Here is a 46,220-nt window from a genome sequence, read left to right on the forward strand (position 1 = left end):
TTTTGAAAGGAAAAGGGGAGAATAGATAGTTCGGGGGGGTCTGGGGGGCGGGGAAGTGTAAAAAAAAGAAGGACCCCCCCCCAAGGGGGGGGCCCCTCCCCGGGAGGCCGCACGGGGGGGGGGGGATCTTCCCCCGGGGGGGAGGCGAAGCGGCCCCAAAAGCGACGACGGCTGCGCAGTCGAGCGGGAGCAAGCTCCCTCGCCACGAAAGCAGTGTCCGCCGCTGCGGCATCAACCATTACTCCCACCGTAACGATCCGCCGCCGAGCTTGATTGATGCCCACGCCACAACACTCCTAAGGTGAGCTCCACGACAGCGAACCCGTGGAGTGGTCATGACAACAACAATATCCCCCGACTCGCGCTGGACGCGGCGGCGCAGCGAGAAGCAGCGGCGGCTCGGGCTGGTGAAGGGGCTGGCCGACGGTGTGGTGTTGCCCACCGACAAGATCGTCGCGGCGCTGGAGGCGTTGATCCTGCCCGGCGACCGAGTGGTGCTGGAAGGCAATAACCAGAAACAGGCGGATTTTCTTTCGCGCTCTCTGGCCAAGGCCGACCCGGGCACGCTGCATGACTTGCACATGATCATGCCCAGCGTCGGTCGTTCCGAGCACTTGGATTTGTTCGAACGCGGCATTGCCCGCAAGCTCGACTTCTCCTTCGCCGGCACCCAGAGCCTGCGCATCAGCCAGTTGCTCGAAGACGGCCTGCTGGAAATCGGCGCGATCCATACCTACATCGAACTCTATGCCCGGCTGGTGGTGGACCTGATCCCCAACGTCGTGCTCTCGGCCGGTTTCATGGCCGACCGTGCCGGCAATATCTACACCGGCCCCAGCACCGAAGACACGCCAGCGCTGATTGAGCCGGCGGCCTTCAGTGACGGCATCGTCATCGTTCAGGTCAATCAGTTGGTAGACGATGTCAGCGATTTGCCGCGAGTAGACATCCCAGCGTCCTGGGTGGATTTCGTGGTGGTGGCCGACAAGCCGTTCTACATCGAGCCGCTGTTCACCCGCGACCCGCGCCACATCAAGCCTGTGCATGTGCTGATGGCGATGATGGCGATCCGCGGGATCTACGAAAAACACAACGTCCAATCCCTCAATCACGGCATCGGTTTCAACACCGCTGCCATCGAATTGATCCTGCCCACCTACGGCGAATCCCTCGGCCTGAAGGGCAAGATCTGCCGCAACTGGACCCTCAATCCGCACCCGACCCTGATCCCCGCCATCGAAAGCGGCTGGGTCGAAAGTGTGCATTGCTTCGGCACCGAGTTGGGCATGGAAAATTACATCGCCGCCCGGCCCGACGTGTTCTTCACCGGCCACGACGGTTCGCTGCGCTCCAACCGCATGGTCTGCCAACTGGCGGGGCAGTACGCGGTGGACCTGTTCATCGGCGCCACCCTGCAAGTGGACGGCGACGGCCATTCCTCCACGGTGACCCGCGGTCGACTGGCCGGCTTCGGCGGTGCGCCGAACATGGGCCATGACCCGCGCGGTCGCCGTCACGGCACGCCGGCCTGGCTCGACATGCGCCACGGCGACGGCGATGCGCCGTTGCTCGAACGCGGCAAGAAACTGGTGGTGCAGATGGTCGAGACCTTCCAGGAGGGTGGTAAACCGACCTTTGTCGAGACCCTCGATGCGGTGGACGTGGCGAAGAAAGCCGGCATGCCCCTGGCGCCGATCATGATCTACGGCGACGACGTCACCCACCTGCTGACCGAAGAGGGCATCGCCTACCTGTACAAGGCCCGCTCCCTGGAAGAGCGCCAGGCGATGATCGCCGCCGTGGCCGGCGTCACTGCCATCGGTTTGCGCCATGACCCGAAAGACACCGCGCGCATGCGTCGCGAAGGGCTGATCGCCTTGCCCGAAGACCTCGGCATCCGTCGCACCGACGCCACCCGCGAGTTGCTCGCGGCCAAGAGCGTGGCCGATCTGGTGGAGTGGTCCGGTGGCCTCTACAACCCGCCCGCCAAGTTCAGGAGCTGGTAAATGCACGCCTTCAACCTGCAACCGAAAAAACTGTCCTTGGCCGAGCGCCTGGCGGATATGGCGGTGGATGCGCTGATCGACGAAGCCGACCTGTCACCTAAACCGGCCTTGGTGGACCGTCGCGGCAATGGCGCACACACCGACCTGCACCTGGGCCTGATGCACGCCTCGGCGCTGTCGCTGTGGCCGGCCTTCAAGGAAATGGCCGAGGCCGCCCTCGACTGCGGCGAGATCGGCTTGCCGTTGCGCGAAGCCCTCGGCCGGATCGGCCGAGAAGGTGAAACCGCGATGCTCGCTACCACAGGCGGGGTGAATACCCACCGTGGCGCGATCTGGGCCTTGGGCTTGCTCGTGGCGGCGGCGGCGCTGGAACCTGAATCCATCGCCGCTGGCGCCGTCACCCTGCGTGCCGCCCGCCTGGCGTTACTCAACGACCGTTATGCGCCCCAACCCTTGAGCCACGGCGCCCAGGTCGCCCTGCGCTACGGCGTGCGCGGCGCCCGGGAAGAAGCGCAACTGGCGTTCCCGGCGGTGACGGGTCTGGGCTTGCCGCAACTCAAGCGCAGCCGCGCGGCGGGGGTGGGCGAGCAGAACGCCCGGCTCGATGCCTTGCTGGCGATCATGACCACCCTGGCCGACACCTGCGTGCTCTACCGCGCCGGCGAAGCGGGCTTGCAAGCCATGCAACAGGGCGCCAAGGCGGTGCTCGATGCCGGCGGCAGTGCGAGCCTGGGCGGCCGCCGCCAATTGCATGCGCTGGACCAACAATTGATTGCCCTGAACGCCTCGCCCGGCGGCGCTGCCGACCTGCTCGCCGCCTGCCTGTTCCTCGATCGTATCGAGCGCGGCGATGGCTTCTTCCCAGGAGTGTGCTGATGGAAACCTTATCCTTTGAATTCCCCGCCGGCCAGCCGCCACGGGGCCGGGCGCTAGTGGGCTGTGTCGGCTCGGGCGACCTGGAAGTGCTGATCGAACCGGGGCTGGCGGGCAAATTGACCATCCAGGTGCAGACCTCGGTCAATGGCAGCGAGCAGCGCTGGCGGCATCTGTTTGCGCGGATGTTCGACGGTCAGACACCGGCCGCGATGAGCATCGACATCCATGATTTCGGCGCCACCCCCGGCGTGGTGCGCCTGCGCCTGGAACAAGGCTTCGAGGAGATCGGCCATGACTGACAGCGCAGCGTTGCTCAACAAGCACAGCTTCGTCGAACTCGGTGCCCGGCAACGGGCCAAGGCCTTGCTCGATGCCGGTACGTTCCGCGAATTGCTCGATCCGTTCCAACGGGTCATGTCACCGTGGCTGTTGCGCCAAGGCGTGGTGCCGCAAAGCGACGACGGCGTAGTGATCGTCAAGGGCATGCTCGATGGCCTGCCGGTGGTGATCGCCGCCATCGAAGGCGCGTTCCAGGGTGGCAGCCTCGGCGAAGTCGGCGGGGCGAAGATTGCCGGGGCGTTGGAGCTGGCGGCAGAAGACAACCGCAAAGGCATTCCGACTCGCGCCGTGTTGCTGTTGGAGACCGGCGGCGTGCGGTTGCAGGAGGCCAACCTCGGGCTCGCGGCGATTGCTGAGATTCATTCGGCGATCGTCGACCTGCGCCAATACCAACCGGTGGTCGGCGTGGTGGCCGGCAGCGTTGGCTGCTTTGGCGGCATGTCCATTGCCGCCGGGCTGTGCAGTTATCTGCTGGTGACTCAGGAAGCGCGGCTGGGCCTGAACGGCCCGCAAGTGATCGAACAGGAAGCCGGCCTCGACGAATACGACTCCCGTGACCGGCCCTTCATCTGGAGCCTGACCGGTGGCGAGCAGCGTTTCGCCACGGGATTGGTGGACCGTTATGCGGCTGACGATGTAACGCAGATCCGCCAACAGGTCAGCCAGTTGCTGCACTTGGGCGTACCCGAGCAACACCGCAGTGGCCAGGCCGAACTGTTCCTGCAGCGCTTGGCTCGCTTGGACACCGACGTGCAAATCGAGCCGGCAGCGGTTCGCCAGCTGTATCAGGGAGAACGCCCATGAGTGCTTATTCGTTGAGAGGCTTGCGCTGGTTCGAAGCCTTGGGTGGCGACGCCAAACCGCTGGAAGGCTTGCCGGCTTCGTTGAAAGTCGCTGACGTCAGGCTGGGCGAGCAAACCGTGCGTCTGCTGGCGGTGGTGGCTGATCCCGACAGTCGCTTTCCCCGTGCTCGCAATGGCGAAGTCGGGTTGCTGGAGGGCTGGGGTTTGGCCAAGGCGGTGGATGACGCCATCGACGCCGACCGCGATGCGGTCAACAAGCGTGCGCTGATCGCCATTGTCGACGTACCGAGCCAGGCCTATGGACGGCGCGAAGAAGCCCTAGGCATTCATCAGGCCTTGGCCGGTGCGGCGGACAGCTATGCCCGTGCGCGACTGGCCGGGCATCCGGTGATTGGCTTGCTAGTGGGCAAGGCGATGTCGGGGGCGTTCCTGGCCCACGGCTACCAGGCCAACCGGTTGATTGCCCTGCGCGACCCGGGCGTGATGGTCCACGCCATGGGCAAGGCTTCGGCGGCGCGGGTGACCTTGCGCAGTGTCGAGGAGCTTGAAGCGCTGGCTGCCAGCGTGCCGCCGATGGCCTATGACATCGACAGCTTTGCCAGCCTGGGCCTACTGTGGGAAACCTTGTCGGTGGAGCAGATCGAACAGCCTTCGGCGACTGATTTGGCCCGGGTCATCGATTGCCTGCAACAAGCGATCAACGATGTCGCCGCCGCGCCTCGCGACTTGAGCAGTCGTCTCGGTGCGCCCCACCGAGCGGCCTCCAGCACCGTTCGTCAATTGTTGAGAGCGCAGTGGTGAATAGGTACCTGGCCCATGACCTGCTCTGGGGGATGACCCCGGAGCAAGTGCCTGCGGGTGCGCCGGCATGGGTGGTCGAATCGATGGCCGCCGGTCAACCAGTGGTAGTTCGGCGCTCGCTGACGGCAGCGGATCAGATCGCGGTCGGCGTGCGTGGGCGCTTGCGCGAGCAGCGTTATGCAACGTCGATGGCGGTCGCGGCGGTTTCCCGTTGCGTCAGGCCGGAAGACCTTTGTCACGTCGAGTCGCCTCGCGACCTGCCGGCCTTTCAGGCGCTGGCCTGGCTGCGACCGTTGCTCGATGCCAGTGGCTTGGCCTGGGGCGTCAGCGGTAGCGCCGGGTTTGAACTCGCCACAGGCGTCGAGGCGCTGCATGAACGCAGCGACCTGGATCTGATTTTGCGCACGCCGCATCGTCTGGATCGTCTCCAGGCCAGGAATCTAATGGCGCAACTGGATGCTTCGGTATGCGCCGTGGACATGCAGTTGCAAACCCCTTGCGGCGCCGTAGCCTTGCGTGAGTGGGCGGGTTCGTCCCGTCGGGTCTTGCTCAAGGATGACGTTCAGGCCCGTCTGGTGAGTGATCCTTGGCAGCCTTCATGGGAGCAGGTCGCGTGAGCAGCCTCTTCGTTTTTCCCGGCCAGGGTGCGCAGCGCGTGGGCATGCTCCATGGGTTGGCGCCGCAGATCCTGGACGAGGCGGGGGACGTGCTCGGTGAAGACGTCTTGCGACTGGACACTGCCGAGGCCTTGCAGTCGACCCGCGCCGTGCAGCTGTGCCTGCTGATCGCCGGTGTGGCGGCGGCCCGTCGCTTGCTGGAACAGGCTCCCGCACCGGATTACGTGGCGGGACTGTCCATCGGCGCGTATCCGGCGGCGGTCGTGGCCGGGGCGCTGGCCTTCGAGGATGCGTTGCGGCTGGTCAGCCTGCGCGGCGAATTGATGCAGCAGGCCTACCCGCAAGGCTACGGCATGACCGCGATCATCGGCCTGGACCTCGCGGCAGTGGAAGCCTTGCTGGCCCAGGTGCACAGTGAAACAACGCCGGTCTACCTGGCCAATATCAACGCCGATAACCAGGTGGTCATTGCCGGGAGCAATGAAGCCATGGGCCTCGTTGCCGAAAAGTCCCGCAGCCAAGGCGCTGGCAAGGCCTGTCGATTGGCGGTGAGCGTGCCGTCCCATTGTCCGTTGCTGGAGGCTCCGGCGCGGACCTTGGCCGAGGCGTTTGCCGAGGTGCCGTTGAAAGCGCCAACCCTGGGCTATCTCAGCGGCAGCCGCGCCCGGCCAGTGATCAAGACCGAGTCCCTGCGCGACGATCTGGCCTTCAACATGTGCCGTGTCGTCGATTGGCGCGGCACGGTGCAAAGCGCCTACGAGCGAGGCGTGCGGTTGCAAATCGAACTACCGCCCGGTGCGGTGCTGACCGGGCTGGCGCGCCGGGTTTTCGAACAGGGCACGGTCATGGCTTTTGACGGTGCAAGGCTCGATACCCTGCAGGCGCTGTTGCGTGAGGAGGGTAGCCGCCAACCCTAGACCACCGACTCAAGCTGGCGAAGCACAAAAACAACAACTTCGACGATGCATTTTGAGGATGACGACAATGATTATTTACGGTGTGGCGTTCCTGGCCTTTTGTACCCTGGCGGGTATTTTCATCGGTGAGCTGCTGGGCAAGCTGATTGGCGTGCCGGCCAACGTCGGCGGCGTCGGCATTGCGATGCTGCTGTTGATCGGCCTGGGCAGTTACCTGAACAAACGCGGCCTGTTCACGGGCAAATCCGAGGCCGGCGTGGAATTCTGGAGTGCGGTCTACATCCCAATCGTGGTGGCGATGGCGGCCCAGCAAAACGTCTACGGTGCGCTCAAGGGCGGGCCGATGGCGATCCTGGCGGGAACCTTGGCGGTGGTGATTGCCTTTGCGATGGTGCCGGTGCTGGTGCGCATTGGCAATAAAGGGCCTCAGGCCGACGTTTCCGTGAAGACGGTCGGGTGATTGCCATGTACGAATCCATGATGAAAGTCATCACCGGCTACGGCCTGATCAGCGGTTTTGCCATTGTCGGCATCACCATGTGGGTGTCCTACTGGATCAGCAATACCTTCACCAAAGGCCGCCTGCACGGTTCGGCCATCGCCATCCTGCTGGGATTGGTACTCTCCTACATCGGCGGCGCAATGACCGGTGGGCAAAAGGGCGTGGTGGACCTTCCGCTGCTGTCCGGGATCGGCCTGCTGGGCGGCGCCATGCTGCGGGACTTCGCCATCGTCGCCACGGCGTTCGGCGTGAGTGTCGAAGAACTCAAGCGCGCCGGTTTCGTGGGGGTGCTGGCGTTGTTCGTCGGGGTCGGGACGTCGTTCATTGCCGGTGTCGGTGTGGCGATGGCCTTCGGTTATACCGATTCGGTGAGCCTGACCACCATCGGTGCGGGAGCGGTGACCTATATCGTCGGGCCGGTGACCGGGGCGGCGATTGGAGCTACTTCTGAGGTGATGGCGCTGTCCATTGCCGCCGGGCTGATCAAGGCGATCCTGGTGATGGTGGCGACGCCGTTCGTGGCGCCGTTGATTGGCCTCAATAATCCACGCAGCGCGGTGATCTTTGGCGGCTTGATGGGCACTTCCAGCGGCGTGGCCGGTGGGTTGGCGGCGACGGATCCGAAGCTGGTGCCTTATGGTTGCCTGACGGCGGCGTTCTATACGGCGCTGGGGTGCTTGCTTGGGCCTTCGTTGTTGTTTTTGATCATGCGCGGGTTGATGGGGTAGGGCTTTGAACTTGCGCTGAACGGGCTGTCCTCATCGCGAGCAGGCTCGCTCCCACAGGGGATTTGTGAACACCGATCCAATGTGGGAGCGAGCCTGCTCGCGAAGGGGGCGGCTCGGTTTCAAGCTTGCCGATTGGCATACATCCGGCACTCGGCCAATAGCGCCAGCAGGTTCGGATCGCGCTCCTTGGCCTTGAGGAACACCACGCCGATGTGTTGCTGCAACCGGTACTTTTCCTGCAACGGGATCAGCTTCACCCGGTTTTCATACACCGCCGCAATCCGGCCTGGCAGCAAGGCGTAGCCCACCCCGGAGCTGACCATGCTCAGCAGGGTGAAGATGTCGTTGACCTGCATCGCCACCTTCGGCTCGAACCCCGCCTGCTTGAACACCCGTACACCGTCCTGATGCGTGGCGAAGCCCTGGGTCAGGGTGATGAACGTTTCGTCGCGGACCTCGGCCAGGTCGACTTCACTGCGTTGGGCGAAGGGCGAGTCGGCCGGCGTGGCGAGGAAGATGTCATCGGAAAACAGCGCGATCTGCTCGCAATCCGGGTCGTTGACGCTGTCGTCCAGGGACACCAGGATCGCATCGACTTCCATGTTCTTGAGCTTGTACAGCAGGTCGATGTTGGAGCCCATGATCAGGTCGATATTGAGTTCGCTGCGGCGGATCTTCAGGCCCATGATCAACTGCGGCACGGTCTTGACCGTCAGCGAATACAGCGAGCCTAGCTTGAAGCGCTCGGCGGAGAAGCCGGCGGCCTCGCGGGTCAGGCGCACACTGTCGACCACGTCCTGGATCAGCTTCTGCGCCCGTTCCTCCAGCACATAGGCGCTTTCCAACGGCGTGAGGTTGCGGCCTTCGTGCTTGAACAGCGGGCAGCGCAAGGCGCTCTCCAGCGAGTGAATGGCCCGGTGCACGCTGACGTTGCTGGTCTGCAACTCGGCCGCCGCCCGCGCCAGGTTGCCGGTGCGCATGAAGGCCAGGAACACCTCGAGTTTCTTCAGGGTCAATTCTTCGTCGATCAGCATGGGGGCGGACTCTTATTCGTATGGCTCGATTGTGCCCGATGTCTTCCTGGCGACGTGATTTATGTGGCTGGAGAGCCTTTGTGGCGAGGGAGCTTGCTCCCGCTGGGTGGCGAAGCCGCCCCAAGAATCTTGTGAGCGCTGCGCACTGGAGCGCCAGCCCGGTCAAGCGGGAGCAAGCTCCCTCGCCACAAATCATCTTTTGCCACAGGTTCTGTGTGCGATGCAGAGAGCAAACCATTGCACTTTGACGCGCCAGGCCTGAGCCTTGGCCCCTGTTTCTAAATGCGAGGTGGTATTGGATGTATCACGGGGAACGACTCAACGCCTGGACGCACCTGGTGGGGGCGGTGGCGGCTTTTATCGGCGCGGTATGGTTGCTGGTGATCGCCGGGATGGCCGGCGATCCGTGGAAGATCGTCAGCGTGGCGATCTATGGATTCACCTTGCTGGTGCTGTATAGCGCTTCGACGGTCTATCACAGCGTGCGCGGGCGCAAAAAAGAAATCATGCAGAAGGTCGATCACTTTTCGATCTACCTGTTGATTGCCGGCAGCTACACTCCGTTCTGCCTGGTGACCCTGCGTGGGCCCTGGGGCTGGACATTGTTCGGGATCGTCTGGGGGCTGGCCGTGATTGGTATCTTGCAGGAAATCGAGCCGCGTTCCGAAGCACGGATCCTGTCAATCGTGATCTACGCCGTGATGGGCTGGATCGTGCTGGTGGCGGTCAAGCCCCTGCTGGCGGCCCTGGGCAGCACAGGGTTCGCCTGGTTGGCCTCGGGCGGCGTGTTGTACACCGTCGGCATTATCTTTTTTGCCCTCGACCACCGGTTGCGCCACGCCCATGGCATCTGGCACCTGTTTGTCATGGCGGGCAGTTTGCTGCACTTCGTGGCGATTCTGTTCTACGTGCTTTGAGCAGCGGCGAACAGGCGATCCAGTTGTGCCTGGGCCTGGCTGGCAAAGATCTCCAGCAACGCGCCGAGGGTATGCACCGGCGCCTCGTTGGCCCGGGTCACGGCGTACAGGGAAATCGGCAGTGGGGGCGACAGCGGCCGAATGGCGGTGCGAGTGCTCGAAGCGCCGAGCGCGGTGAACGGGTCGATCACCGCCAGCCCAGCACCGGACTCGACCATGGCCCGGGCCAGTGAATAGGTTTGTACGGCGATGCTGATGCGCGGCGGCGGTTCCACGGCCTTGAGATAGCTGTCCAGCTTGGCGGAAAGCGGGTCGGCACTGGACAGGCCGATCAACGGTGCGCCGGCCAAGGCCTGCAACGGCATCGGCTGGCCCACCTGCGCTTCGGGCCAATGACCGCTCGGCGCCAGGGCGACCAATACGCCGCTGGCCAGGGCCTGGGCCTTGAGTCCTGGATGATCGGGCGGTTGCAGGGTCAGGGCCACATCGATTTCGCGCATCAGCAGGTTTTGCGTCAGTTCGCGGCTGTGGGCGCTGGACAACTCGCAGACGATGTCCGGGTAGCGTCGGGTCCATTGATGAATGGCCGCCGGCAATAGCGACAAGGCCAGGGCCGGTGTCGCGCCGATCCGCAAGCTGTGGCCCGGCTCGCGCCGCAGGCTCTGGGCGAGGCGGCGCACACCTTGCAGGCTCTCGCTGACCTTGTCGACTTCGCGCTCCAGCTCCAGCGCTTCGGGGGTGGCCTGCAACTTGCCGCGCACTCGCAGGAACAAGGCAAAGCCCAATTGCTGCTCGGCATGCTGCAGCACTTTGGTCACCGCCGGTTGCGAAACGTGCAGCAGTTGGGCCGCACCGCTGATGGAGCCGGTCTGGCGGATGGCCTGGAAAATCTCGATATGGCGAAGGCGCATGGCAAGCCCATAACCTTTGTTTATAGGGGCCCCATCTTTATTCATTGTTCGCGGCCTGTCACCTGGCCCTAACCTGAAGCCATTCAAAACAGATGTGAGACGGACATGGCTCAGCGGGTTTGCATCATCGGCGGTGGCGTGGTGGGGCTGGCGACGGCTTATGCGCTGGTGCGCGATGGCATCGACGTGACGGTGGTGGAGGCCCGGGAGACCTTGGGCAGTGAAACCAGTTTCGCCAACGGTGGCCAGCTGTCCTATCGCTATGTCGCCCCGCTGGCGGATGCCGGCGTGCCCTGGCAGGCCCTGGGCTGGATGCTGCGCGGTGACTCGCCGCTCAAGCTGCGGCCACGCCTGGACCCGGCGCAGTGGCGCTGGATGGCTGCGTTCATTGGCGCGTGCCGGACTTCGGTCAATCGGCGCAACGGCGCCCACCTGTTGCGCCTGGCGCTGTTGAGCCAGGCGACCTTGCAGGGCTGGCGCGAGCAGGACCACCTGGACGGCTTCGAGTGGCGGCGCAACGGCAAGCTGGTGACGTTTCGCGACGCGGGGCATTTCCAACGAGCGCGGCGGGGGTTGGCGGACGGCACCTTTCAACAGGTACTTGGCCCCGGCGAGTGCGCAAACCTGGAACCGGCCCTGGCCGGCGTGCCCTACGTAGGCGGGATTTATACGCCGGATGAGGAAGTCGCCGATTGCCATGCCTTCTGCCAGCAATTGGCGATGCGTCTGCGGGCGTCGGGGCGCTGCGAGTTTCTGTTGGGGCAGCCGGTCAGCACCATCGAACACGCCAATGGCGCGGTGCAGGCCATCGTGCTGAACGGGCAGCGGCTGCCGGTGGAGCACCTGGTGATCGCTGCCGGACACCGCAGCGCCGCGCTCGCCTTGCCCGGCGTGCGGATGCCGCTGTATCCGCTCAAGGGCTACAGCTTGACCGTGCCCATTGGTCCCGAGCATCAGGCGCCGGAGTTGAGCATCACCGACTACGACCGCAAGGTTGTCTATGCGCGGATCGGCGAACAATTGCGAATCGCGGCGATGGTCGACATCGTCGGCTTCGACCCGACGCCGGACCCCAAGCGCCTGGCCTTGATCAAGCGCCAGGCCCTGGAAACTTTTCCCCAGGCTGGGGATTATTCCCGTGCTATCGAATGGGCCGGCATGCGCCCGGCCACCCCCAGCGGCGTGCCGCTGATCGGTGCCACCGGCTACCGTAACCTGTGGCTCAACCTGGGCCATGGGGCCTTGGGTTTTACCCTGGCGTGTGGCAGTGCTCGCGTGCTCAGCGAGCTGATCCGCCAGCACACACCTTCCATCGACTTGCAGGGCCTGACGCCCCGCGCCGGCTGACTTACCCAACGGAGAATAACAATGCAAAAAATCACGTTGATCGGCTGCACCCTGAGCCTGCTATTGAGCGCCGCGGCTTTTGCCAATGAGGCGCCAACGGCGGGCACGCTGGGCAAGATCGCTAGCAGCAAGACCATCACCCTGGGCTATCGCGACGCCTCGGTGCCGTTTTCCTATGTCGCGGATAACAGCGGCAAACCGATGGGTTATTCGGTGGAACTGGCGGGCAAGATCGTCGAGCGCATCAAGCAGCAACTGGCGTTACCGCAACTGAATGTGAAGTACAACCTGGTTACCTCCCAGACCCGCATTCCACTGGTGCAGAACGGCACCGTGGACCTGGAGTGTGGCTCCACCGGGGTGACGGCCGAGCGGCAGAAGCAAGTGGCGTTTTCCTATGGTTTTATCTACGTGAAGGGCCAGTTGCTTACGGCCAGGGATAGCGGCATTCGCAGTTTCGCCGACCTGCGCGGCAAGAACGTGGTGACCACCGCCGGCACCACCAATGAACGGTTCCTGAAAAGCTACAACCAGGACAACAAGGCCGACATGTTCATCATCAGCGCTAAGGACCACGGCGAGTCCTTCCAGATGCTCGAGACCGGCCGGGCGGCGGCGTTCTACATGGACGATGCGCTGCTCTACGGCGAACGGGCCAAGGCCCGCGACCCGCACAAGTGGGTGGTGGTGGGGCAGGAGCAATCGCGGGAGATCTACAGCTGCATGGTGCGCAAGGACGACCCGCAATTCCTGGCATTGGTCAACGCGACCCTGGCCGATTTGTACAAGTCGGGGGAGATCAACGAGATCTACGACCGCTGGTTCCAGAAACCGATTCCACCCAAAGGCCTGAACCTGGAATTTCCGATGACCAGCGAGTTGAAGGCGATCATTGCCAAGCCGACGAGTGAGCCGGTGCAGTAAGTGTCATGCACCGCTGAGCCCTTGTGGGAGCGGGCTTGCTCGCGAAGGCGGTGTGTCAGTCAAGATTGATGCTGGCTGACACACCGCCTTCGCGAGCAAGCCCGCTCCCACATTAATTGGCATCTTCAATGGGGGCGGAGCCTTAGAAATCCCCCCACAACTGCTGCGCCACCGCCAACGCCACTACCGGCGCGGTTTCGGTACGCAGCACGCGTGGGCCGAGGCGGGCAGCGTGGTAGCCGGCGGACTTGGCCTGCTCGACCTCGGCATCCGACAAGCCGCCCTCGGGGCCGATCAGGAAGGCCAGTGTGGACGGTTTGTCATGGCTGACCAGCGGCTCGGCCACCGGGTGCAGTACCAGTTTCAGTTCGGCCTCGGCCTGCTTCAACCAGTCCGCCAGCAACAGCGGCGGGTGGATCACCGGCACGGTCGAGCGTCCGCACTGTTCGCAGGCGCTGATCGCCACCTGGCGCCAGTGCAGCAAGCGTTTGTCGGCGCGCTCGTCCTTGAGGCGCACTTCGCAGCGCTCGCTGAAAATCGGTGTGATCTCGCTGACCCCCAATTCCGTGGCCTTCTGGATCGCCCAGTCCATGCGCTCGCCCCGGGACAGGCCCTGGCCGAGGTGAATACGCAGCGACGATTCAGGTTGTCCGGCGAACTGTTCGTCCAGTTGCACCCGCACGCGTTTCTTGCCGACTTCGGCCAGGGTGCCGCGAAACTCCTGGCCGGAACCGTCGAACACCTGCACCGCATCGCCCTCGGCCATGCGCAGCACTCGGCCTATGTAGTGGGCCTGGGCTTCAGGCAGTTCGTGGTCGCCGAGGCCCAGGGGGGCGTCGATGAAGAAGCGGGACAGTCTCATGTTTTGTTCTCTATTGAATCTGAATTCGACATTGCTGCGAGGGAGCTTTTGTGGCGAGGGAGCTTGCTCCCGCTCGATTGCGCAGCAATCGCCAAGAGGGGCCGCTTCGCCCGAAGCGTCGGACCGGCCCAGCGGGAGCAAGCTCCCTCGCCACAGAGAAATTTGTCGTCAGCCCGGATCGCGATAACCCGGGTGAAAGTCCTTCGGCACCGCCACGCTGACCTTGTCCCGGGTGGCGATGTCGATGCCTTCGCTGGCCACTTCGGCGAGGAAGTCGATCTGCTCGGGGGTGATGACATACGGCGGCAGGAAATACACCACGCTGCCCAGCGGTCGCAACAATGCACCGCGCTCCAGGGCATGCTGGAACACGGCCAGGCCGCGGCGTTCCTGCCATGGATAAGCGGTCTTGCTGGCCTTGTCCTTGACCATCTCGATGGCCAGCACCATGCCGGTCTGGCGCACCTCGGCGACGTTCGGATGGTCGGCCAGGTGGGCGGTCGCGCTGGCCATGCGTTGGGCCAGGGCTCGGTTGTTTTCGATGACGTTGTCTTCTTCGAAGATATCCAGCGTCGCCAGGGCCGCCGCGCAGGCCAGCGGGTTGCCCGTGTAGCTGTGGGAATGCAGGAAGGCGCGCAAGGTCGGGTAGTCGTCGTAGAACGCGCTGTAGACCTCGTCGGTGGTCACGCACGCCGCCAGCGGCAGGTAACCGCCGGTCAGGGCCTTGGACAGGCAGAGGAAATCCGGGGTGATGCCGGCTTGCTCACAGGCGAACATCGTCCCGGTGCGGCCGAAGCCGACGGCGATTTCGTCGTGGATCAGGTGCACGCCGTAGCGGTCGCAGGCCTCGCGCAGCAGTTTCAGGTACACCGGGTGGTACATGCGCATGCCGCCGGCGCCCTGGATCAGCGGCTCGACGATCACCGCCGCCACCGTGTCGTGGTGCTCGGCCAGGGTCTGCTCCATGGCGGCGAACATATTCCGCGAATGCTCCTCCCAACCCATGCCTTCGGGGCGGTGGTAGCAGTCGGGGCTCGGCACCTTGATCGTGTCCAGCAGCAACGCCTTGTAGGTTTCCGTGAACAACGGCACGTCGCCCACCGACATCGCCGCGATGGTTTCGCCGTGGTAACTGTTGCTCAGGGTGACGAAGCGCTTCTTGTCCGGCTGGCCGCGATTGATCCAGTAGTGGAAGCTCATCTTCATCGCTACTTCGATGCAGGACGAGCCGTTATCGGCGTAGAAGCACCGGGTCAGGCCTTCGGGCGTCATTTTTACCAAGCGCTCGGACAGCTCGATCACCGGCTGGTGGCTGAAACCGGCAAGGATCACATGCTCCAGTTGATCGACCTGGTCCTTGATGCGCTGGTTGATGCGCGGGTTGGCGTGGCCGAACACGTTGACCCACCAGGAACTGACGGCATCGAGGTAGCGCTTGCCTTCGAAATCTTCCAGCCACACGCCTTCACCGCGCTTGATGGGGATCAGGGGCAGCTGTTCGTGGTCTTTCATCTGGGTGCAGGGATGCCACAGCACCGCGAGGTCACGTTGCATCCACTGGTTATTCAGGCCCATGTACAGTCTCCTCGAGGCGGCTCGCGGCGGGCGCGGGCAAAACAATCGCGCAAGCCTATGCAATGGCGACCGTGGGGACAACCCATTGTGTCATTCCAGCTACTTTGAGCGAGGCGATAGACGTCGCTGGCGGCGTTTTGATGGCTGACGTATTCTTCGCCGTTCCCTGGGCCGACTGGCTCGAAAAACCGCGAGCCGACTGGCTCGAAAGCTGAAAATTTCCTAGGTTTTAATCCGGAGTTCGTTGAATGTCTGCTGGTTGGCTGCGCGCCTGTGCGCTGGTGGTGATAGGGCTGTTCAGCGTTTCGGCGCTGGCCAAGGACAAGCAACCGACGGCCATCGTCATCGGCGGCGGCCTGGCGGGACTGACGGCTGCCTATGAGCTGCAGAACAAGGGCTGGGCCGTGACCCTGCTGGAAGCCAAGCCGAGCCTGGGCGGTCGCTCGGGCATGGCCACCAGCGAGTGGATCGGCAACGAGAAGACGCAGCCGGTGCTGAACAAGTACGTCTCCACCTTCAAGCTGAGCACCACGCCGGCCCCGGAATTCGTGCGGACCCCCAGCTACCTGATCGACGGTACGTATTTCACCGCCGCGGACCTGGCGACCAAACAACCAGCTACCGCCGAAGCCCTCAAGCGCTACGAAACCACCCTGGACGACCTGGCACGCTCCATCGATGACCCGCAGAACCCAGCGGCCACCAACACCTTGCATGCGCTGGACCAGATCACCGTGTCCAACTGGCTCGACCGTTTGCAACTACCGGCCACGGCCCGTCAGTTGGTGAACCAGGAAATTCGCACCCGGTACGACGAGCCTTCGCGCCTGTCGCTGCTGTATTTCGCCCAGCAGAACCGTGTCTATCGCGGCGTGTCCGACCGCGACCGGCGGGCCTCGCGCCTGCTCGGTGGCAGTCCGGTCCTGGCCCAGGCGTTCGTCAAGCAACTGAAAACCATCAAGACCAGCTCGCCCGTGTCGGCCATCTCCCAGGACAAGGACGGCGTGACCGTCAAGGTCGGCAGCGTGGGCTACCAGGCTGACTACGTGGTGCTGGCGGTGCCATTGCGGGCGCTGAACAAGATCCAGTTGACCCCGGCCCTGGACGCCCAGCATCAAGGCGCGATCAAAGGCACCAACTACGGCTGGCGCGACCAGATCATGCTCAAGTTCAAGACCCCGGTCTGGGACAGCAAGGCGCGCATGTCGGGCGAGATCTACAGCAACGCCGGCCTGGGCATGATGTGGATCGAGCCGGCCATGAAGGGCGGTGCCAACGTGGTCATCAACCTCTCCGGCGACAATGCCCGGGTAATGCAGGCCTTCGGCGACAAGCAGATGGTCGATCAGGTGCTGATCCGCCTGCACGCATTTTATCCACAGGCCCGTGGCGCGTTCACCGGTTATGAGATCCGCCGCTACAGCACTGACCCGTCCATGGGCGGCGCCTACCTGGCTTTTGGCCCCGGTCAGATCAGCAAGTACTGGCGCCTGTGGGAAAAGCCGTTGCAGCGCGTAGCCTTTGCCGGTGAACACACCGACACCTTGTACCCAGGCACCCTGGAAGGCGCGTTGCGCAGCGGCGAGCGGGCAGCCAGCCAGGTTCAAGACCTGGCGGCCGGCAAGTCGTTCGAACCGGCCAAGGTGGCACCGGTTGCCGCAGCGGCGGCCGGTGCGGTGGCGGCGAAGAAGCGCAACTTCTTCAGCAACCTGTTTGGCGGTTCGGATGACGACAAGAAGCCGGAGCCGGTAAAGGCGCCAGAGCCGGTAGCCCCGCCGCCAGCGCCAACGCCCGCGCCCGCCCCGGCACCGGCCCCGGTGGAACCTCCCGCGCCGGCCCCGGCGAAGGTTGAGCCAGCCAAGAAAGCAACGACCAAACCTGCGGCGAAAAAACCGGCTGCCAAGGCTCCAGTTAAAAAAGCCCCGGCCAAGGCTCCGGTGAAAAAGGCCGAGCCGGTGAAGAAGCCAGCCGTCAAACCGGCGACAGCTACTGAGACCAAGGCTCAGTAACGGTCAGGTGGAAAGAGCGCGGCACAAAGGCCGAATGCTGTTCACTTAAGGCAGCCGACAAACCCGTGGCGAGGGAGCTTGCTCCCGCTGGGTCGCGAAGCGTCCCTGTTTTGGGGCTGCTGCGCAGCCCAGCGGGAGCAAGCTCCCTCGCCACGGCACGCTGACGTCCTACACGCCTCGACGATATATCGGAAACTTCCCACCCTTTAACCGGAAGCAGGCGATAGAGCGGGCCAAGCCATGAATCTAGGCTCTCCTAAACACAGGAGCGCGCGTATGAAAATATTCATGACAATGGTCGTATTGGTTTCGATGTATGGGTGTGTGTATGGCGAATGCCGGGATCCTCTGATGATTCCGGTGATTCCCAAACGAGACCCTCAGTTGGCTTACAAGTGCACGTTTGACCCATACAAGCCTGAATGCTCGGTAAACTAATAACTTACAATTTTTACCTCGTAAAGCTGGGGTGAATATGAAATTGATAGCGGCTTTAATGCTGTTGGCAGTATTCGGTGTCAGTGGTTGCACTGCTGATGGCCATATGGTGCTGAAAAAGCACGATCCTCAATTAACTTATAGATGCGACATGGATCCTTACAGGTCTGAATGCGTCAATAGGTGAGCAGACTCCCTACCACGCGATTGCAAGGCATCAGATGCTGCCGCCACGCGGGCTTTGGTAGGACCAAGCCTGCTCACGATTACGCCTTCCAGCCCAGCTGAATGCCCGGCTCCCGCTCGCCATTACGTAGCGCATTCGCTTTAATCTTTCCTTAACCCACCCCCTCCAGACTGATGATCGTATTTCTCGATATTTCAAAGCGAAATTTTCCGCTTTAAATCGATAGATAACTCGCTAGTCTTGATCGCAGTTTTTACAGGATATGAGCAATGCAGCTTCGCAACTCTTCTTCTCGCTATGGCTGGGTCAGTATCGCTGTGCACTGGGGCGTAGCCCTGGCGGTCTATGGGTTGTTCGCCCTGGGCCTGTGGATGGTCGGCCTGGACTACTACAGCACCTGGCGCAAAGACGCGCCGGACCTGCACAAGAGCATCGGCCTGGTGCTGCTGGCGGTCATGCTGCTGCGGGTGATCTGGCGTTTTGTCAGCCCGCCGCCACCGACCCTGGAAACCTACGGACGCCTGACCCGCGTCGGCGCCAAGCTTGGCCATAGTGCACTGTATCTCGGGTTGTTCGCCGTGATGATTGCCGGTTACCTGATTTCCACCGCAGACGGTGTCGGGATTCCGGTGTTTGGCTTGTTTGAAGTACCCGCGCTGGTGTCCGGACTGCCCGATCAGGCAGACGTCGCCGGCCAGATCCACTTTTACCTGGCATGGGCGTTGGTAATTTTTTCCGGCCTTCATGCGTTGGCAGCATTGAAACACCACTTTATCGACCGTGACGCGACTCTCAAGCGAATGCTGGGGCGCGAAGCCTGATGTTCAACCTCGACTCCAAAGGAATAGAAAGCATGTTGAAAAAGACGCTCGCCGCCCTGGCAATCGGTTCTGCCCTGCTGTCCGCCGGCCAGGCCATGGCTGCCGACTACGTGGTCGACAAGGAAGGCCAGCACGCCTTCGTCGACTTCAAGATCAGCCACCTGGGCTATAGCTACATCACCGGTACCTTCAAGGACATCGACGGCAAGTTCAGCTTCGACGCCGCCAAGCCTGAAGCCAGCAAGATCGAGTTCAACGTCAACACCGCCAGCGTATTCACCAACCACGCTGAACGCGACAAGCACATCGCCAGCGCTGACTTCTTGAATGCCAGCAAATTCGGCAAGGCCACGTTCGTGTCCACCAGCGTCAAGTCCACCGGCGAAAACACCGCCGATGTGACCGGTGACCTGACCCTGCTGGGCGTGACCAAGCCGGTCGTGGTCAAGGCGACTTTCCTGGGCGAAGGTAAGGACCCGTGGGGCGGCTACCGTGCCGGCTTCGAAGGCACCACTACCATCAAGCGTTCTGACTTCGGCAAGCAGAAAGACCTGGGTCCAAAATCCGACGCGGTCGAACTGTACGTCTCGTTCGAAGGTGTCAAAGCGAAGTAACTTTCGCGCCTGACAAAAAAACGCCCCTGGTCTTGCGATCAGGGGCGTTTTTTGTTGCCACATGTAATCTGACAAACAGCGCAGGATCCTTTGTGGGAGCGGGCTTGCTCGCGAATGCGGTGGGTCAGTCGATAAAGTATTGCCTGATAGACCGCATTCGCGAGCAAGCCCGCTTGTGTCTTGCATCGCGATTAGACTGAGGGTGAGAGCGGTGGGTGGCAAGCTGAACGCCCGGAGTGCTTAAAGCACGTGTGGGAGCCCATGCTGCCACTCACCTCTCCACTCTGGTCATTGAGCCCGAACAGTTGAACGAGCCCACCTCGAACAGTTACAAGCGTGGGCCAAGCCAGAGCGCTCTCATCTTGAGTGTAAGAGGGTTTGGCTATGTTTTCCTATCCAGCAGGTATTGATGTTTCCAAAGACAGCCTTCAGGTTCAGGTTGATCTGTTAGATGTCGGGGTGAGTTGCCCTAACGCCGAGGGTGATTTTCCTGGATTAATTAGTTGGCTGTTGCTCCATCAGGTCGGTCGCGTGTTGCTGGAAGCCACAGGCGGTTACGAACGAAACGTCATGAAAGCGCTTCAGGCAGCAGGGTTTGAGGTTATTCGGATCAACCCTTGCCGAGCCAAGAGCTTTGCCAAAGCAATGGGACAACAGGCTAAAACCGACCCCATAGATGCGCGCCTCCTGGCGCAATTTGCAGCGGTTATCAAATCTGCCAACAGCCGGATCACAAGTGTCGAACAGGACGACTTGCGCGCACTGGTCCAGCAACGGGAAAACTTTGTTCAGCAGAGAGATGACGACAAGCGCAGGCTTAAGACTGCGTCGTCTGAGGCAGTCAAACCCGCGTTGCAGAGTCATATCGACTATCTGTGTGAAGCCGTTAAGTTGATAGAAAAATTGATCCGTCAAAGCGCTGAAAGCCTGGACCGTGAAAAAGTTACTTGTTTGCGTTCGGTCAAGGGGATCGGTTTGGTTACGGCGGCCAGTGTAATGGCCTATCTTCCTGAGCTCGGCGAGGTTGGTCGGCGTCAAATCGCTGCATTGGCAGGCATCGCCCCCTACAACGACGATAGCGGCACGCACAAAGGCAAACGCTACATCAGCGGAGGTAGGTTCGCCGCTAGGCGCGCTTTGTACATGGCCTGCTGGTCTGTGATCAGGTATCAGCCTGACTTCAATGCCCGGTATAAGGCGCTACGCGAGAAAGGTAAATGCGCCAAGGTTGCGCTCATCGCATGTATGCGGGTCTTGTTGGTACGACTAAACGCAATGATCCGGGATGGTTCTGAGTGGAAGGGCCTCGTCGCCTAAATTGCGATCACGGAGATCCCCTCAGATTTTGCATGGCCTGGAGCTGTGGGAGTCTTGCTGTCCCTGGAAACGATGGCTAAATAAACCATCCAAGACAGTTGCTCCCACATTTGGAAATGTGTTGGGCCAAAAAAATGCCCCGGGTCGCGAGACCTGGGGCATTTTTACAGCTTGGGAAAACTCAGCGATTGCGTGTCAGCAAGGCCGGCTTTTCGCCCCGTGGACGGCTGGGCAGTTGATCCAGCTGTTCAGGCGTCGGGAAACGATCGGCTTTCGATTCCTTGTGCATGATCTTCGGCTGGCTGCTGCGCGGGTTCTGCACGGCGGGTTCCTGACGAGGCTGATCGTCACGGGCAGGACGGCGCGGGCGAGTGTCGTCGCGACGGGCCTGGCCGTCACGCGGGGCACCGTTGCGTGGGCCGTTGCGCTTGGCCGGTGGCGTGCCGGTGGACGAGCCGTTGCTGTTGCGCGGACCGTTCTGGCGACCTTGTGGCTGGCCGGTGCGCGGAGCACCTGCACCTGCGCCCTGTGCCGGGGCGCCTGGGCGGCGACCGCGGCCTTGGGCCGGTTTCTGCTGCGGCACGTAGTCGACGCGATTACCGAAGTTATCGACATCGTCATCCAGGAACTCGTCCGGAGCACGATCGGCTGCGGCGCGCGGTGCCGGGCGCTGCTGTTCACGGGCCGGGGTGCCTTCACGGGGCTTTTGCTCGCGGGCAGGGCGTTCGCCGCGGCCATTGCTGTTGCTGGCCGATTTTTCCTTGCCCTTGTCCTTGCCTTTGTCTTTGCGACCGCCGCCGCCACCGCCACCATTCGGGCCGTCGCCGCGCGGGCCACGGGCGTTGCGCGGATTGCGCACGTCCGGACGTTCGCGCACTTCAGGCTTTTCGGCCTCGATAGTGCTGGCATCGAAGCCCATCAGGTCGCCGTCGGCGATTTTCTGCTTGGTCATGCGCTCGATGCTTTTGAGCAGCTTTTCTTCGTCCGGCGCGACCAGGGAAATCGCCTCGCCGGAACGACCGGCCCGGCCGGTACGGCCGATACGGTGCACGTAATCTTCATCGACGTTCGGCAGCTCGAAGTTGACCACGTGGGGCAACTGGTCGATGTCCAGGCCACGGGCCGCGATGTCGGTGGCCACGAGGATGCGCACTTCGCCGGCCTTGAAATCGGCCAGGGCTTTGGTGCGAGCGTTCTGGCTCTTGTTGCCATGGATCGCCACGGCCGGCAGGCCATGTTTGTCCAGGTACTCGGCCAGGCGGTTGGCGCCGTGCTTGGTGCGGGTGAAGACCAGGACCTGTTCCCAGGCGCCGGCGGTAATCAGGTGCGCCAGCAGGGCACGCTTGTGGCTGGCCGCCAGGCGGAACACGCGCTGCTCGATCCGCTCGACCGTGGTGTTCGGCGGCGTGACTTCGATGCGCTCCGGGTTGTGCAGCAGCTTGCCGGCCAGGTCGGTGATGTCCTTGGAGAACGTCGCCGAAAACAGCAGGTTCTGGCGCTTGGCAGGCAGGCGGGCGAGGACTTTCTTCACGTCATGGACAAAGCCCATGTCGAGCATGCGGTCGGCTTCGTCCAGTACGAGGATTTCGACGTGGGACAAATCGACGCTGCCCTGGCCGGCCAGGTCGAGCAGGCGACCGGGGCAGGCCACCAGAACATCGACGCCACGGGACATGGCCTGGACCTGGGGGTTCATGCCAACGCCGCCAAAAATGCAGGCGCTGACGAACTTCAGGTCGCGAGCGTAGATCTTGAAGCTCTCGTGTACCTGGGCCGCCAGTTCGCGGGTGGGGGTCAGGACCAGCACGCGCGGTTGGCGCGGGCCATGACGCTGGGATTTGTCTGGGTGACCGTTAGGAAACAACCTCTCCAGGATCGGAAGGGCGAAACCGCCGGTTTTGCCAGTACCTGTCTGCGCCGCGACCATCAGGTCGCGACCTTGCAACACGGCGGGAATGGCCCGCTGTTGCACCGGGGTAGGCTGGGTATAGCCGGCGGCTTCGATGGCGCCGACTAAAGCCTCGGAGAGACCGAGGGAAGCAAAGGACATGAGTAATCCTGTTTTAGTGAGGGCCTGGCCCAATGGGATAGTCTTGCCGGGCGCGAATGACGTTCAACAAAAAGACGTCATCCCGTCCGGTCCTGCCGGGCCTCAAGGGCGGGTCCGGACAAGGCTCGCGCGGGCTGTTTGGCTGCGCTGTAGCGGTGTCGGGATGCCTTTTGCAAGACCGGGCGTCCGGGCGTGAGCCTGGCGGGAAGGCCGGAGTATAACAGAGCAAACGCCGCGCGCCGCTTTCCTGCTGCTCAACGGTTTATTTCAGCACTGAACCGGCTGGGTGAGTGGCCTTCGCCAGGGGGGCGGCGCCGTAGCGGGCGCTCAGTTCAGCATAGGCCGGTTCGCGCTTGAAACGCTTGAGTTCGGCACCGAAGCGTTGCACCAACAAATCCATGCCGGCGTTGCGCCGCACCGCCAGGTATTGGCTTTGACGGCTCACTACCATCGGGTTTTCGGTGATCTGGTCGCCCAGTTGCATTTGTTCGAGCACATGCCGACCGACCCTGCGGTCGGTGATGAGCAGGTCGATCCGGCCCAGTTGCAACTTGCCGAAATTGGCTTCGTGGGTGGGCGCCGCTTCACGTCTGAACAGGGGTGACTCACTGAAGGCCTGGCTGTACAGGTAGCCAGGCGAGGTGCCAACCGTCAGGCCTGCCAGGTCATCGAGTGTGCGAAATGGGTGGGGCCGGGCGTTGGCGTAGAACATCACGAATTCCACGTCCGATAGCGGTTCGCTGGGATAAAGCAGCGTCGCATCGCGTTCATTGCTGTGGAAAATGTCCAGCGCGCCGTCCGCCAATCCCTGTTCGAGCATCGCCAGGCAACGCTTCCAGGGCAGGAACTGCCATTCCACGTCGATGCCCAGGCGCTTGAACACAATGGCCGTGGTTTCGAAGTCCAGGCCGAGCATCTTGCCGTTCTCTTCGTAGACATACGGGGCCCAGGGCTCGGTGACAATGCGCAGCTTCTCGGCCTGGGCGGTCAGGCTCAGGCACAAGAGAAGAAAGGCGGTCAGCAGCTGGACAATGACGGACATGCCCTGAGGTTACGACGAGAGCTCATCAAATAGCTAGAGCGCTCTGGCCCGCGCCCCTAGTAGCAATCAGCGAACTACCACGCAGGCCACTAATTGCCTTTTGCTTGCATCAGGTGCGCATAGATGGCTTCGCGGCGCTCACCCAGCACGAGGCGAATCAGAGGATGATCGAGCCAGCGCTTGAGTTCGTGGTCTTGCAACGATTTTTTCAGGCGTTGTTCGACGTTTTCCAGGGCCTTTTCCCACCAGACCGGGGCGCAGGCCTGATCGAATTCGTTGGTATGGCGGTAGCAGCCATAGAGAATTTCGCGCATGAACTGGCGTTTATGGCTGGGCAGCCCGAGGGTGATGAACTTGTAGGCCAGACGCTGGAAGGTTGGCGGCCGGGGCAGGGTGGCGGTGACGAGTCCGGTTTCATCCAGTGCCTGCTGGCAAATCGGCGCGGTACGGTGTTTGTCGAGCCAGGCCTTGGTCTTGGCGCGGAACAACTGCTTGCGGCTCCAATAGTGGTGGATCAGGTCCGGGCACTCGCGCACCTGCACCGAGCGATAGGCCGCCACCGAAAGGCAGAATTCTTCCAGCGTGTAGGCGCCCTTCGCCAACGGATACAGTTCATCCATCAGGGCGATCGAACGGTCCAGGACTTCCGCGTCGACGCAGTTGAGGCCAATGACTCCGGAGTTCAACAAGGACATGTCGTCGTCCGCCAGTTGCCGTTGGCGCAGTGTGTCGGCCAGTGTCAGGTAAAGCCCGGCGTCCTTGTTGGCGCCATAAGTCATGCCAAAGGCATTGCACAGCAGTGTGCCGGGCTGGACGCGGCGAAACAGTTCGAGCGGTGAGCAATGGAAAAACGTGTCGGTGTCGATCAATAGCGCCACTTCGGCTTCTTCGAGTACTTTCTGCATCACCACGTGCTTGGCACGGAAGTGATACCCGTGGGGCTCGATCCAGGCCTGGCGGGTCTCATTGTCCAGCGGCCGCAAACGCACCGGAAGTCCTTCATACGGTGCGAGATTGTCAGTGAACACCTGGATATCCAGCGCTTCATGCGGCGTCTTGCGCAGGCCGGCCAACGCGCTGGCGATGCTGAACAACGCTTCTTGGTGGTAGGTTTCGGCCCCGTAGACCAGATAGATGAGTTGTGGGGTCTTTAGCCTGGGACCATTAGGCATCTACTGCAATCCTCCAGATGTTTTACTAAAAAAAAGGCCTTGGGTTTCGCCAAGGCCTCTTTGTACCGCCGCATTAAGTCATTTAACGTGGCAGTTTCAGGTTGTTCCATACCGCAAGGCTGGGCTCGGCCTGATTAAGGGTATAGAAATGCAGCCCCGGTGCACCACCTTGCAACAAACGCTCACACATTTGCGTGATGACGTCTTCGCCGAAGCTTTGGATGCTTGAGGAATCATCGCCATAGGCTTCCAGCTGTTTGCGGATCCAGCGTGGGATTTCCGCGCCGCAGGCGTCAGAGAAGCGCGCCAGCTTGCTGTAGTTGGTGATTGGCATAATTCCCGGCACGACCGGAATATCGACGCCCAGCTTGCGGATACGTTCGACGAAGTAGAAATAACTGTCGGCGTTGAAGAAATACTGGGTGATCGCGCTGTTGGCGCCAGCGTTGGCCTTGCGCACGAAGTTGTTTAGATCGTCTTCGAAATTGCGCGCTTGCGGGTGCATTTCCGGATACGCCGCCACTTCGATGTGGAAGTGATCGCCGGTTTCTTCACGAATGAAGCTCACCAGTTCATTGGCGTGGCGCAGCTCGCCGCTGGCCATGCCCATGCCCGACGGCAGGTCGCCACGCAGGGCAACGATGCGCTTGATGCCAGCGGCCTTGTACTGGGTCAACAGGCTGCGCAGGTCGTCCTTGCTGTCACCCACGCAGGACAGGTGCGGAGCGGCCGGGACTTTGACTTCGCTTTCGAGCTGCAACACGGTGTTCAGGGTGCGGTCACGGGTCGAGCCGCCGGCGCCGTAGGTGCAGGAGAAGAAGTCGGGGTTGTAGCTGGCCAACTGGCGGGCAGTGGCGATCAGTTTTTCATGCCCAGCATCGGTCTTCGTCGGGAAGAACTCGAAGCTGTAGCGACGGTCTTGGGACATGGAGGGGCCTCCAGCTAAAAGCTACAAGCTACAAGCTGCAAGAGGGCGGTGCGCCGAATTCTTGTGCTTAAGCTTGCAGCTCGCGGCTGCGTAATAGCGATGAAGAAGTAAGCCTTAAGCCTCAAGTCGCAAGTAAACAACCGTTCTTACTTGCAGCTTGAGGCTCAAAGCTCGCAGCTGCTGTCAGTACCTATAAGCGTGCGGCTTGAACGGGCCTTCGACGGTGACGCCGATGTAGTCAGCCTGTTGCTTGGTCAGTTGGGTGACCACGCCGCCGAAACCGCGGACCATTTCCAGGGCCACTTCTTCGTCGAGTTTCTTTGGCAACACTTCCACGGTCAGGCGCTCGGCTTTCTGGGCTGGCGACAGGTCGGCGTATTTCTGGCCGAACAGGAAGATCTGGGCCAGGACCTGGTTGGCGAACGAACCGTCCATGATGCGGCTTGGGTGACCGGTGGCGTTGCCCAGGTTCACCAGGCGGCCTTCGGCCAGCAGGATCAGGTAGTCGTCGTTCTGTGGGTCGAAGCTGCCAGCGCCGGTGCGGTGCACCTTGTGGACCTGCGGCTTCACTTCTTCCCATGCCCAGTTCTTGCGCATGAAAGCGGTGTCGATTTCATTGTCGAAGTGGCCGATGTTGCAGACCACGGCGCGCTTCTTCAGGGCCTTGAGCATGTTGGCATCGCAGACATTGACGTTGCCGGTGGTGGTCACGATCAGGTCGATCTTGCCCAGCAGGGCCTTGTCGATGCTGGCTTCGGTGCCGTCGTTGATCCCGTCGATGAACGGCGAAACCAGCTCGAAACCGTCCATGCAGGCCTGCATGGCGCAGATCGGGTCGACTTCGGACACCTTGACGATCATGCCTTCCTGGCGCAGGGACTGGGCCGAACCCTTGCCCACGTCACCGTAGCCGATCACCAGGGCCTGCTTGCCGGACAGCAAGTGGTCGGTGCCGCGCTTGATGGCGTCGTTGAGGCTGTGACGGCAGCCGTACTTGTTGTCGTTCTTGCTCTTGGTCACCGAGTCGTTGACGTTGATGGCCGGGATTTTCAGCTCGCCCTTGGCCAGCATGTCCAGCAGGCGGTGCACGCCGGTGGTGGTTTCTTCGGTCACGCCGTGGACCTTGTCCAGCACGGCCGGGTATTTCTTGTGCAGCAGCTCGGTCAGGTCGCCGCCGTCGTCGAGGATCATGTTGGTGTCCCATGGCTGGCCATCCTTGAGGATGGTCTGCTCCAGGCACCACTCGTACTCTTGCTCGGTCTCGCCTTTCCAGGCGAATACCGGGATGCCGGCGGCGGCGATGGCGGCAGCGGCCTGGTCCTGGGTTGAGAAGATGTTGCAGGACGACCAACGCACTTCGGCACCCAGGGCAACCAGGGTTTCGATCAGCACGGCGGTCTGGATGGTCATGTGGATGCAGCCGAGGATTTTTGCGCCCTTCAATGGCTGTTCGCCAGAGTACTTGCGGCGCAGACCCATCAGGGCTGGCATTTCGGATTCGGCGATGATGATTTCGCGACGGCCCCAGGCAGCCAGGGACATGTCGGCGACTTTGTAGTCGGAAAAAGCAGCAGGCGTGATGACAGCGCTCATGAAGAGCCTCCATTCGTAATGTATGCGAATGGGCGCCGTTGTGCGTTTAGTGTCCGCGCGGGTAGCCCCGTACAAACAACGCCCCATCCGAGCCTGACAGGTCGAGCCTGCTGCAGCGCCCCTCGGACAGGTGGCGGGACGGTCCAAAGGGTGGACCGGTAAAGCGGTGGCGATTATAACGGGCTAATCGGATCTTCCAAAAGGGTTTCTGTCGGCAAATCGAAATTGCCGATGATCGTCATAGGGGCCGCGACGTAGAGCCCGGCCGTGGGGTCTGCCATGATGCGGCAATCCATCGGCCAGACGCTCAGGAGTGCACATGAATTTCCACACCCGCAAATGGGTCAAGCCCGAAGACCTCAATCCCAACGGCACACTGTTCGGCGGCAGCCTGTTGCGCTGGATCGACGAGGAGGCGGCGATCTACGCGATCGTGCAGCTCGGCAACCAGCGCGTAGTCACCAAGTACATTTCGGAAATCAATTTCGTCAGCGCTTCGCGCCAGGGCGACATCATCGAGCTGGGCATCACCGCCACCGAGTTTGGTCGCACGTCCATCACCCTGACCTGCGAGGTGCGCAACAAAATCACCCGCAAGAGCATCCTGACGGTGGAAAAAATGGTCTTCGTCAACCTCGGTGAAGACGGCCTGCCCGCGCCTCATGGGCGGACCGAGATCAAGTACGTCAAGGACCAGTTCAAGGACGATGTCGTCGAGTGAGATCGGCGGCGCCCCTATCGCGAGCAGGCTCGCTCCCACAAGGGGCCCGGGTTGATCACCCGATTTGTGTTCATCCCCCATCCCCTTGTGGGAGCGGGCTTGCTCGCGAAGGCGGCTGCACATTCAGCCCCGATGCAAGCTGACCCGGCGCTTTCGCGAGCGAGCCCGCTCCCACATTATTTTGGGGTGATCACGGGATTTGTGTTCACCGCCGTCCCCCTGTGGGAGCGAGCCTGCTCGCGATAGCGGTTTCAGGCTGAGGTAACTGAACAGCGCTGGACGCCGCGTGTCGTAGGTACATCACGCCGCGGCTTCAGGAGCTGTATGGACACCCACAAAGAAGGCAAGACCCCTGACCTTTCGGCTCAGGAGCAGCACGAAGTCGACCGTAACCAGCCGCCGCGAGCGGCCGTGTTGCATGAAATCATCCGCACCCAGGGCAATCAGGAGCTGGAGCGCAGTATCGCTGCGCTCTGGTGGTCGGCCCTGGCGGCGGGTTTGACCATGGGGTTGTCGCTGATGGCGATGGGGTTGCTCAACTCTCGCCTGCCGGACCACGAAGGCTTCAAGGTGATCGCCAGTTTCGGCTACTGCGCCGGCTTTCTAGCGGTGATTCTCGCGCGCCAGCAATTGTTCACCGAAAACACCCTGACCGCCGTGCTGCCGATCATGAGCAAGCCGACTTTGGGCAATTTCGGTCGATTGTTCCGGTTATGGGGCGTGGTGCTGGTGGGCAACCTGTGCGGCACCTTGTTGGTGGCGTATGTGATGCTGCATCTGCCGATTTTTGACCGGCGCACCGATCTGGCCTTCCTGGAGATCGGTCGCAAGGTCATGGAGAACGACACTGGCCAGATGTTCGCCAAGGGCATCATTTCCGGTTGGATGATCGCCACCATGGTGTGGATGATTCCTTCCATGGAGAGCGCCAAGATGTGGATCATCATCCTGATCACCTATCTCATGGCGCTCGGGGACTTCACCCACATCGTCGTCGGCTCGGCCGAAGTGTCCTACCTGGTCTTTGCCGGGCAATTGTCCTGGGAGGATTTCTGGATGGTGTTCGCCGCGCCGACCCTGGCGGGGAACATCATCGGTGGCAGTTTTATTTTCGCCCTGATCAGCCACGCACAGGTGCGCAGCGAGACCAATACACCCCTCAGTCGGCAAGGCCTGCCGCCACGCCGCGATGACGCTGGCGATAAATAAAATACAACGCGGCCAGTACGGTCAGACCGCCCACCAAGGCGCCGGTCCACGGCAAATCCGCCAGGTCGGCGCCACTGCCCACCACCAAGCCACCCATCCAGGCCCCGGCTGCGTTGCCCAAGTTGAATGCACTCTGATTCAACGTAGAGCCGAGTTTAGGGGCTTCGTGGGCCTGGTCGATGATCAGCAATTGCAGGATCGGGCACAGGGCGAAGGCGAAGACGCCCCACAGCACCAGGGTGATCGCCGCCGGGATCACCGACCGGCTGGTCTGGCTGAACGCGGCCAGCACCAGCACCACGGCCAAGGCCATGCCCACCAGCGCAGGCAGCAAGCGCCGGTCGGCCAAGCGTCCGCCGAGGAAGCTGCCGGCCGTGAGGCCGACGCCGAACAACAGCAGCATGATGGTGATGCCATGGGGGCTGACACCGGTGATGTCCTGCAGGATCGGCGCGATGTAGGTGAACACGCTGAACAAACTGGTGGAGGCCAGCACGCTCATGCCCAGGGCAAGCAACACGTTGACCTTGCCCAGGACCTTGAATTCGCTGGCCAGGTTGGCCTTGTCCATGGGGATTTCCTTGGGCAGCCAGACCCATTGGGCAACGGCGGCGATCACCCCGATGATCGAGACCGCCCAGAAGGTCGAGCGCCAGCCGGCGTATTGACCCAGGGCCGTGCCCAACGGGACGCCCAGCACATTGGCCAGGGTCAAGCCGGTGAACATCATGGCAATCGCCTGGGCCCGTTTGTTCGGCGCCACCAGCCCGGCCGCCACCACCGATCCAATGCCAAAGAACGCGCCGTGACACAACGCAGTGATGACCCGGGCGGCCATCAGCGTGGTGTAGTTCGGCGCCAGGGCGCAGAGCACGTTGCCAAGGATAAACATCAGGGTCATGCCCAGCAGCGTGGCCTTGCGCGGCATGTTGGCGGTGCCGATCGCCAGGATCGGCGCGCCGAACACCACGCCCAGGGCGTAGCCGGTGATCAGCAGCCCGGCCTGGGGAATGCTCACGGCCAGGTCCCGGGCGACATCGGGCAACAGGCCCATGATGACGAATTCAGTCGTGCCGATGCCAAAAGCGGCAACGGCCAAAGCAAGCAAGGCGAGTGGCATGCGCAAGGTCTCTGTCTGTAATCTTGACGCCCGGATCAGGCATACGCATGCCGGCGCCCCGGTTCGAGTGAACGGGACAACAGCAAAATTATTGGTATTGGTGTATGCGCAACTGAGTGCGGCGTGATCGGTTTGCAGTATAAACGATAGCGAATCAATTCATGAGCCTTACTGGTGTAGGAGCTGACGAGTGCAACGAGGCTGCGATCTTTCCGCCGACAATTGAGTCTGAAGCGAAAGATCAAAAGATCGCAGCCTTCGGCAGCTCCTACGGGGCGGTGGGACAAGACAAGGAGCGTGCCGTGCTTGCAACGGCCTTAGTGTTGGTGGCGGCGCTGTTGCATGCGGCGTGGAATACGCTGATCAAATTCAGTGGCGAGCGTTTGCTGGTGGTGGCGTGCATGGACAGCGTCGCCCTGCTGTTCGTCGCGTTGGCCCTGGGTTTCGTGGCATGGCCGCCCTTGGAAATCTGGCCGTGGATCCTGGCATCGGCGGCGTTCGAGCTGTTGTACCGCTATTTGCTGATCCAGGCCTATCGGGTGGGTGACCTGGGATTGGTCTATCCACTGATGCGCGGTCTGTCGCCGCTGGTGGTGCTGGCCCTGACGTTTATTTTCGCCGGTGAAGCCCTGACGACCCAGCAGGTCATCGGTATCTTGCTGATCCCGTTCGGCATGCTTTGCCTGTTGTGGCAGGGCGGTGGCGGCGACCGGCTGCCTTGGTCGATGCTGCCGGTGGTGGCGCTGATCGGCCTGTGCATCGGCTGCTACACCTTTATCGACGGGCATGCTTTGCGGCGTTGGTCCCATCCGCTGGACTACCTGGTCTGGGTCACGCTGCTCAGCGCCTGGCCTTTCCCTTTACTGGCGCTGGTGAGCAAGCGGCCGGCGTTCATGCGGTTCTGGCGCGAACAGTGGCGACTGGGGTTGGCGGTCGGATTCTGCGTATTGTTCAGCTACGCTCTGGTGCTGTGGGCCATGCAACTGGGCTCGATCGCCGAAGCGGCGGCGCTGCGGGAGATCAGTGTGATCCTGGTGGTGCTGTTCGGTATGCGTTACCTGAAAGAACCTTTCGGTTTGCCGCGGCTCTTAGCTTGCGGGCTGGTGTTGGTTGGCATGCTGGTGATGAAGTTCTGACCGGGCCTGACGCTCGGTTTATATAAAACCCAAAAAGGAAAATGCGGTATGACAGTTGCCCTGTGGTGTGTATTGATTGCTTTTCTCCTGCCTTACCTGTGTATCGGGATCGCCAAGGCCGGTGGTAGATACCGGTTACGGGATAACCACGATCCCCGGGATTTTCTCGACTCGCTGGAAGGTGCTCCCCGGCGTGCCTTCGCCGCGCAACTGAACAGCTTTGAAATCAGCCCGTTCTTTGCCGCCGCCGTGATCGTCGCGCACCTGGCCGGCAACGCCGAACTGGTTACCATCAATGTGCTGGCGGTGCTGTTCATCACCAGCCGCCTGCTCTACATCATTTGCTATCTGGCGGACTGGGCGATTCTGCGGTCGCTGGTGTGGTTCGTGGGGTTGGGGTTGGTCCTGAGTTTCTTCTTTGTTTCGGTCTGAGCCTGGCTGGTGAGTTTCTGGCGTCTGTGCGGGCCTCTTCGCGAGCAAGCCCGCTCCCACAGTTGATCTCAGTGAACACAATATTTGTGAGCGACCTGAGATCAGTGTGGGAGCGGGCTTGCTCGCGATGAGGCCGGGACAATCACCACATCTCTTCAGGGATTGGCGGCGTTCGCCACCTGCGGCACTGACGGCAACGCCATGCCCTTGGGCCAGAGCATCCAGATCTGCCCCTGCTGCTTCATATCCCCCGCCAACTGTCCGGCCGCCTCGCCCGTGCCCCAGAACAGGTCCGCCCGCACTTCGCCGGTGATTGCACCGCCGGTGTCCTGGGCGGCGACGGGCCGGTTCAGGACGCTGCCGTCGGGGCGCGTAGTGGATAGCCACAACAGGCTGCCCAGTGGAATCACCTTGCGGTCCACCGCCACGCTGTAGCCGGCGGTCAGCGGTACGTTCAACGAGCCTCGCGGGCCTTCATTGCTGTCGGGGTTGCGGTTGAAGAACACGTAGCTGGGGTTGCTGCCGAGCAATTCGGGAATGCGCTTCGGGTTGGCCTTGGCCCAGGCACTGATGGTGCCCATGGTCACGTCTTCCTTCTTCAGCTCACCCTGTTCGACCAGCCAGCGGCCGATGGGGCGGTAAGGGTGGCCGTTCTGGTCGGCATAACCGATGCGCAGTTGGCGACCATCAGCGAGCTGAATGCGCCCTGAGCCCTGGATTTGCAGGAACTGCAGGTTCATGGGGTCGGTCAGCCAGGCAATGACCGGCGCCTTCACCCCGTTGGTTTCGATGGTGGCTGCATCGTCGTACGGCTTGAGCACCCGGCCTTCGAGGCGGCCGCGCAGGCGTTTGCCCTTGAGCTCAGGGTAGATGCTGTCCAGCGACACAATGATCATGTCTTCCGGCACACCGTAGACCGGGATATTCGCCGTGGCGGTCTGGGTGAGACTGCCGGGATAGACCGGCTCGTAGTAACCGGTGATCAGGCCGTTGGGGCTGTTGTCCCCCGAGCGCAGGCCATAGACATCCAGGTTCTGTTTCAGAAAGTTGCGTACCGCCACAGCCGTCTGCGGCACGTTGGCCGCCGCCGCGCAGGTCGCGGCCCACACCGCGTCGGCCTTGAGCCGGGTGCATGCGCTACGCCAGGAACCGAAACCGGCCAGCAGATCTGCATCGGACACCGTTGGCAACGCCTCCCAGGGGGCGCTGACGTAGGTGGCGAGGGCGTGGGTCTGCGGTTCCTCGACCTTCTCACCGCGATTGCAACCGGCCAACAGGGCGATCAGCGGTAGGGTCAATGCCAGGCCTTTGTGCCAGGGCTTGATGCGGCTGTTCATGAAGATTTCCTTTGCAGCCATTCGAGTACTGTCAGGCGCTCGAACAACCCGTATTGTTGATAAGGGCATTGGTCTTTACCGATGACCCGAGGATACTAATCGCCGTTTCCTGCCCCGAGGCCAAGATGTTTGTAAAACGATTTTCCATGGCCATGCTGGCCTGTCTGATGTTGTCCGCCTGTGGCGGCGTCGATCCCAATTCTCCCCTGGGCCAGCGCAAGACGATCTTCAAGCAGATGCTCAAGACCAACGAGGAACTGGGCGGTATGTTGCGTGGCCGAGTACCGTTTGACGGCGCACGTTTCGCCGAGGGTGCGGCACAACTGGATCAACTGTCCCATGCGCCGTGGAAACACTTCCCGCAAGTGCGCGAGCAAGACCACACCAGCGCCCGGGATGAAGTCTGGCAAAAACAGGCGCGCTTCCAGGAACTGGCCCGCAGCCTTGAGGCCGCCACCGGTGAGTTGGTGGTCGTCAGCAAGGTCCAGCCCTACCGGGCCAGCAACCTTGGGCCGGCGGTGCAGAAAGTCGAGGATGCGTGCAGTGCCTGTCATAAAGAGTTTCGGGATTATTGATGGTGGAGCAGTTGCAAGCTTCAAGCTGAAAGCTGCAAGTGTGGCGCTTTGAACTTGCAGCTTGCAGCTAGAAACTTGCAGCTAGAACCTACTTATCCAACTCATCCACCGCTTCCTGCAGCTCCTTGCGGGAGGCAGCCAGCTTGTCCTTGCGTTTGTTGATCCGCTCGGCATCGCCTTTCTTCATGGCCTTTTCCAAGTCGGCCTGACGCCGGCTGACTTCGTGCTTGGCATCGAGCACCTTGTTTTCACGCTCCTTGCGCAAGGAAGCATCGGTGCAATGGGTGGTGACTTCGTTCAACGCAGTTTCCAGACCCGCCTGTTGATCCTGATTGCCGCGGGACTTGGCCAGTTCGATCTGGTTGATGATGCCCTGGCGCTTGGCTGCGCAGCCGGTGAGTTCCGGGGTTTGTTCGTCCGCCATCAAAGGGGCGGCCATGGCGCTGCACAAAAGCAGGAGGGCAGCGGGGGACAGGAAATTCATAGCAACTCCGTAAAAAAAATCGCGAGCGGTCGGTGCAGGTGCGCTGTTGGAACGCATGCTTGCCCCTTGGGTTCAACCACACGGGCCTCGGATTAAAAACCGTCGATCCCGGCGATGCGTAATTCGTCACTCAAGGCCAGCACCTGCGGGTCGCGGAAAAAGGCGCTCAATTGCGCGGCGCGTCCGGGTCCGATGCCGGCTTCGGCTTGCCATTGTTCGGTACTGCGTTCGGCTAGCTTCTGCCACGGCCCTTCCAGCCGTGCCTGACCGCTGGGCGGCAGGCCCAGGGCCTTGAGCCATTGTCCGAACGGGCGTTGCCGGGCGCTGTCCAGGCTGGCAAGCAGACGGGCGCTACTGCGCTCGCCGAAGCCGCCAATGTTAGCAAGCTCGGCGGCATCGAGGGTCAACCAATCCAGTAATCCGTTGAGTCGACCGGCAGCCAGGAGTTTTTCCCAGGTGCCGGGGCCGACATGGGGCAGGGCGAGCCCGTGCTTGCCGCTGAGCCAGTTCAGGCGTGCGAGGAATTGGCTTTCACAACCGGGCGTCGCTCGCCAGCAACTCAGGAAGTGATGATCGCTCTCCACGGGGGCATTGACGTCCTGGCGTTCGAGGCTGCGCAATACCACCTCGTCGAGGCGTGGGATCGTCAGCCCGGCCAGGCTGATGGCGACCCGGTCGCCTGGGCGGATGTCCATTGCCTCCCAACGCTTGAGAGAACTGACGCTCACCCGGCGTATCCACCGGTCGTCGAGCCGGATGCGTTCAAGCTCCAGGACAGGGGTGATACGTCCGGTTCGACCGACCTTGAAGTGCACCTTGCGCACTTCGGCCAAAGCCTGGGCATACGGGTATTTCCAGGCCGCGCTCCAGAACGGCGCCCTGGCCTGCCAGCGGTCGGCGGGTGGGCGGCGGCTCTGGCGCAGAACGATTCCGTCGCTGGCGAAGGGCAACGGTGTGCGATACCAGTGGTCGCGCCAGCGCTCGGCATCGCTCAGTGCCCGGACAGGCTGGCTGTAGTCGCGGGTGTCGGCGAACCCCAGCTCACTCAGTGCGGTCATTCGCTCGGGCAGGGTGTCCGGTCCTTCAGGCCACTCCCAGACAAACAGGCCGACATAGATCCCGTCATGCACAGTCAAGCTGTCGCGCGCCATCAAACCCGCCATGATGCCGCGGGCGTTCACGCTGCCGCTGTTGGCTTGGACATGGTCCAGCAGCCGCCAGTACAGCTCGCCCTGGACGACCAGGTCTATGGGCTGGTGCAGTTGTTGCGGGATGGCGCCGATCTTGCGCGCATTTGTGGTCCAGTCATGCCCCTGGACACCATCGCCGCGGCTGATCGCCTGGTGCAGGCGGCCCTTGCGGTAAACCAGGGAGACCGCCACGCCATCGATCTTCGGTTGCGCCCAGACATCCTCCCGACCCTGCAGCCAAGCCTCCACGGCGTCGGCATCCTTGAGTTTTTCCAGGCCGGTATGGACGATGGGGTGTGGCACCTTTCCGCCCGCCGAGCGCAGGGGATCATCGGGCGCCGCGAGATGGAAGCAACCGCGCCATTGGCCCAACTGGTTGCGGGACTGGTCATAAAGTTCATCGGCCACCAGCGTCTGGCCGAGGCGGTGGTAACTGTCGTCCCAGGTGTCGATCTGCTGTTGCAGTGCGGCGATCTCGGCCTGGGCACGTTCAACAGGCCAGTCGGGACAGGGCGCAGCAACCGCGGGAATAGCGATGAAGACGAAACAGGCGAGGGCATGCAGGTACGGTGGCATCGAAGCATCCTTGCTTGGTTGAGTACCTGAAGGCTAGTCAGTGTCTTGATCGTTGCGAGGCCCGGAGCGTTACCGGATTTTGCGGCGACTGATGGCTAAATCGCGGCGGTACAGTCCGACGCGATTTAGCCGCGCAACTGTCCCTTGAACCCCTCGATGACCGGTGCAGAATGAACCTTCGATTCGCCTCCGCCTGGAACGCTCGAATGGACCTGTCGACCCTCGCTGTTTTCATTCCGGCCTGCTTTGCGCTGAACATGGCGCCGGGGCCGAACAACCTGCTCTCCATCAGTAACGCCTCGCGTTATGGCTTCGTCCGGGCGTGCAGCGGCGGCATCGGTCGGTTGCTGGCATTCGCGATCATGATCGCCCTGGCCGCGGTGGGGCTTACCGCCGTGTTGCACACTTCGGAGCTGCTATTCCTGGGGATCAAGCTCGTCGGTGCCGGATACCTGTTCTACCTGGCCGTGCAGTTGTGGCGGGCCCGGCCCGAGGGCGACGACAACGAAGCCGGGCTCGCCTCGATGAGCCGAGCCGGCCTGGCACGCCAGGAGTTCCTGGTGGCGATCGGGAATCCGAAGGCGATCCTGTTGTTTACTGCGTTCCTGCCGCAATTCGTCGACCGTACCGGCACCGTCACCCAGCAATTCGCCGTGCTGGGTGGCTTGTTCCTGGTGCTGGAGTGCATCGCCATCGGCCTGTATTGCTACATGGGCATTTACGCGCGACGGCTGTTTGCCCGGCCCAGCGGTAAGCGCCTGTTTAACCGGATGTGTGCAGGGCTGCTCGCCAGCGCGGCTTCGTTTTTGTTGGTGGCACGACGGGCTTGAACGCCATGGCGAGGGGGGTGTGGGAGCAAGGCTTGCCCGCGATACAGGCGCCTCGTTACCGCAGGGACCGTGTTGTCCTCATCGCGGGCAAGCCTTGCTCCCACAATAAATTCCGTCGCCATAAGAGCCTGGCATGACTTTGTTCTCTAAGTAGCCAAGACACCATGCATGAAAAAGCCCCTGGCGACCGAGTCGCCAGGGGCTTTTTTACAGGCGGGTATTACAGGCCGGCAGCGGCGCGCAGGGCGTCGGCGCGGTCGGTTTTTTCCCAGGTGAACGTGGTGAAGGTGTCGTCACCCACGGTCTTGGTCTGTGGCGTGCGACCGAAGTGGCCGTAGGCAGCAGTGTCCTGGTACATCGGGTGCAGCAGGTCGAGCATCTTGGTGATGGCGTACGGACGCAGGTCGAACACTTCACGGACCAGGTTGATGATCTTGTCATCGCCGATCTTGCCGGTGCCGAAGGTGTTCAGCGAAATCGACGTAGGCTGGGCCACGCCAATGGCGTAGGACACCTGGATCTCGCAGCGCTCGGCCAGGCCGGCGGCCACGATGTTCTTGGCGACATAACGACCGGCATAGGCGGCCGAACGGTCAACCTTCGATGGGTCCTTGCCGGAGAACGCGCCGCCGCCGTGACGGGCCATGCCGCCGTAGCTGTCGACGATGATCTTGCGACCGGTCAGGCCGCAGTCGCCCACCGGGCCGCCGATGATGAACTGGCCGGTCGGGTTGATGTGGAACTGGGTATCCTTGGATAGCAATTCGGCAGGCAGCACGTGCTTGACGATCAGTTCCATCACACCTTCGCGCAGGTCTTTGTAGGACACATCAGGGTTGTGCTGGGTCGACAGGACGACAGCGTCGATGCCGACCACCTTGCCGCCTTCGTAACGGCAGGTCACCTGGGACTTGGCATCCGGGCGCAACCACGGCAGCAGGCCTGATTTACGAGCCTCGGCCTGGCGCTGGACCAACTGGTGCGAGAAGGTGATCGGGGCCGGCATCAGCACGTCGGTCTCGTTGCTGGCGTAGCCGAACATCAGGCCCTGGTCGCCAGCGCCCTGATCCTCAGGCTTGGCCCGATCAACGCCCTGGTTGATGTCGGGGGACTGCTTGCCGATGATGTTCATCACGCCGCAGGTCGCGCCGTCGAAGCCGACGTCGGAGCTGTCGTAGCCAATGCCCAGGATGACGTCGCGGACGATCTGTTCCAAGTCGACCCAGGCCGAGGTGGTGACTTCGCCGGCGATGATCGCCACGCCCGTTTTCACCAGAGTCTCGCACGCCACGCGGGCGAACTTGTCTTCAGCAATGATGGCGTCCAGCACCGCATCAGAAATCTGGTCGGCGATTTTGTCCGGATGCCCTTCAGACACGGACTCGGAGGTGAAAAGGGAGTATTCGCTCATCTCGATGTTTTCCTACAAGTTACCGTTGGTGAGTGTCGCCAGTGGGCCGCTGAAAGTGGCGAACCTGGATCTGGAAACCATTACGTAAGCCTACATAGAGGCTTTCCCCGGGCACGAGGCCCGCTGTGGTGGCCCAGCGGGCCAGGTCGTCTTGTTCAAAGCCGAGCCAGAGATCGCCGCAGGCTTCCCTCGCCCAACTCTGGTTGTGGCTGCATAACTCGGTCACCAGCAGGCTGCCGCCCGGTTGCAGCAGGCCGGCCATGTGCTTGAGTGCCTCGGCCGGCGCGGCGAAATGGTGCAGCACCATATTCAATACAACGCAGTCAGCCTGCAGGTTCATGCCATCCAGTGCATCGGCCAGTTGCAGGCGGACGTTAGCCAGGGCCTCGCGCTCGCAGACCTGGCGCGCCAGTTCGAGCATGGCCGGGCTGTTGTCCAGCGCCGTCACTTGGCTGAAGCGTCGCGCCAGCTCTGGCAGGAACGCACCGTCGCCGGGGCCGACTTCGATCGCCGTGGCCGTGGGCTCGAAACTCAATTTATCGAGCAGTGCCACGACGCTTTCGCGGTATTGCGGCAGTCCGGCGATCAGGTCTTGCTGGGCGCGAAACTTCTCGGCGACCCGTGCGAAGAAGTCCTGGCTGGCAGCGGCCCGTTGGCCGTGTACCTGGGCGATGCGAGCCTGCACGTCGCTCGGCAGGGCCAGCGCGTCCACTTCGTCCAGCAGCGCCGCGTGCAGCTTGCCGCCCAACAGGTCGGTGTGGGGCAGGGCGCGGCGATAGAAGATGGCGTTGCCTTCCCGGCGGGTCGCCACCAGGTCGGCCTGGGCCAGGACCTTGAGGTGGTGGCTCATGCCGGACTGACCGATGCCGAAGATCTGCGCCAGTTCCAGCACGCCGAACGAATCGTTGGCCAGGGCGCGCAATACATTGAGCCGCAACGGATCGCCGCCGGCCTTGCAAAGGGCCGCCAGTTCATCGCAGTCGTCATGGCGAATGGTGGGCGCGGGTAAGTTCATGAGCGGCAGTCTAGTGAGGGGTTTGGATCGCCGCAAGGTCAATATCAAAAAGTTTTGATATTGGTGGATAAATGGCACTTCCCAACCCGTGCTTGACTCTACAACCCATCAGCGGAAAGGTTTCACCTGGCGAATGCGACTTTATCCACCGGAAAAACGCTCATGGATGACTATCTGTCATTGCCCCGGGGCGGGTGGGTGAGGGAAAATGCTCGCCTTTTTCAGTTTCGTTTTATTCATTCTCGATTCAATACCCGCAGGAGAACAGCGATGCCCAGCCGTCGTGAGCGTGCCAATGCCATTCGTGCCCTCAGCATGGATGCCGTGCAGAAAGCCAACAGCGGCCATCCCGGTGCCCCCATGGGTATGGCGGATATCGCCGAGGTGCTTTGGCGCGACTACCTCAAGCACAGCCCGAGCAACCCAGCCTTCGCCGACCGTGACCGTTTCGTGTTGTCCAACGGCCACGGTTCGATGTTGATCTACTCGCTGCTGCACCTGACCGGCTATGACCTGTCGATCGATGACCTGAAGAACTTCCGCCAACTGCACAGCCGCACCCCGGGCCACCCGGAATACGGCTACACCCCAGGCGTGGAAACCACCACCGGTCCATTGGGCCAGGGCCTGGCCAACGCCGTGGGTTTTGCCCTGGCGGAAAAAGTCCTGGCCGCGCAATTCAACCGTCCCGGCCATAACGTCGTCGATCACCACACCTACGTATTCCTGGGTGATGGCTGCATGATGGAAGGTATTTCCCATGAAGTCGCCTCCCTGGCCGGCACCCTGGGCCTGGACAAGCTGATCGCGTTCTACGACGACAACGGCATCTCCATCGATGGCGAAGTCGAAGGCTGGTTCACCGACGACACCCCCAAGCGCTTCGAAGCCTACAACTGGCTGGTGATCCGCAACGTCGACGGCCACGATCCGGAAGAGATCAAGATCGCCATCGAGACGGCCCGCAAAAGCGCGCAGCCAACCCTGATCTGCTGCAAGACCACCATCGGTTTCGGTTCGCCGAACAAGCAGGGCAAGGAAGACTGCCATGGCGCCCCGCTGGGCGCCGAGGAAATCGCCTTGACCCGCGCCGCGCTGAAGTGGGAACACGGTCCGTTCGAAATCCCGGCGGACATCTATGCCGAATGGGACGCCAAGGAAAAAGGCCGCGCCCTCGAAGCCGAGTGGGACCAGCGTTTCGCGGCCTATTCCGCCGAATTCCCTGAGCTGGCCAACGAGCTGGTGCGTCGCCTCAGCGGCGAGCTGCCGGCCGACTTCGCCGAAAAAGCCTCGGCGTACATCGCTGAAGTCGCGGCCAAGGGCGAAACCATCGCCAGCCGTAAGGCCAGCCAGAACACCCTGAACGCCTTTGGCCCGTTGCTGCCGGAACTGCTGGGCGGTTCCGCCGACCTGGCCGGTTCCAACCTGACCCTGTGGAAAGGTTGCAAGGGTGTCAGCGCCGAAGACGCCAGCGGCAACTACATGTACTACGGCGTTCGCGAGTTCGGCATGAGCGCGATCATGAACGGCGTCGCGTTGCACGGCGGCCTGGTGCCTTACGGCGCCACCTTCCTGATGTTCATGGAATATGCCCGCAACGCCGTGCGCATGTCGGCGCTGATGAAAAAACGCATCCTGTATGTGTTCACCCACGACTCCATTGGCCTGGGCGAAGACGGCCCGACGCACCAGCCGATCGAGCAACTGGCGAGCCTGCGTTGCACGCCGAACCTGGACACCTGGCGTCCCTGCGATGCCGTGGAATCTGCGGTGGCCTGGAAATACGCCATCGAGCGTAACGACGGCCCGTCGGCGCTGATCTTCTCCCGTCAGAATCTGCAGCACCAGAACCGCGGTGCCGACCAGATCGGCGACATCGCGCGCGGCGGCTACGTGCTCAAGGATTGCATTGGCGAGCCTGAGCTGATCCTGATCGCCACCGGCTCCGAAGTCGGCCTGGCCGTCCAGGCCTACGACAAGCTGACCGAGCAGGGCCGCAACGTGCGCGTGGTGTCCATGCCGTGCACCAGCGTGTTCGACGCCCAGGATGCCGGCTACAAACAAGCGGTATTGCCGCTGCAGGTCAGTGCGCGGATCGCCATCGAGGCTGCTCACGCCGATTACTGGTACAAGTACGTGGGCCTGGAAGGCCGCGTGATCGGCATGACCACCTACGGCGAATCGGCACCTGCGCCGGCGCTGTTCGAGGAATTCGGCTTCACCCTGGAAAACATCCTGGGTCAGGCGGAAGAGCTGCTGGAAGACTGATCCGAAAGTTGCGTCGCCTGGGCTGACGCCTTCGCGAGCAAGCCCGCTCCCACATTTGGAATGCAATCTCATGTGGGAGCGGGCTTGCTCGCGAAGGCGGTGGCTCAGGCAACACTGAGCTGAAGGATTCACCACGCCAATCGAGAACCCCATGCCCCAACCGCGTCCCTACAAAGTTGCACTCAACGGCTACGGCCGCATTGGTCGTTGCGTCTTGCGTGCGTTGTTCGAGCGAGGGGCCAAGGCCGGTTTCGAAATCGTGGCGATCAACGACCTGGCCGACATGGCCAGCATCGAATACCTGACACGCTTTGACTCCACCCACGGCCGGTTCCCCGGCGAAGTGCGGGTCGAGGGCGATTGTCTGCATATTAATGGTGACTGCGTGAAAGTCCTGCGCAGCGCCACCCCCGAAGGCATCGATTGGGCGTCCCTGGACGTCGATCTGGTGCTCGAGTGTTCCGGTGCCTACCACACCCGCGAAGACGGCCAGCGTTTTCTCGCTGCCGGCGCGCCACGGGTGCTGTTCTCCCAGCCGATGGCCAGCGAAGCGGATGTCGACGCCACCATCGTCTATGGCGTCAATCAGGATTGCCTGAGCGGCGAAGAGCTGCTGGTGTCCAACGCCTCCTGCACCACCAACTGCGGTGTGCCGCTGTTGCGCCTGCTGGACCAGGCCATTGGCCTGGAATACGTGTCGATCACCACCATCCACTCGGCGATGAACGACCAACCGGTGATCGACGCCTATCACCATGAGGATTTGCGCCGCACTCGTTCGGCGTTCCAATCGGTGATCCCGGTGTCCACTGGTCTGGCGCGCGGCATCGAACGGCTGCTGCCGGAACTTGCCGGGCGAATTCAGGCCAAAGCCGTGCGGGTGCCGACGGTCAACGTGTCCTGCCTCGACATTACGATGCAGACCGTGAGCGATACCGACGCTACCGAGGTCAACCGGATCCTGCGCGAAGCCGCCACCAGCGGCCCGCTCAAAGGCCTCCTGGCCTACACCGAGTTGCCTCACGCCAGTTGTGATTTTAATCATGACCCTCATTCGGCCATTGTCGATGCCAGCCAGACCCGTGTTTCCGGGCCGCGGCTTGTGAACATCCTGGCCTGGTTCGACAACGAATGGGGGTTCGCCAACCGAATGCTGGACGTTGCCGAGCATTACCTGCAAACCGCTTCGAAAAAACCTGCTCTCTAAACAGTTACCCAGGAATTGCGACCCATGACCGTGTTGAAGATGTCCGACCTCGATCTGCAAGGTAAGCGCGTACTGATCCGCGAAGACCTCAACGTCCCCGTCAAGGACGGTGTTGTCACCAGCGACGCGCGTATCCTGGCTTCGCTGCCGACCATCAAGCTGGCCTTGGAAAAAGGCGCGGCCGTGATGGTTTGCTCCCACCTGGGTCGTCCGACCGAAGGCGAGTTCTCGGCGGAAAACAGCCTCAAGCCTGTGGCTGACTACCTGAGCAAGGCCTTGGGCCGCGAAGTGCCGCTAGTGGCCGATTACCTGGGCGGCGTCGACGTCAAGGCCGGCGACGTGGTGCTGTTCGAAAACGTGCGCTTCAACAAGGGCGAGAAAAAGAACGCCGACGAGTTGGCCCAGCAATACGCCGCCCTGTGCGACGTGTTTGTGATGGACGCCTTTGGCACCGCTCACCGCGCCGAAGGCTCGACCCATGGCGTGGCGAAGTTCGCCAAGGTCGCCGCCGCAGGTCCCTTGCTGGCCGCCGAACTGGACGCATTGGGCAAGGCCCTGGGTTCGCCGGCCCAGCCAATGGCTGCCATTGTTGCCGGCTCCAAGGTCTCCACCAAGCTGGACGTGCTCAACAGCCTGAGCCAGGTCTGCAACCAGTTGATCGTCGGCGGCGGCATCGCCAACACCTTCCTCGCTGCCGCCGGTCACCCGGTCGGTAAATCCCTGTACGAGCCGGACCTGCTGGACACCGCGCGGGAAATCGCCGCCAAGGTCAGCGTCCCGTTGCCGGTGGACGTGGTTGTGGCCAAGGAATTCGCAGAAAGCGCCACCGCCACCGTCAAGCTGATCGCTGACGTAGCCGAGGACGACATGATTCTCGATATCGGCCCGCAAACCGCAGCCAACTTCGCCGAACTGCTGAAATCCTCCCAGACGATCCTGTGGAACGGTCCGGTTGGCGTGTTCGAGTTCGACCAGTTCGGCAACGGCACCAAGGTGCTGGCCCAAGCCATCGCCGAAAGCGCGGCGTTCTCCATCGCCGGTGGCGGCGACACCCTGGCAGCCATCGATAAATATGGCGTGGCCGCACAGATCTCCTACATTTCCACCGGTGGCGGCGCATTCCTCGAATTCGTCGAAGGTAAAGTGCTGCCTGCCGTGGAAGTCCTGGAAAGCCGGGCCAAGGCCTGACGCTGCGTTGACCAGGCAAAGGAGTGTTCTGATGGTCAAGACGATCCCGTTGCTGCTGGCGGCGACGATGCTGGTGGCTTGCTCAAGCAGCCCGGAGGCCCCGGCCCCGCAAACCGGCACGCCGACGCCCGAAGGAGGCTGCTACCAGGCCGACTGGCAGGCCGAGACCAACCCGGTGCTGAACAAGCGTTCCGGACCGGACGGACTGGACAAATACGAGACGCAAACCCCGGTCAAGGAACATGGTTGTCCTTGACGGGTCTGACACTTAACTCATGGCGGGCGGCTTATTCCGTCCGTCGAGGAACACGGATGAAAGGCTTGATCGCCGTCGTGGCGTTGGCATTGCTGGCCGGTTGTTCGCAACTGGGTTTTTTGCAGTCGTCCGAACCTGTTTCAGAGGGCTGGACAAGCTGGACCTGTGACAGCGAGGCCAAAGTGCTCTGGCGCTACACCGATGCCGGCCGCAAGGCAGTCGATGTACGCCTGGGCGGCGCCGATAAGGTGTATCGCCTAACGCTTGAGCCGGGCGCCGAAGGTTCGCTGTACAGCGACGACATGCTGGCGTTTCACGTCAAGGGTGAGGAAGGCCTGGTGTACTGGGTCGCCACCAATGACTTGATTGGGCGTGGCTGCAAGGCCGAGTGATTCACTGAGATTCAATGTGGGAGCGGGCTTGCTCGCGAATGCGGCGGGTCAGCTTGCATCTTTGCTGAGTGTGAAGCCGCATTCGCGAGCAAGCCCGCTCCCACAGGGGCCTCCATATGTTTTGAGATTTTGCTGCATCGAACACGCAGCTCGGGCCGACCCCCGATCCGCAATGACTTGAATAGCCGCCGCCGCTCCGGCAGGCTGGCACGATTAACGACCCTCGACCGGGAGAGAGACACAATGGCACTTATCAGCATGCGTCAGATGCTGGACCACGCAGCCGAGTTCGGCTACGGCGTTCCAGCCTTTAACGTCAACAACCTTGAGCAGATGCGCGCCATCATGGAAGCCGCTGACAAGACTGACTCTCCAGTGATCGTCCAGGCTTCGGCCGGTGCCCGTAAATACGCCGGCGCGCCGTTCCTGCGTCACCTGATCCTGGCGGCGATCGAAGAATTCCCGCACATCCCGGTGTGCATGCACCAGGACCACGGCACCAGCCCGGACGTCTGCCAGCGCTCCATCCAACTGGGCTTCAGCTCGGTAATGATGGACGGCTCCCTCGGCGAAGACGGCAAGACCCCGACCGATTACGAATACAACGTACGCGTCACCCAGCAGACCGTCGCCATGGCCCACGCCTGCGGCGTGTCGGTGGAAGGTGAGTTGGGTTGCCTGGGTTCTTTGGAAACCGGCATGGCCGGTGAAGAAGACGGCATCGGCGCCGAAGGCGTGCTGGACCACAGCCAGATGCTGACCGACCCCGAAGAAGCCGCGGACTTCGTAAAGAAAACCCAGGTCGACGCCCTGGCCATCGCCATCGGCACCAGCCACGGCGCCTACAAGTTCACCAAGCCACCTACCGGCGACGTGTTGGCCATCGACCGCATCAAGGAAATCCACAAGCGCATTCCCAACACCCACTTGGTGATGCACGGTTCTTCGTCGGTGCCGCAGGAGTGGCTGGCGATCATCAACCAGTACGGTGGCGACATCAAGGAAACCTACGGTGTGCCGGTTGAGGAGATCGTCGAAGGTATCAAGTATGGCGTGCGCAAGGTCAACATCGACACTGACTTGCGTTTGGCTTCGACTGGTGCGATGCGTCGGTTGATGGCGACCAATCCTAGCGAGTTTGATCCGCGTAAGTTCTTTGGTGCGACTGTGACTGCGATGCGGGATGTGTGTATTGCGCGTTATGAGGCGTTTGGTACGGCGGGTAATGCTTCCAAGATCAAGCCGATCTCTCTGGAGGCTATGTATCAGCGGTATTTGAAGGGTGAGTTGAACGCTAAGGTTAATTGATGGTTTAGCGTTGTTAGAAAACCCGCAGTGATGCGGGTTTTTTTATGTTTTGGATTTGTGTGTAGATCCGTTTTTTTTGTAACGGCTACTTATGGTTCCGCCCTTACGGCGGCTCACTTTTGAAGAGCGCAAAAGTAAGCAAAACGCTTTTGCCCCACCACTCGGTGCCTCGCTAGGGCTCGGCATGCCCTCACTCCGGCATTGCTCCGTGGGCCGCCGCGAAGGGCCATCCATG

At 62.0% G+C, this 46,220-nt stretch carries 43 protein-coding genes and 1 riboswitch; of the genes, 28 read left to right on the forward strand and 15 right to left on the reverse strand.

Annotation, left to right across the window (positions count from 1 at the left end):
* The first annotated feature begins 335 nt into the window (after nucleotides 1–335).
* From mdcA to madM, 9 genes are all read left to right on the forward strand, one after another.
* Nucleotides 336–2,006 (forward strand): malonate decarboxylase subunit alpha, encoded by a 1,671-nt coding sequence (mdcA, locus tag J3361_RS25235; RefSeq protein WP_207966830.1) that lies wholly within the window; start codon nucleotides 336–338, stop codon nucleotides 2,004–2,006.
* On the forward strand, nucleotides 2,007–2,882 hold the full coding sequence (locus J3361_RS25240; protein ID WP_207966831.1) for a triphosphoribosyl-dephospho-CoA synthase: 876 nt from the start codon (nucleotides 2,007–2,009) through the stop codon (nucleotides 2,880–2,882).
* Entirely contained in the window at nucleotides 2,882–3,181 is a 300-nt protein-coding gene (locus tag J3361_RS25245; protein ID WP_207966832.1) for a malonate decarboxylase subunit delta, read from the forward strand. The genes J3361_RS25240 and J3361_RS25245 overlap by 1 nt, the downstream gene beginning before the upstream one ends.
* The gene (locus J3361_RS25250) at nucleotides 3,174–4,025 is read left to right on the forward strand and encodes a biotin-independent malonate decarboxylase subunit beta (protein ID WP_207966833.1); all 852 of its coding nucleotides are present in this window, start codon (nucleotides 3,174–3,176) and stop codon (nucleotides 4,023–4,025) included. Before J3361_RS25245 ends, J3361_RS25250 begins: the two co-directional genes overlap by 8 nt.
* On the forward strand, nucleotides 4,022–4,825 hold the full coding sequence (mdcE, locus tag J3361_RS25255) for a biotin-independent malonate decarboxylase subunit gamma (protein ID WP_207966834.1): 804 nt from the start codon (nucleotides 4,022–4,024) through the stop codon (nucleotides 4,823–4,825). The genes J3361_RS25250 and mdcE overlap by 4 nt, the downstream gene beginning before the upstream one ends.
* On the forward strand, nucleotides 4,819–5,442 hold the full coding sequence (locus J3361_RS25260) for a malonate decarboxylase holo-ACP synthase (RefSeq protein ID WP_207966835.1): 624 nt from the start codon (nucleotides 4,819–4,821) through the stop codon (nucleotides 5,440–5,442). Before mdcE ends, J3361_RS25260 begins: the two co-directional genes overlap by 7 nt.
* On the forward strand, nucleotides 5,439–6,359 hold the full coding sequence (mdcH, locus tag J3361_RS25265) for a malonate decarboxylase subunit epsilon (RefSeq protein WP_207966836.1): 921 nt from the start codon (nucleotides 5,439–5,441) through the stop codon (nucleotides 6,357–6,359). Before J3361_RS25260 ends, mdcH begins: the two co-directional genes overlap by 4 nt.
* A 67-nt stretch (nucleotides 6,360–6,426) precedes the next feature.
* Nucleotides 6,427–6,819, forward strand: coding sequence for a malonate transporter subunit MadL (gene madL / locus J3361_RS25270; RefSeq protein WP_207966837.1), 393 nt, complete (start codon nucleotides 6,427–6,429; stop codon nucleotides 6,817–6,819).
* A 5-nt stretch (nucleotides 6,820–6,824) separates the two neighbouring features.
* Nucleotides 6,825–7,589, forward strand: coding sequence for a malonate transporter subunit MadM (gene madM, locus J3361_RS25275; RefSeq protein ID WP_207966838.1), 765 nt, complete (start codon nucleotides 6,825–6,827; stop codon nucleotides 7,587–7,589).
* Between the two features lie 119 nt (nucleotides 7,590–7,708).
* Here madM and J3361_RS25280 read toward each other — a convergent pair whose 3' ends face one another.
* Nucleotides 7,709–8,623 carry a LysR substrate-binding domain-containing protein gene (locus tag J3361_RS25280; RefSeq protein WP_186707073.1) on the reverse strand — a complete coding sequence of 305 codons (915 nt, stop codon included), beginning with the start codon at nucleotides 8,621–8,623 and terminating at the stop codon, nucleotides 7,709–7,711.
* Between the two features lie 299 nt (nucleotides 8,624–8,922).
* On the opposite strand from J3361_RS25280, the gene J3361_RS25285 reads away from it, so the two are divergent.
* Entirely contained in the window at nucleotides 8,923–9,540 is a 618-nt protein-coding gene (locus J3361_RS25285) for a hemolysin III family protein (RefSeq protein ID WP_207966839.1), read from the forward strand.
* On the opposite strand, the gene J3361_RS25290 is transcribed toward J3361_RS25285, so the two are convergent.
* A complete protein-coding gene (locus tag J3361_RS25290) occupies nucleotides 9,528–10,451 on the reverse strand; it encodes a LysR substrate-binding domain-containing protein (protein WP_207966840.1) in 924 nt (307 codons plus the stop codon). The genes J3361_RS25285 and J3361_RS25290 overlap by 13 nt on opposite strands.
* 105 nt (nucleotides 10,452–10,556) lie before the next feature.
* Between J3361_RS25290 and J3361_RS25295 the strand changes: the two genes are divergently transcribed.
* Both J3361_RS25295 and J3361_RS25300 read left to right on the forward strand, forming a co-directional pair.
* Nucleotides 10,557–11,798 (forward strand): D-amino acid dehydrogenase, encoded by a 1,242-nt coding sequence (locus J3361_RS25295; protein WP_207966841.1) that lies wholly within the window; start codon nucleotides 10,557–10,559, stop codon nucleotides 11,796–11,798.
* Between the two features lie 21 nt (nucleotides 11,799–11,819).
* Nucleotides 11,820–12,722 (forward strand): transporter substrate-binding domain-containing protein, encoded by a 903-nt coding sequence (locus tag J3361_RS25300; RefSeq protein ID WP_207966842.1) that lies wholly within the window; start codon nucleotides 11,820–11,822, stop codon nucleotides 12,720–12,722.
* Nucleotides 12,723–12,864: 142 nt separating this feature from the next.
* Here the strand turns inward: J3361_RS25300 and J3361_RS25305 are convergent, their stop codons facing one another.
* Nucleotides 12,865–13,584, reverse strand: coding sequence for a 16S rRNA (uracil(1498)-N(3))-methyltransferase (locus J3361_RS25305; RefSeq protein WP_207966843.1), 720 nt, complete (start codon nucleotides 13,582–13,584; stop codon nucleotides 12,865–12,867).
* Between the two features lie 168 nt (nucleotides 13,585–13,752).
* The gene (locus J3361_RS25310; protein WP_207966844.1) at nucleotides 13,753–15,159 is read right to left on the reverse strand and encodes an adenosylmethionine--8-amino-7-oxononanoate transaminase; all 1,407 of its coding nucleotides are present in this window, start codon (nucleotides 15,157–15,159) and stop codon (nucleotides 13,753–13,755) included.
* Between the two features lie 248 nt (nucleotides 15,160–15,407).
* Between J3361_RS25310 and J3361_RS25315 the strand changes: the two genes are divergently transcribed.
* From J3361_RS25315 to J3361_RS25330, 4 genes are all read left to right on the forward strand, one after another.
* A complete protein-coding gene (locus J3361_RS25315) occupies nucleotides 15,408–17,168 on the forward strand; it encodes a flavin monoamine oxidase family protein (protein ID WP_207966845.1) in 1,761 nt (586 codons plus the stop codon).
* Nucleotides 17,169–18,062: 894 nt separating this feature from the next.
* On the forward strand, nucleotides 18,063–18,614 hold the full coding sequence (locus tag J3361_RS25320; protein ID WP_207966846.1) for a cytochrome b: 552 nt from the start codon (nucleotides 18,063–18,065) through the stop codon (nucleotides 18,612–18,614).
* A gap of 32 nt (nucleotides 18,615–18,646) precedes the next feature.
* On the forward strand, nucleotides 18,647–19,228 hold the full coding sequence (locus J3361_RS25325; protein WP_207966847.1) for a YceI family protein: 582 nt from the start codon (nucleotides 18,647–18,649) through the stop codon (nucleotides 19,226–19,228).
* A 384-nt stretch (nucleotides 19,229–19,612) separates the two neighbouring features.
* Nucleotides 19,613–20,545, forward strand: a complete 933-nt coding sequence (locus J3361_RS25330; protein ID WP_207966848.1) for a transposase — start codon at nucleotides 19,613–19,615, stop codon at nucleotides 20,543–20,545.
* Nucleotides 20,546–20,726: 181 nt separating this feature from the next.
* Here the strand turns inward: J3361_RS25330 and J3361_RS25335 are convergent, their stop codons facing one another.
* The 5 genes from J3361_RS25335 to ahcY form a co-directional block, all read right to left on the reverse strand.
* Entirely contained in the window at nucleotides 20,727–22,595 is a 1,869-nt protein-coding gene (locus tag J3361_RS25335; protein WP_207966849.1) for a DEAD/DEAH box helicase, read from the reverse strand.
* Nucleotides 22,596–22,857: 262 nt separating this feature from the next.
* Complete coding sequence (locus tag J3361_RS25340; RefSeq protein ID WP_207966850.1) at nucleotides 22,858–23,637, reverse strand: transporter substrate-binding domain-containing protein; 780 nt, start codon at nucleotides 23,635–23,637, stop codon at nucleotides 22,858–22,860.
* Nucleotides 23,638–23,726: 89 nt separating this feature from the next.
* Nucleotides 23,727–24,809: a hypothetical protein gene (locus tag J3361_RS25345; RefSeq protein ID WP_207966851.1), complete on the reverse strand. Its 1,083-nt coding sequence runs from the start codon at nucleotides 24,807–24,809 to the stop codon at nucleotides 23,727–23,729.
* A gap of 82 nt (nucleotides 24,810–24,891) precedes the next feature.
* Complete coding sequence (gene metF, locus J3361_RS25350; protein ID WP_207966852.1) at nucleotides 24,892–25,737, reverse strand: methylenetetrahydrofolate reductase [NAD(P)H]; 846 nt, start codon at nucleotides 25,735–25,737, stop codon at nucleotides 24,892–24,894.
* 183 nt (nucleotides 25,738–25,920) lie between these two features.
* The gene (ahcY, locus tag J3361_RS25355) at nucleotides 25,921–27,330 is read right to left on the reverse strand and encodes an adenosylhomocysteinase (protein WP_207966853.1); all 1,410 of its coding nucleotides are present in this window, start codon (nucleotides 27,328–27,330) and stop codon (nucleotides 25,921–25,923) included.
* Nucleotides 27,331–27,353: 23 nt separating this feature from the next.
* Nucleotides 27,354–27,460, reverse strand: a riboswitch (S-adenosyl-L-homocysteine riboswitch).
* Between the two features lie 189 nt (nucleotides 27,461–27,649).
* On the opposite strand from ahcY, the gene J3361_RS25360 reads away from it, so the two are divergent.
* Both J3361_RS25360 and J3361_RS25365 read left to right on the forward strand, forming a co-directional pair.
* A complete protein-coding gene (locus tag J3361_RS25360) occupies nucleotides 27,650–28,051 on the forward strand; it encodes a hotdog domain-containing protein (protein ID WP_072346269.1) in 402 nt (133 codons plus the stop codon).
* 324 nt (nucleotides 28,052–28,375) lie between these two features.
* Nucleotides 28,376–29,260, forward strand: coding sequence for a formate/nitrite transporter family protein (locus J3361_RS25365; protein WP_207966854.1), 885 nt, complete (start codon nucleotides 28,376–28,378; stop codon nucleotides 29,258–29,260).
* Here J3361_RS25365 and J3361_RS25370 read toward each other — a convergent pair.
* Complete coding sequence (locus J3361_RS25370; RefSeq protein ID WP_207966855.1) at nucleotides 29,211–30,380, reverse strand: MFS transporter; 1,170 nt, start codon at nucleotides 30,378–30,380, stop codon at nucleotides 29,211–29,213. The genes J3361_RS25365 and J3361_RS25370 overlap by 50 nt on opposite strands.
* Before the next feature lie 302 nt (nucleotides 30,381–30,682).
* Here J3361_RS25370 and J3361_RS25375 point away from each other — a divergent pair, with 302 nt between their 5' ends.
* A complete protein-coding gene (locus J3361_RS25375) occupies nucleotides 30,683–31,516 on the forward strand; it encodes an EamA family transporter (protein ID WP_207966856.1) in 834 nt (277 codons plus the stop codon).
* A gap of 48 nt (nucleotides 31,517–31,564) precedes the next feature.
* Entirely contained in the window at nucleotides 31,565–31,948 is a 384-nt protein-coding gene (locus J3361_RS25380; protein WP_207966857.1) for an MAPEG family protein, read from the forward strand.
* A 155-nt stretch (nucleotides 31,949–32,103) separates the two neighbouring features.
* Here J3361_RS25380 and J3361_RS25385 read toward each other — a convergent pair whose 3' ends face one another.
* Entirely contained in the window at nucleotides 32,104–33,285 is a 1,182-nt protein-coding gene (locus J3361_RS25385; protein ID WP_207966858.1) for an MltA domain-containing protein, read from the reverse strand.
* Between the two features lie 125 nt (nucleotides 33,286–33,410).
* Here J3361_RS25385 and J3361_RS25390 point away from each other — a divergent pair, with 125 nt between their 5' ends.
* Nucleotides 33,411–33,860, forward strand: a complete 450-nt coding sequence (locus J3361_RS25390; RefSeq protein ID WP_207966859.1) for a cytochrome c — start codon at nucleotides 33,411–33,413, stop codon at nucleotides 33,858–33,860.
* Nucleotides 33,861–33,948: 88 nt separating this feature from the next.
* Here J3361_RS25390 and J3361_RS25395 read toward each other — a convergent pair whose 3' ends face one another.
* Both J3361_RS25395 and ligB read right to left on the reverse strand, forming a co-directional pair.
* Nucleotides 33,949–34,344 (reverse strand): DUF1090 domain-containing protein, encoded by a 396-nt coding sequence (locus tag J3361_RS25395; protein ID WP_186707092.1) that lies wholly within the window; start codon nucleotides 34,342–34,344, stop codon nucleotides 33,949–33,951.
* 92 nt (nucleotides 34,345–34,436) lie between these two features.
* Nucleotides 34,437–36,110: an NAD-dependent DNA ligase LigB gene (gene ligB / locus J3361_RS25400; RefSeq protein ID WP_207966860.1), complete on the reverse strand. Its 1,674-nt coding sequence runs from the start codon at nucleotides 36,108–36,110 to the stop codon at nucleotides 34,437–34,439.
* Between the two features lie 206 nt (nucleotides 36,111–36,316).
* On the opposite strand from ligB, the gene J3361_RS25405 reads away from it, so the two are divergent.
* Complete coding sequence (locus tag J3361_RS25405) at nucleotides 36,317–36,940, forward strand: LysE family translocator (RefSeq protein WP_207966866.1); 624 nt, start codon at nucleotides 36,317–36,319, stop codon at nucleotides 36,938–36,940.
* 220 nt (nucleotides 36,941–37,160) lie between these two features.
* Here the strand turns inward: J3361_RS25405 and metK are convergent, their stop codons facing one another.
* Both metK and J3361_RS25415 read right to left on the reverse strand, forming a co-directional pair.
* On the reverse strand, nucleotides 37,161–38,351 hold the full coding sequence (metK, locus tag J3361_RS25410) for a methionine adenosyltransferase (RefSeq protein ID WP_186729192.1): 1,191 nt from the start codon (nucleotides 38,349–38,351) through the stop codon (nucleotides 37,161–37,163).
* A gap of 19 nt (nucleotides 38,352–38,370) precedes the next feature.
* Nucleotides 38,371–39,366 (reverse strand): metalloregulator ArsR/SmtB family transcription factor, encoded by a 996-nt coding sequence (locus tag J3361_RS25415; protein ID WP_207966861.1) that lies wholly within the window; start codon nucleotides 39,364–39,366, stop codon nucleotides 38,371–38,373.
* 270 nt (nucleotides 39,367–39,636) lie between these two features.
* Between J3361_RS25415 and tkt the strand changes: the two genes are divergently transcribed.
* The 6 genes from tkt to fba all read left to right on the forward strand — a co-directional run bounded on the left by tkt (nucleotide 39,637) and on the right by fba (nucleotide 45,985).
* Nucleotides 39,637–41,634, forward strand: coding sequence for a transketolase (tkt, locus tag J3361_RS25420; protein WP_207966862.1), 1,998 nt, complete (start codon nucleotides 39,637–39,639; stop codon nucleotides 41,632–41,634).
* A 151-nt stretch (nucleotides 41,635–41,785) separates the two neighbouring features.
* Nucleotides 41,786–42,841 carry an erythrose-4-phosphate dehydrogenase gene (gene epd, locus J3361_RS25425; RefSeq protein ID WP_053126135.1) on the forward strand — a complete coding sequence of 352 codons (1,056 nt, stop codon included), beginning with the start codon at nucleotides 41,786–41,788 and terminating at the stop codon, nucleotides 42,839–42,841.
* A 24-nt stretch (nucleotides 42,842–42,865) separates the two neighbouring features.
* Nucleotides 42,866–44,029, forward strand: a complete 1,164-nt coding sequence (locus J3361_RS25430) for a phosphoglycerate kinase (protein ID WP_207966863.1) — start codon at nucleotides 42,866–42,868, stop codon at nucleotides 44,027–44,029.
* Nucleotides 44,030–44,060: 31 nt separating this feature from the next.
* Nucleotides 44,061–44,285 (forward strand): hypothetical protein, encoded by a 225-nt coding sequence (locus tag J3361_RS25435; protein WP_207966864.1) that lies wholly within the window; start codon nucleotides 44,061–44,063, stop codon nucleotides 44,283–44,285.
* A gap of 56 nt (nucleotides 44,286–44,341) precedes the next feature.
* The gene (locus J3361_RS25440; RefSeq protein ID WP_207966865.1) at nucleotides 44,342–44,677 is read left to right on the forward strand and encodes an MliC family protein; all 336 of its coding nucleotides are present in this window, start codon (nucleotides 44,342–44,344) and stop codon (nucleotides 44,675–44,677) included.
* A gap of 243 nt (nucleotides 44,678–44,920) precedes the next feature.
* Nucleotides 44,921–45,985: a class II fructose-bisphosphate aldolase gene (gene fba / locus J3361_RS25445; RefSeq protein ID WP_003177554.1), complete on the forward strand. Its 1,065-nt coding sequence runs from the start codon at nucleotides 44,921–44,923 to the stop codon at nucleotides 45,983–45,985.
* Nucleotides 45,986–46,220 lie beyond the last annotated feature (235 nt).

This window comes from Pseudomonas sp. OA65 (assembly GCF_017498305.1).
GTDB classification, from domain to species: domain Bacteria; phylum Pseudomonadota; class Gammaproteobacteria; order Pseudomonadales; family Pseudomonadaceae; genus Aquipseudomonas; species Aquipseudomonas zanjanensis.

What these genes read in the sequence shown, in the direction of transcription:
- J3361_RS25405 (WP_207966866.1), top strand. Translation starts at nt 36,317, where the DNA reads ATGGACCTGTCGACCCTCGCTGTTTTCATTCCGGCCTGCTTTGCGCTG.
- J3361_RS25310 (WP_207966844.1), bottom strand. Translation starts at nt 15,159, where the DNA reads ATGGGCCTGAATAACCAGTGGATGCAACGTGACCTCGCGGTGCTGTGG.
- J3361_RS25370 (WP_207966855.1), bottom strand. Translation starts at nt 30,380, where the DNA reads ATGCCACTCGCCTTGCTTGCTTTGGCCGTTGCCGCTTTTGGCATCGGC.
- J3361_RS25325 (WP_207966847.1), top strand. Translation starts at nt 18,647, where the DNA reads ATGTTGAAAAAGACGCTCGCCGCCCTGGCAATCGGTTCTGCCCTGCTG.
- ahcY (WP_207966853.1), bottom strand. Translation starts at nt 27,330, where the DNA reads ATGAGCGCTGTCATCACGCCTGCTGCTTTTTCCGACTACAAAGTCGCC.
- J3361_RS25245 (WP_207966832.1), top strand. Translation starts at nt 2,882, where the DNA reads ATGGAAACCTTATCCTTTGAATTCCCCGCCGGCCAGCCGCCACGGGGC.
- mdcA (WP_207966830.1), top strand. Translation starts at nt 336, where the DNA reads ATGACAACAACAATATCCCCCGACTCGCGCTGGACGCGGCGGCGCAGC.
- J3361_RS25285 (WP_207966839.1), top strand. Translation starts at nt 8,923, where the DNA reads ATGTATCACGGGGAACGACTCAACGCCTGGACGCACCTGGTGGGGGCG.
- J3361_RS25390 (WP_207966859.1), top strand. Translation starts at nt 33,411, where the DNA reads ATGTTTGTAAAACGATTTTCCATGGCCATGCTGGCCTGTCTGATGTTG.
- J3361_RS25290 (WP_207966840.1), bottom strand. Translation starts at nt 10,451, where the DNA reads ATGCGCCTTCGCCATATCGAGATTTTCCAGGCCATCCGCCAGACCGGC.
- J3361_RS25330 (WP_207966848.1), top strand. Translation starts at nt 19,613, where the DNA reads ATGTTTTCCTATCCAGCAGGTATTGATGTTTCCAAAGACAGCCTTCAG.
- J3361_RS25320 (WP_207966846.1), top strand. Translation starts at nt 18,063, where the DNA reads ATGCAGCTTCGCAACTCTTCTTCTCGCTATGGCTGGGTCAGTATCGCT.
- J3361_RS25440 (WP_207966865.1), top strand. Translation starts at nt 44,342, where the DNA reads ATGAAAGGCTTGATCGCCGTCGTGGCGTTGGCATTGCTGGCCGGTTGT.
- J3361_RS25360 (WP_072346269.1), top strand. Translation starts at nt 27,650, where the DNA reads ATGAATTTCCACACCCGCAAATGGGTCAAGCCCGAAGACCTCAATCCC.
- J3361_RS25435 (WP_207966864.1), top strand. Translation starts at nt 44,061, where the DNA reads ATGGTCAAGACGATCCCGTTGCTGCTGGCGGCGACGATGCTGGTGGCT.
- J3361_RS25315 (WP_207966845.1), top strand. Translation starts at nt 15,408, where the DNA reads ATGTCTGCTGGTTGGCTGCGCGCCTGTGCGCTGGTGGTGATAGGGCTG.
- J3361_RS25300 (WP_207966842.1), top strand. Translation starts at nt 11,820, where the DNA reads ATGCAAAAAATCACGTTGATCGGCTGCACCCTGAGCCTGCTATTGAGC.
- mdcE (WP_207966834.1), top strand. Translation starts at nt 4,022, where the DNA reads ATGAGTGCTTATTCGTTGAGAGGCTTGCGCTGGTTCGAAGCCTTGGGT.
- J3361_RS25335 (WP_207966849.1), bottom strand. Translation starts at nt 22,595, where the DNA reads ATGTCCTTTGCTTCCCTCGGTCTCTCCGAGGCTTTAGTCGGCGCCATC.
- J3361_RS25345 (WP_207966851.1), bottom strand. Translation starts at nt 24,809, where the DNA reads ATGCCTAATGGTCCCAGGCTAAAGACCCCACAACTCATCTATCTGGTC.
- ligB (WP_207966860.1), bottom strand. Translation starts at nt 36,110, where the DNA reads ATGCCACCGTACCTGCATGCCCTCGCCTGTTTCGTCTTCATCGCTATT.
- J3361_RS25365 (WP_207966854.1), top strand. Translation starts at nt 28,376, where the DNA reads ATGGACACCCACAAAGAAGGCAAGACCCCTGACCTTTCGGCTCAGGAG.
- J3361_RS25430 (WP_207966863.1), top strand. Translation starts at nt 42,866, where the DNA reads ATGACCGTGTTGAAGATGTCCGACCTCGATCTGCAAGGTAAGCGCGTA.
- J3361_RS25240 (WP_207966831.1), top strand. Translation starts at nt 2,007, where the DNA reads ATGCACGCCTTCAACCTGCAACCGAAAAAACTGTCCTTGGCCGAGCGC.
- J3361_RS25295 (WP_207966841.1), top strand. Translation starts at nt 10,557, where the DNA reads ATGGCTCAGCGGGTTTGCATCATCGGCGGTGGCGTGGTGGGGCTGGCG.
- tkt (WP_207966862.1), top strand. Translation starts at nt 39,637, where the DNA reads ATGCCCAGCCGTCGTGAGCGTGCCAATGCCATTCGTGCCCTCAGCATG.
- J3361_RS25385 (WP_207966858.1), bottom strand. Translation starts at nt 33,285, where the DNA reads ATGAACAGCCGCATCAAGCCCTGGCACAAAGGCCTGGCATTGACCCTA.
- J3361_RS25305 (WP_207966843.1), bottom strand. Translation starts at nt 13,584, where the DNA reads ATGAGACTGTCCCGCTTCTTCATCGACGCCCCCCTGGGCCTCGGCGAC.
- metF (WP_207966852.1), bottom strand. Translation starts at nt 25,737, where the DNA reads ATGTCCCAAGACCGTCGCTACAGCTTCGAGTTCTTCCCGACGAAGACC.
- J3361_RS25280 (WP_186707073.1), bottom strand. Translation starts at nt 8,623, where the DNA reads ATGCTGATCGACGAAGAATTGACCCTGAAGAAACTCGAGGTGTTCCTG.
- J3361_RS25250 (WP_207966833.1), top strand. Translation starts at nt 3,174, where the DNA reads ATGACTGACAGCGCAGCGTTGCTCAACAAGCACAGCTTCGTCGAACTC.
- madL (WP_207966837.1), top strand. Translation starts at nt 6,427, where the DNA reads ATGATTATTTACGGTGTGGCGTTCCTGGCCTTTTGTACCCTGGCGGGT.
- fba (WP_003177554.1), top strand. Translation starts at nt 44,921, where the DNA reads ATGGCACTTATCAGCATGCGTCAGATGCTGGACCACGCAGCCGAGTTC.
- J3361_RS25415 (WP_207966861.1), bottom strand. Translation starts at nt 39,366, where the DNA reads ATGAACTTACCCGCGCCCACCATTCGCCATGACGACTGCGATGAACTG.
- J3361_RS25340 (WP_207966850.1), bottom strand. Translation starts at nt 23,637, where the DNA reads ATGTCCGTCATTGTCCAGCTGCTGACCGCCTTTCTTCTCTTGTGCCTG.
- J3361_RS25380 (WP_207966857.1), top strand. Translation starts at nt 31,565, where the DNA reads ATGACAGTTGCCCTGTGGTGTGTATTGATTGCTTTTCTCCTGCCTTAC.
- epd (WP_053126135.1), top strand. Translation starts at nt 41,786, where the DNA reads ATGCCCCAACCGCGTCCCTACAAAGTTGCACTCAACGGCTACGGCCGC.
- J3361_RS25395 (WP_186707092.1), bottom strand. Translation starts at nt 34,344, where the DNA reads ATGAATTTCCTGTCCCCCGCTGCCCTCCTGCTTTTGTGCAGCGCCATG.
- metK (WP_186729192.1), bottom strand. Translation starts at nt 38,351, where the DNA reads ATGAGCGAATACTCCCTTTTCACCTCCGAGTCCGTGTCTGAAGGGCAT.
- madM (WP_207966838.1), top strand. Translation starts at nt 6,825, where the DNA reads ATGTACGAATCCATGATGAAAGTCATCACCGGCTACGGCCTGATCAGC.